At 34.1% G+C, this 45767-nt stretch carries 35 protein-coding genes; 20 read left to right on the forward strand and 15 right to left on the reverse strand.

Annotation, left to right across the window (positions count from 1 at the left end; all coding sequences use genetic code 11):
- From ACHZDT_RS19935 to ACHZDT_RS19945, 3 genes are all read right to left on the reverse strand, one after another.
- The gene (locus ACHZDT_RS19935; protein WP_394776453.1) at positions 1-591 is read right to left on the reverse strand and encodes a nucleosidase; all 591 of its coding nucleotides are present in this window, start codon (positions 589-591) and stop codon (positions 1-3) included.
- 202 nt (positions 592-793) lie between these two features.
- On the reverse strand, positions 794-1333 hold the full coding sequence (locus tag ACHZDT_RS19940; protein ID WP_394776454.1) for an MFS transporter: 540 nt from the start codon (positions 1331-1333) through the stop codon (positions 794-796).
- Positions 1330-2301, reverse strand: a complete 972-nt coding sequence (locus ACHZDT_RS19945) for an MFS transporter (RefSeq protein ID WP_394776455.1) — start codon at positions 2299-2301, stop codon at positions 1330-1332. Before ACHZDT_RS19945 ends, ACHZDT_RS19940 begins: the two co-directional genes overlap by 4 nt.
- 382 nt (positions 2302-2683) lie before the next feature.
- On the opposite strand from ACHZDT_RS19945, the gene ACHZDT_RS19950 reads away from it, so the two are divergent.
- The 7 genes from ACHZDT_RS19950 to ACHZDT_RS19980 all read left to right on the forward strand — a co-directional run bounded on the left by ACHZDT_RS19950 (position 2684) and on the right by ACHZDT_RS19980 (position 9451).
- Positions 2684-3187, forward strand: a complete 504-nt coding sequence (locus ACHZDT_RS19950; protein ID WP_394776456.1) for a (2Fe-2S)-binding protein — start codon at positions 2684-2686, stop codon at positions 3185-3187.
- The gene (locus ACHZDT_RS19955; RefSeq protein WP_394776457.1) at positions 3180-4199 is read left to right on the forward strand and encodes an FAD binding domain-containing protein; all 1020 of its coding nucleotides are present in this window, start codon (positions 3180-3182) and stop codon (positions 4197-4199) included. The genes ACHZDT_RS19950 and ACHZDT_RS19955 overlap by 8 nt, the downstream gene beginning before the upstream one ends.
- 25 nt (positions 4200-4224) lie before the next feature.
- Positions 4225-5352, forward strand: coding sequence for a xanthine dehydrogenase family protein molybdopterin-binding subunit (locus ACHZDT_RS19960; RefSeq protein WP_394776458.1), 1128 nt, complete (start codon positions 4225-4227; stop codon positions 5350-5352).
- 21 nt (positions 5353-5373) lie between these two features.
- Positions 5374-6465 (forward strand): xanthine dehydrogenase family protein molybdopterin-binding subunit, encoded by a 1092-nt coding sequence (locus ACHZDT_RS19965; protein ID WP_394776459.1) that lies wholly within the window; start codon positions 5374-5376, stop codon positions 6463-6465.
- Positions 6466-6502: 37 nt separating this feature from the next.
- A complete protein-coding gene (locus ACHZDT_RS19970; protein ID WP_394776460.1) occupies positions 6503-7024 on the forward strand; it encodes a PPC domain-containing DNA-binding protein in 522 nt (173 codons plus the stop codon).
- Between the two features lie 460 nt (positions 7025-7484).
- Positions 7485-8528: a pesticidal protein Cry7Aa gene (locus tag ACHZDT_RS19975; protein ID WP_394776461.1), complete on the forward strand. Its 1044-nt coding sequence runs from the start codon at positions 7485-7487 to the stop codon at positions 8526-8528.
- 20 nt (positions 8529-8548) lie between these two features.
- Complete coding sequence (locus tag ACHZDT_RS19980; protein ID WP_394776462.1) at positions 8549-9451, forward strand: CorA family divalent cation transporter; 903 nt, start codon at positions 8549-8551, stop codon at positions 9449-9451.
- A 348-nt stretch (positions 9452-9799) separates the two neighbouring features.
- Here ACHZDT_RS19980 and ACHZDT_RS19985 read toward each other — a convergent pair whose 3' ends face one another.
- From ACHZDT_RS19985 to ACHZDT_RS20000, 4 genes are all read right to left on the reverse strand, one after another.
- Positions 9800-9961, reverse strand: a complete 162-nt coding sequence (locus tag ACHZDT_RS19985; RefSeq protein WP_394776463.1) for a hypothetical protein — start codon at positions 9959-9961, stop codon at positions 9800-9802.
- Positions 9962-10062: 101 nt separating this feature from the next.
- A complete protein-coding gene (locus ACHZDT_RS19990; RefSeq protein ID WP_394776464.1) occupies positions 10063-10872 on the reverse strand; it encodes a mechanosensitive ion channel family protein in 810 nt (269 codons plus the stop codon).
- A gap of 64 nt (positions 10873-10936) precedes the next feature.
- Entirely contained in the window at positions 10937-11737 is an 801-nt protein-coding gene (locus ACHZDT_RS19995; RefSeq protein WP_394776465.1) for a DUF748 domain-containing protein, read from the reverse strand.
- 24 nt (positions 11738-11761) lie between these two features.
- Positions 11762-12028 carry a hypothetical protein gene (locus tag ACHZDT_RS20000; protein ID WP_394776466.1) on the reverse strand — a complete coding sequence of 89 codons (267 nt, stop codon included), beginning with the start codon at positions 12026-12028 and terminating at the stop codon, positions 11762-11764.
- A gap of 154 nt (positions 12029-12182) precedes the next feature.
- Between ACHZDT_RS20000 and ACHZDT_RS20005 the strand changes: the two genes are divergently transcribed.
- Both ACHZDT_RS20005 and ACHZDT_RS20010 read left to right on the forward strand, forming a co-directional pair.
- Entirely contained in the window at positions 12183-12563 is a 381-nt protein-coding gene (locus tag ACHZDT_RS20005) for a response regulator (RefSeq protein WP_394776467.1), read from the forward strand.
- A gap of 14 nt (positions 12564-12577) precedes the next feature.
- Positions 12578-16675 (forward strand): PAS domain-containing protein, encoded by a 4098-nt coding sequence (locus ACHZDT_RS20010; protein WP_394776468.1) that lies wholly within the window; start codon positions 12578-12580, stop codon positions 16673-16675.
- 45 nt (positions 16676-16720) lie between these two features.
- Here the strand turns inward: ACHZDT_RS20010 and ACHZDT_RS20015 are convergent, their stop codons facing one another.
- Both ACHZDT_RS20015 and ACHZDT_RS20020 read right to left on the reverse strand, forming a co-directional pair.
- Positions 16721-16870: a hypothetical protein gene (locus ACHZDT_RS20015; RefSeq protein WP_394776469.1), complete on the reverse strand. Its 150-nt coding sequence runs from the start codon at positions 16868-16870 to the stop codon at positions 16721-16723.
- A gap of 193 nt (positions 16871-17063) precedes the next feature.
- Positions 17064-17453 (reverse strand): YidH family protein, encoded by a 390-nt coding sequence (locus tag ACHZDT_RS20020; protein WP_394776470.1) that lies wholly within the window; start codon positions 17451-17453, stop codon positions 17064-17066.
- A 230-nt stretch (positions 17454-17683) separates the two neighbouring features.
- Between ACHZDT_RS20020 and ACHZDT_RS20025 the strand changes: the two genes are divergently transcribed.
- Both ACHZDT_RS20025 and ACHZDT_RS20030 read left to right on the forward strand, forming a co-directional pair.
- The gene (locus ACHZDT_RS20025) at positions 17684-18343 is read left to right on the forward strand and encodes a DUF892 family protein (protein ID WP_394776471.1); all 660 of its coding nucleotides are present in this window, start codon (positions 17684-17686) and stop codon (positions 18341-18343) included.
- 276 nt (positions 18344-18619) lie between these two features.
- Complete coding sequence (locus ACHZDT_RS20030; RefSeq protein ID WP_394776472.1) at positions 18620-19078, forward strand: response regulator; 459 nt, start codon at positions 18620-18622, stop codon at positions 19076-19078.
- Between the two features lie 77 nt (positions 19079-19155).
- Here the strand turns inward: ACHZDT_RS20030 and ACHZDT_RS20035 are convergent, their stop codons facing one another.
- Together ACHZDT_RS20035 and ACHZDT_RS20040 are read right to left on the reverse strand one after the other, a co-directional pair.
- A complete protein-coding gene (locus ACHZDT_RS20035; protein ID WP_394776473.1) occupies positions 19156-19524 on the reverse strand; it encodes an STAS/SEC14 domain-containing protein in 369 nt (122 codons plus the stop codon).
- Positions 19525-19751: 227 nt separating this feature from the next.
- The gene (locus ACHZDT_RS20040; protein ID WP_394776474.1) at positions 19752-21332 is read right to left on the reverse strand and encodes an FAD-dependent oxidoreductase; all 1581 of its coding nucleotides are present in this window, start codon (positions 21330-21332) and stop codon (positions 19752-19754) included.
- Between the two features lie 387 nt (positions 21333-21719).
- Between ACHZDT_RS20040 and ACHZDT_RS20045 the strand changes: the two genes are divergently transcribed.
- From ACHZDT_RS20045 to ACHZDT_RS20055, 3 genes are read left to right on the forward strand one after another with little or no spacing between them, the layout of a single operon-like run.
- The gene (locus tag ACHZDT_RS20045) at positions 21720-21905 is read left to right on the forward strand and encodes a hypothetical protein (protein ID WP_394776475.1); all 186 of its coding nucleotides are present in this window, start codon (positions 21720-21722) and stop codon (positions 21903-21905) included.
- An 11-nt stretch (positions 21906-21916) separates the two neighbouring features.
- Positions 21917-23425, forward strand: coding sequence for a DEAD/DEAH box helicase (locus tag ACHZDT_RS20050; RefSeq protein ID WP_394776476.1), 1509 nt, complete (start codon positions 21917-21919; stop codon positions 23423-23425).
- Positions 23426-23475: 50 nt separating this feature from the next.
- Entirely contained in the window at positions 23476-24054 is a 579-nt protein-coding gene (locus tag ACHZDT_RS20055) for a flavodoxin family protein (RefSeq protein WP_394776477.1), read from the forward strand.
- Between the two features lie 236 nt (positions 24055-24290).
- On the opposite strand, the gene ACHZDT_RS20060 is transcribed toward ACHZDT_RS20055, so the two are convergent.
- The 4 genes from ACHZDT_RS20060 to ACHZDT_RS20075 form a co-directional block, all read right to left on the reverse strand.
- Entirely contained in the window at positions 24291-24944 is a 654-nt protein-coding gene (locus ACHZDT_RS20060; protein ID WP_394776478.1) for an SRPBCC family protein, read from the reverse strand.
- Between the two features lie 54 nt (positions 24945-24998).
- Complete coding sequence (locus ACHZDT_RS20065) at positions 24999-25283, reverse strand: hypothetical protein (RefSeq protein WP_394776479.1); 285 nt, start codon at positions 25281-25283, stop codon at positions 24999-25001.
- Between the two features lie 514 nt (positions 25284-25797).
- Positions 25798-27240 carry an FAD-dependent oxidoreductase gene (locus ACHZDT_RS20070; RefSeq protein WP_394776480.1) on the reverse strand — a complete coding sequence of 481 codons (1443 nt, stop codon included), beginning with the start codon at positions 27238-27240 and terminating at the stop codon, positions 25798-25800.
- Positions 27241-27717: 477 nt separating this feature from the next.
- Positions 27718-28386 (reverse strand): response regulator, encoded by a 669-nt coding sequence (locus ACHZDT_RS20075; RefSeq protein WP_394776481.1) that lies wholly within the window; start codon positions 28384-28386, stop codon positions 27718-27720.
- A gap of 311 nt (positions 28387-28697) precedes the next feature.
- Between ACHZDT_RS20075 and ACHZDT_RS20080 the strand changes: the two genes are divergently transcribed.
- From ACHZDT_RS20080 to ACHZDT_RS20105, 6 genes are all read left to right on the forward strand, one after another.
- The gene (locus ACHZDT_RS20080; protein ID WP_394776482.1) at positions 28698-28931 is read left to right on the forward strand and encodes a hypothetical protein; all 234 of its coding nucleotides are present in this window, start codon (positions 28698-28700) and stop codon (positions 28929-28931) included.
- A 421-nt stretch (positions 28932-29352) separates the two neighbouring features.
- Positions 29353-31080 carry a sensor histidine kinase gene (locus ACHZDT_RS20085; protein WP_394776483.1) on the forward strand — a complete coding sequence of 576 codons (1728 nt, stop codon included), beginning with the start codon at positions 29353-29355 and terminating at the stop codon, positions 31078-31080.
- A gap of 549 nt (positions 31081-31629) precedes the next feature.
- Positions 31630-32214, forward strand: coding sequence for a 4'-phosphopantetheinyl transferase family protein (locus ACHZDT_RS20090; RefSeq protein ID WP_394776484.1), 585 nt, complete (start codon positions 31630-31632; stop codon positions 32212-32214).
- 80 nt (positions 32215-32294) lie between these two features.
- Entirely contained in the window at positions 32295-33263 is a 969-nt protein-coding gene (locus ACHZDT_RS20095) for an NAD-dependent epimerase/dehydratase family protein (protein ID WP_394776485.1), read from the forward strand.
- A gap of 455 nt (positions 33264-33718) precedes the next feature.
- Positions 33719-42409, forward strand: a complete 8691-nt coding sequence (locus tag ACHZDT_RS20100) for an amino acid adenylation domain-containing protein (protein ID WP_394776486.1) — start codon at positions 33719-33721, stop codon at positions 42407-42409.
- A gap of 82 nt (positions 42410-42491) precedes the next feature.
- A partial coding sequence (locus ACHZDT_RS20105; RefSeq protein WP_394776487.1) for an amino acid adenylation domain-containing protein occupies positions 42492-45767 on the forward strand: 3276 nt, incomplete at its 3' end.

Here is a 45767-nt window from a genome sequence, read left to right on the forward strand (position 1 = left end):
CTATATTGTATTCAAACCTAAAATAGTTCCATAAGCTACAGCGGCTTTATGAACCTGAATAATCCAGTCATCAGCGGCATTATCATCAGCACCGTCTGAAATATATTTTAAACACAAAAACGGAATATTCTCTTTCATAGCAATCATAGCAAGGGCATACGCTTCCATGTCAACAACATCATATATTTTTACATCGTGTCCCATTTCAAAACTATCGCCGGTTCCGCAAATTCCTGTTTTAAGATTATCCATTGTTAAACCATATTCCAGAATAACAGGTAAATCAGATAGGGGAGTTTCATATAATTCGAAACCCAAACCTCTGACATCCATATCTCTCTGAACGAATTTTGTACAGCAAATAACATCACCTTTCTCAAAATGACTGCTTCCTGCTGATCCCAGATTCACAATTAATGCCGGTCTTTTTTGCTGAATCGCCTTTGTTAATTCGTAAGCTGCATTTACTTTTCCTATTCCGGTAATCAGCGCATTATGTCCGTCAAAAACAGCCGCTGCTTCAGATTGCAGTGCAAAAGAGAATAATACATCAGTTAACGGAAAAGATAATTCGGGTGTAATTTTTATCATTAATACAATTATTTGTCAGGATGCAAAGATGCTCATTTAAAATAAATAAGATATATATTCAAAATACAAATCATAAAAAAAGCATCTAAAGTAAATTGATTTTGAAGACTAATTTCTAAATATTTGCAACGGTTTTACAAACAACTTTCGTAACCGTTTATAGCTTCATTTCAATTTAAATCACAAAAATAATTGTTATAAATTACTTGGCAGATTTTAAATTATCGCCATCTTTAAAATGCAATCGTCTGAAAACGAAACCGGATAAGATGGTCAGGAAACCTACGACCAAAAAGGTATATCGAAAAGCATTGTGAATCTCGTTATGAATCAGTTTTACATCGCCCTGAAAAATTTTAAGAACCAAAAGTCCAAAAGCAATCCCGAAACCTATTGCTAATTGTTGATTCACAGAAACTAAAGAGTTTCCGCTACTGGTGTGATAAACTCGTAAATCGGCAATTGAAATAGAATTCATAGACGTGAACTGAATCGAGTTAAAGAATCCCAAAACTGAAATAATTGGAATATACCAATAAATCGAAGTATGAATCGACGGAATCGCCAGCGCGCAAATCAACGCTCCAATAATAAAAGTATTAACCATTAAGGTTTTACGATAACCAAATTTATTTAAAATACCAATAACGGCAGATTTCCCAAACATTGCCGTTAATGCCATTGGCGCAACAATCCAGCCAGATGTAACTGCCGATTGTCCGTAAGCAATCTGGATCATCATGGGTAATAAAAGCGGAATGGAACTAAATCCCAACGTGTCGCTAAATTGCCTATTATCCCAACGCGAAACGTTCTGACCTTAAATAAATTCAAGGGAAAAATAGGATTATTGTCTATTATGGCGTGGCGATAATACCAATACAACATTAAAAATTCGCCCATTAAAATCAATAAAACGGGCGAAACACGTACGGTATTCCCGAATAATTCCAAAGAGATTGATAATAGGAGCGAAGCGGCGGCAAAAATCAAAAAGCCTTTTAAATCAAAATCGATAATGGGCGATTTATAATCCGGCATGTATTTTAAACTTAGGATAATTCCAATTAACCCAAACGGAATATTGATTAGAAATATCCAATGCCACGATAAATAATCAACCATATAACCACCAACTAATGGTCCTAAAACGGGACCAATCAATGCGGGAATTATGGCAAAGTTCATGGCTTTTAATAATTCATTTTTAGGAAATGTTCTAATAAGTGCCAGTTTTCCAACGGGCGTCATTAAACTTCCGCCAATTCCCTGAACGACACGCGCAATTACAAGATGCGTTAAATTCTGCGAAAGCGCACATAATAACGATCCAATACTGAATAAAAACAAAGCGAAAATAAAGATTCGTCTGGTTCCGAATTTATCAGATAAAAATCCGCTAACGGGCATAAATAATGCGAGCGTTAATACATAACTAATAATTGCGTTTTGCATTTCAAGCGGCGATTCATGCAAATCTCTGGCGATGGATGTGATCGAAGTATTTAGAATCGTGGAATCCAGCATCTGCATAAAAATAGAAGTTGCCAGAATTATCGGTAATACTTTTTTTGTGGTTTCTATGTTTTGTTCGGCGGGAATTGTAGTCATATTATTGGGCTTGAAGTTTTTATAAACTTTTCCGGAAGTAGAATTGATTTTCTCAAATTTAAGAAATCTATTTTTAAACTTGTTTCTACTTTTCCACATTTTTAATTAAAAAGAGCTGGTTTTCCTGAAAATGTTTCAGTTTTATAAACAAGTTTCTTTCATACAGTCCCAAAGCATCGGGATGAATTTAATGCACGTGAAACGCCTTTTTTTAGTTTACAATATCCTATGTCCTATGTCTTAGAAAAAAATATGCAGTTAAATTTTAAGACATAGAAACATAGAATTTCATGGTTTAAAAAAGATGTCTTAAATGTGTTTAGAAAAAATCTTAAACATCTCTATTATTGGATTCTTGTAATATTAATAATGAATAGTATAAAATTTTCGTACAGTTAAAAACTAATTTTAAGAAATTGAAAATGAGTGGAATGTCGCTCATTGTAAAGAAATAAATAATGCAAATTTTAAACTTTTAGTTATGGGCGATACAATTATTCAAAACAATGAAACTCATTCAATACTATTAAAAGTAAACGGACAAGATCATCACCTCAATCTTTTACCCTGGGTTTCGTTGCTTGACGCGCTTCGGGAAAAAATTGATCTTACCGGAACAAAAAAAGGCTGCGATCACGGACAATGCGGAGCCTGTACGGTTTTAGTTGACGGAAAACGAATTTTAAGTTGTCTGACCCTCGCGGTTATGAAAGACGGAGCTGAAATAACGACAATTGAAGGCGTTGCCGATGGGCAAAATCTGCATCCGGTACAACAAGCTTTTATTGAATGCGATGCGTTTCAATGTGGTTATTGTACGCCTGGACAAATTTGCAGCGCGATTGGAATGCTGAATGAAAATAAAGCAAAAAACAGAGAAGAGGTTCAGGAATTAATGAGCGGAAATCTTTGTAGATGTGGCGCCAGTAAAGGTATAATCGATGCAATTATGAAAGTGAAAAACCAGGAAAGTTACCATGAATAATTTCTCATATATAAAAACAAACGACATAGGTCAGGCAGTTTCTGAACTCAGCAATGATTCCGGAAATAAAATTGTTGCGGGAGGAACAAATATAAATGACCTTTTAAAATATTTTGTAACTACGGCAAAAAAGCTTGTAGATATAAATCCTGTTATCGATAATCATTCGGTTATTGAGCTTGATAATGGCGGAATCAGGATTGGAGCATTACTTACAAATGCCGAAACTGCTTATCATCCTATTATTGAAGAACGTTATCCTTTATTATCTAAAGCGATACTTGCAGGAGCATCGGCACAAATCAGGAATATGGCGACTAATGGCGGAAACCTTTTGCAACGCACGCGATGTTATTATTTTTATGACAGCAACACGCCTTGCAATAAGCGCGAACCCGGTTCAGGATGTTCTGCTATAAAAGGATACAATAGAATTCACGCCATTTTAGGGCAAAGTGATGATTGTATTGCAGTTTTTCCCTCAGATATGTGCGTGGCGCTTGCGGCTTTAGATGCCGTGGTGAATATTACAGGTCCTGAAGGTGACCGAACATTAGATTTTAAAACCTTTCACAGGCTTCCGGGAAATACGCCGGAGCTGGATAATAATTTAAAACAAGGCGAAATAATCACCGGAATTGATCTTCCTGAAATGGGTTTTTCAAACAATTATTCCTACTTAAAATTACGCGACAGAGCTTCGTATTCTTTTGCTCTGGTTTCTGTGGCAACAGGTTTAGATTTAGAAAACGGAATTATTAAAAATGCCAGAATTGCGCTTGGCGGTGTTGCGCATAAACCGTGGCGCATTATTGAAGCCGAATATTTCCTGAAAGATAAAGAACCTTTAAGAGAGAATTTTGCCGCTGCTGCGGATATTATTCTGGAAGGCGCAAAAGGGTATGAACATAACGATTTTAAAATTGATCTGGCAAAAAGAGCGATTATCCGTAATTGTTTGATGGCACTTGATCCAAAATCACAGCGTCCTGGCGCAAAACCTTCTTTATAATACATCGAAACCTAAAATTAAAGTTATGACAAAATTACCCTCAATAGGACAACCGATAAACCGTTTAGAAGGCGTTCAAAAAGTTACCGGAACTGCAAAATATTCAGGCGAATATAATGTTGACAATTTATTGTACGGATATGTTGTAAACAGCACGATTACAAAAGGAAAAATAAAGTCAATTGATACCGCTGAAGCTGAAAAACTGGACGGTGTTATTTCGATTTTGACGCATGAAAACCGACCTTCAACGGCTTGGTTTGATTTGCAATATGCAGATATGGATGCGCCGCCGGGAACAGTTTTCAAACCCTTAAAAGACAACGAAATTAAATATAACGGTCAGCCGATTGCTTTGGTCGTGGCCGAAACTTTTGAAATGGCGCGTTATGCAGCAGCTCTGATAAAAGTGGTTTACACCGAAGAAGAATTTTCAACGGATCTTTTTGCAAATAAAGGAAAAGCCAGAAAACCCAAAAAAGGATTGGCATCGATGTTAAAACCGCCTCCGCCAAAGCCAACAGGAGATTTTGGTAAAGTATTTCAGGCATCTTTCGCAAAAATAGAAAGCGAATTCAGGCATGGAACAGAACATCATAATCCGATGGAAATGTTTGCAACAACCGTTGTTTACGAAGGAAAAGACAAACTGAAAATATACGATAAAACACAGGGAACTATCAATTCTCAAATGTATGTGGCGAACGTTTTTGGTTTAAAAATGAAAGATGTTCAGGTTATCGCCCCATTTGTTGGCGGCGCTTTTGGCTCAGGGCTTCGTCCGCAATACCAGCTTTTTATGACGGTGATGGCTTCGCTTCAATTAAAACGAAATGTTCGCGTAACGCTTGACAGAGCTCAAATGTATACTTTCGGACATCGACCACCAACGCTTCAAACTACGAAATTTGGCGCTGATGAAAGCGGAAAACTAAATGCCGCGTATCACAAAGCAATTGGAGAAACTTCACAATTTGAAGATTATGTAGAAACCGTTGTGAACTGGACGCCAATGTTATATCCTGTCGAAAACACTTTGCTGGAACACGAGTTGGTTCCGTTAGATGTTTTTAGTCCGCTTGATATGCGCGCTCCCGGCGGAAGTACCGGAATGCATGCCATTGAAATTACAATGGATGAACTTGCCTATTAATTAAAAATTGATCCGCTTGAATTGCGCTTAATCAATTATTCAGACATTGATACAAGTTCAGGTAAGGAATATTCGAGCAAGGAATTACGAGAATGTTATTTGCAAGGCGCAGAAAGTTTTGGATGGAAAAACCGAAATCCGGAACCAAGAAGCATGAAACGCGGCAATAAACTTGTAGGTTACGGAATGGCAACGGGAATCTGGGAAGCAAACCGACTTTTAGCCAGAGCCGAAATCACGATGACAAAGGATTTAAAAGTAGAAATTAAAAATGCCGTAACCGATATAGGAACAGGAACTTTGACCGTAATGACGCAAATAGCAGCTGATGAATTAGGATTGCCTATTGAAGATATTGCGTTTTTATATGCCGATAGTAAAATGCCTTTTGCACCCATTCAAGGCGGATCTTTTACCGTTGCAACTGTTGGTCCCGCCGTTCAGGCAGCTTGTAAATCAATGAATAAAAGATTGTTTAATAAAGCAAAAGTATTGAAGAATTCTCCTTTGGCGAAAGCCAAATTTGACGATGTAATTTTTGATCAGGGTTTTATATTCCTGAAAACCGACTTAAATGTAAAAGTGAGTTTAAAGCAAATATTCGAAGAAAATAATCTAAAAGCAACACAAACAACCAGTACTTCAATGCCTAATCCTTTACGACACGGAAAAAAGGCGAGAGCCGTTCACAGCGCGGTTTTTGTAGAAGTTGAAGTTGATGAAGAATTAGGAATTATAGAAGTAAAAAGAGCCGTAACCGCCGTTGCAGCCGGAAAAATTATAAATCCTAAAACTGCCGAAAGTCAGATTTTAGGCGGAATGATCTGGGGAATCAGCAAAGCTTTGCACGAAGAAACCATTACAGACAATAGATTCGGGAAATATATGAACGCCAATCTGGCGGAATATCATATTCCGGTTCACGCAGATGTTCAGGATCTCAATGTGATTTTTGTAAAAGAAGAAGATAATTTTGTCAATGATCTTGGTGTAAAAGGAATTGGCGAAATAGGAATCGTGGGAATGCCTCCAGCAATTGCAAATGCCATTTATCACGCCACAGGGCGAAGAATCCACAATTTACCCATACACTTTGATCAATTGATCTCATAAAAAACATATTTAGAATATTTTCTATAAATTAGATAAGATGAAACTATTAAACACCAATATAATTTTGACCTTATTATTTACCGGCGCATCAAGTTTAATGCATGCACAGCAAAATGATGTTTCAAAATGCCGTTACGCTAAAACTTCAGCAGGATATTTGATGGTTTTGCGCGAAGGCGATGATGTACTTGCGTTAATTGAAAATCTCGCTCAGCAGGAAAAAGTTCCGTCAGCAACTTTTACCGGAATTGGTTTTGCGAGTGAAGTCACATTTGGTTTTTTTGATAATAAGGAAAAGAAATACAATCCGAAGAAATTCGAAAAAGTAGAAATGGGAAGCCTTACCGGATCTATTGCCTGGAGCGGAGAAAAACCGTCACTTCATATTCATGGTGTTGCCACGGATGATAAATTTAATGCTTACGGAGGTCATATTCTCGGCTTAAAAGTAGGAACAGGCTCAATGGAAATTTATATCACATTGAATCAGGAAAAACTGGAACGTAAAAAGGAACAACCGTTAGACGCGTATGTTTTGCAATTACCTTGTATAAAATAAACGTTTTTTGCCACAGATTAAAGGGATTAAAATGATTTTCCCCAATGTTAATTCATTTTTTTTTATAATCAGTGAGAATCATTCTAATCTGTGGCAAAAAGAAAATTATATCTGTGGCAAAAAAAATAATCTCGCTAAGGCGCTAAGGCGCAAAGTTAAACACAATATTGTCATTTCGACTGAAGGAGAAATCACACATGTAAATCGACAAAGATTGGCAAATTTTAGCGCGGAGTTTCTCGTGTGATTTCTCCTGTGTCGAAATGACAAACTGTTCGAAAATATTGTTATAAAATGAATTAAGAAAATCATTTTAATCATTGTAATCTGTGGCAAACTTAAAATCTAATGGCTAAAACATAAAATAATCTTGTAATTCTGAAAAATTTTCTTCTTTATGTGTAATAGCACGGAAACAAAACCACAGTATTTTTATATACAATCCTAATGAATTTTTAAAATGCTACAAAAACACGGTTTGGTTCTGACAAAAAGAGATTTGGATTTTGAACGCGATGGCGTCCTTAATCCTGCAGTTATTTATGACAACGGAAAAATTCATATGATTTACCGCGCTGTAGCAAAAGGCAATCATTCTACACTAGGATATTGCGTTTTCAAAGATCCCTTGACAATTGAAACGCAATTAGATATTCCGATTTTAACTCCATCATCGCCAAATGAAAAACACGGGATTGAAGATCCCAGAATCGTAAAAATCGATGACTTGTTTTATCTCTCGTATTGCGGTTATGACGGAGAAAACGCGTTTGGATGTGTTGCAACTTCAAAAGATTTGAAAAAATTCAATAAACACGGAATCGTTGTACCACAAATAAAAGGCTACGATTTAAATGGTTTATTAAAAGGACAACCCAAACTCAACAATAAATATTTCACGCCAAGCACAGGAAGCGAAGGTTATGTCTGGGATAAAAATGTAGTTTTTTTTCCGAGACGAATCGACAATAAATTATATTTCCTGCATCGGATTCATCCGGGAATTCAAATTGCGTGTGTTGATTCGCTGGATGATTTAACGCCTGAATTCTGGCGCGAATATATGCTCGATTTTCACAAACATATTGTACTTGATCCGGATCACGATCATGAATTTTCGTATTTAGGAAACGGCGCTCCGCCAATAGAAACTCCTGAAGGCTGGTTATTAATTTATCATGGCGTCCATGATTCTGAAATTGGTCATACGTATGTGGCGTGCGCGGCTTTACTGGATTTAGAAGATCCGTCAAAAGAAATCGCACGATTGCCTCAGCCGCTTTTTTCACCGGATCAGGAATTTGAATTAAACGGTTATGTCAATAATGTGTGTTTCCCAAGCGGAACTGCCGTTATCGATGACGAACTTTATATTTATTACGGTGCCGCAGATCAAAGTATTGCCTGCGCATCGATCCCAATGCAGGAGTTGCTGGATGAACTTCTTACTCATAAAGTTCAAATTCCCGAAGAATCTTCAGTTAAGGTTTCAACTACGACTTAATTCATTATAAAAACAATAAAATGCCTATAACTAATTGTACTTTAAACGATAACGAGATTACCTGGATTGATGTTGTTGACCCAACAAGCGAGGAACTTTCGGGTATTAGTGAAAAGTACAATCTTAATTCCTACGCGTTACTGGATTGCCTTGATCCGGATCATCTTCCTAAATTTGAGGACCATAATGATACGCATTTCATCATTATAAGAGTAGTTAATGAGAATAAGGAAAAACTGCAAACTGTTCAGAGTCTGAGTTGTAAAATTGCGATTTTTTATAACGATTCTTTTATCATCACATTACATCGTACCTCTCAGCCATTAATTTCTGCTGTAAAAGAAAATTTTGTTGATACCGGAAAAGTGAAAACAAGTACCGGAATCGCGATTCATATTGTGCGTGATGCTTTACATTCTTTCGAACTGCCCGCTATTAATTTATCCAATGAAATTGATGGTTATGAATCGAAGTTATTTCTGAAAAAAAATATCCCCACAGATATGATCGAGGCGATTTATTACCTGAAAAACAGGGCAGGACTCTATAAAAAGTTACTTCTTTTAAGTAATGAAGTTGTAAATTCAATTCGTGCCGAAGGAGAAGAAAGACCTGCACTTCGCGATGTTCATGATTTGCATACTAAACTTTTGATGCTCAACGATCAGGTTCAGGAAGATGCAAAAGAATTACTGAATATTTATCTTTCATTATCTGCCAGAAAAACAAATGATGTGATGAAAGTATTGACTGTATTTTCGGTTTTCTTTATGCCACTTACTTTTATTGCCGGAATCTACGGAATGAATTTCAAATTTATGCCGGAACTTAATTATTATTGGGGATATCCTATTACGATGATTGTGATGGTGGTGGTTTCTATTGTTATTTTTCTTTGGTTTAAAAGAAAAAAATGGCTTTAGAGTTAGTTTAACCGCAGAGTTCACAAAGGAGTTACGCAAAGTTTGTCATTCCGAGGAACGAGGAATCTCATCAAGAAACTCCGGTGCTATTATCGCCAATCTTTGTCGAATATTAGGATGTGATTTCTCCCTTTGGTCGAAATGACAAAAAAACGACCTCAACTTCCATACGGAATTACGCAAAGTTTGTCATTCCGAGGAACGAGGAATCTCATCAAGAAACTACGTTGTTAGTGTTGCCAATCTTTGTCGAATATCTAGGATGTGATTTCTCCCTTTGGTCGAAATGACAAAAAACAAAAAAGCCTGTTTTTGCAACAAGCTTTAGAAGAAATTGAAAAATGGTTTTTAATCTATTTTTTTCACTTCAAGTGAATCAGAATGCTTGATTACGGCTGCTTTTTTTTCATCTTGTCTGTAGTCTTCGTCGTCACAATGCGGAGCGCAATTAACGCTTAAAAGCGCCAATATAAATCCGATTAAGACAACTTTAAAGTTAAGAATTTTCATAGGTTTTAGTTTTTAACTATTTGATTATAAACGTAAATTTAAAATTCGAACCTATTTTGAATTTATATAATTTTCTAAAACCTTTATATAATTCCCATTTTCTATTTTAATACAATTCCATTTTGACTTAAAGCTTCGGCAACTTTAATTACAACTTCAGACCGGTGTTTTCCATCCGTCACAGTTCGGTCTGTTTTTACCCAATATCTTATAATTATCTGAACCGTACTTCCTGTAATTCCGGCAACTACAGCAGAGTTTGAATATCCTTTATCGACTATTGTGTCATCTGTTTTCATGACTTCGGTAATAATATCAATCGCTTTTCTATAATCAGATCCATATTCTAACCCTATCGTAAAATCCTGAAGTAAATAACCTCCGCTGTTGAAATTTATGAGCGTATTTTTAATCAAAAGTGCGTTAGGAATATAAATATTCTTGCTGTCACTTTTAACCTGCGTATCACGTAAATTAAGAGCCACAACTTTACCTTTTACACCATTACTTTCAATAATATCACCTACGGAAAATGGTCTTTTGAATGCCAGCAGAATTCCCGCCAGAAAATTTTCGCCAATATCCTTTAGCGCAAACCCAATCACAAAAGCAGAAATTCCGGCTCCGGCCAAAACACTTTGCGCAACTCCGGTTAAACCAATAACGCGAAACATAAATAAAAGACCTATTACAATTAAAACGGCTTTTATTAAATTAGCAATAAATGTTGCCAGCAAAGGATCGTGCATTCTGGTTTGCAATTTACGGTCAGCAAATACTTTGACGCGCGAGGCAATAAACCACGAGATTAAAACTACCAGTATCGCAAGTAAAATTTTAGGAGTTATGTCAACAAGACCATAATAATATCCTTCGACATGTTTGAAAATGTCACGAAAAAAATCTTCCATAATAATTGTATTTAATTAAAACGATGAACGTTTTTTTTAGTTTTGCAAACGAAATGTCCGCAATTTATTTTTTTTGGGTTGTACCGGATTTAGCATCGTTAAAGTCAATTGATCCTTCAACATCTTTATCAAATGCCTTGATGAATCCGTTTCTGAGCACATTTACAATAGCCGTCCATGTAAATTTTTCGGCGCCATTCACATCACCTTTTAGCGGAATTTTTGTGGCCAAACGATCTTTAGGCTGATTGGTTACAATTTCGGCGGCTGTACCTACAACAATTTCCCAAACACGTTTCAAAAACGGACGCTTTTTCTCCTTTGGCGTATCAGGCGTTAAATCGATAATCTTGATATTTTCTAAAACCGGTTTTACATAACCATTGTATTTTCCATCGGCCATAGCCATTTCGGTAGAAACATATAATTGTCCGCGTTTAAAAGTAAAATCGGCGTAAGCATCTGTAAAATCTTTTAGATAAGTCAAATCCATACGTTCCAGTTCCAGATTAAAATCAAAATCAGGAATATCTTTTAAAGCATTTAGTTTCGCGTTACTTTTAATTTTTCCGTTTCCGCTTGTATTTGCTGTAAGTACAATTGTCGAAGGAAGTTTGTTGTTTTTATCTTCAATATTTCTCAAATTTCGGGCAGTTGCGGTGACTTGTTTGGCGGCAATATCAAGATTTGGTTTTGATGTAAGATCAATATAATGTACCTGACCATTAATTATTTCGACATAATTAATATTTACGGGCGAAAGTTTTTTTACAGCTGTAATAAAATCATTATCACCTCCGGCTTCGACTTTTTTTCCTTTTTTAATGAAGTTTAAAACAGGATTTTCTACCGAAAATTCTCCCACAAAAGCACCTTTAAAAAGTGATTTTCATTCGATAGAAATATCAATTCCCGTAGCGAGGAAAAAAGGTCGGGATTTTCCGTTATCAATTTTGTCAATTACTAGAGTATCAATTCGGTAAGCGCCCCGATACAAATGAATATCTACATCTTTAATGCTTCCTTTATAACCTTTTAAATCTGCCAGGGCTTTATTTGCATAATGCAGCGCGACAGGCTCCAATGCAAAATTTATCGCAACTAATAATACCAGTATTCCAGTAATTATGATTCCTGTTTTTTTATATCGATTCATCTTTTTTTTCTTATAAAAATTCCATGTTATTGTAAATTTAGGAACCAAATTTGTTAAAACTTTACAAGATATTTTTAATTTTTTACATAATCATTATCAATTTTGTTTTGTGTTTTTGATTTGAAAAAAAAACTATTTTTATTATATTTGATATATGAAATTTACCAATATCCTGTTCATAGATGATGATGAGGAAGATCTACAGATTTTCCAGGCGGCGCTTGACCATATTTCCACGACCATAAAATACAATTACTTTACAGATGCCCGTAAAGCTCTGGAACAATTGCGATTGGGAACTGTAACTACACAGGCAATTTTTCTGGATTTGAATATGCCTTTAATGAACGGTCATGAATTTTTGGCGCAGTTAAAACAGGAGGAAAAACTCAAGGATATTCCTGTGATTATATTCACAACTTCATCAGACAATGCTATCAGGGAAATGACACTTTCTATGGGAGCGATAGATTTCCTGACAAAGCCCAATGATTTTAAAGATCTTATTGCTTTACTACAACCCTTTATATTTTAAAAAACCAGATGCCATTGACTGATTCAAATTTAAATTTCCTTCGTGGCGGAGGAGAAATGGGTGAATATACCAGAACTTATGATTGGTCTGCCACATCGATTGGTTCTCCCAATCAATGGCCGCAAAGCCTTCGTACTACGGTAAGTACAATATTGAATTCTAAATTTCCCATGTTTTTATGGTGGGGCGAAAATCTTATACAATTTTATAATGACGCCTACAGGCCAAGTATGGGTAATGACGGAAAACATCCCGGAGCATTAGGCGCAAACGGCGTTGATACGTGGCCTGAAATCTGGCCGGTAATTTATCCGCTTATCAAACAGGTTTTAGACGGTGGAGAATCTACCTGGATGGAAAACCAGCTGATCCCGATTTACAGAAACGGAAGTCTGGAAAATGTTTACTGGACTTTTAGTTACAGTCCGGTTTATGATGATTCAGGCGAAATTGGCGGCGTTCTCGTTACCTGTACAGAAACTACAGATGCCGTCGTGCGTTTGCAACAGCTTAATGAGGCTAATAAGGAATTGCAATTATCTCTGGATTATAATATTGCAATGCATAAGATCCAGATTGAAAAGGATTTGAAATTTAAAAATGTAACTAATATGTCTCCCGCGGGACTTTGGCTTGCTGATAAAGATGGTTTGATGACGTATGTCAATAAAACCTTGTCAGAGTGGACAGGATTGCATTACAAAGAAGTACTTGGAGATGCATGGCCCGCAGTAATTTTAGAGGAAGATCGTAATACCGTTATCGAAGCATTTGCTAAGGCTGTAGCCGAAAAATCACATTATGATATACAATTTCATTTAAAAAAATGGGATGGTTCTGTAATTAAATGTCATGCTGCCGGAGATCCGTTTTATATGTCAAATGGAGAATTGGGCGGTTATGCAGGTTATTGCATGGATATTCAGGCGCTTGTTGAAGGGCAACAGCAAATTGCCGAAAGCGAACAGCGATTTTTTAATTTAACGCGTCAGGCAACTGTTGGAATCGTGGTACTTACCGGAGACAATTTAAAAGTAAACATTGTCAATGATGCCTATGCAAGTTTAATAGGCCGCAGTGTTGAAGATTTATTAGATAAAAATTTATTTGAAGTTATACCGGAAGCCGAAAGTGTATTCAGACCTATAATTGAACAGGTTAAAGCAACAGCTGAACCTGTATATTTATACAGTACGTACTATTTTATAGAAATCAACAATACAAAAAAAGAAGGATATTTAAATGTAATTTACCAGCCTTACAGAGAAATTGATGGTAAAATAACCGGTGTTATCGCCATGTGCCAGGATGTAACGGCGCAAGTACAAGCACAAAAACAAATTGAAGAAAGTGAACGGTTACTAAGAACCGTAATTGAGAAAACGCCCGTTGCAACTGCGCTTTTTTTACGTGAAAACCTTGTTATTGCATTAGCAAATGATGTGATGTCAGGTTATTGGAAAAAAGGAAATGGCATTATAGGAAAACCGTACAGAGAAGCCGTTCCGGAACTTGAAAATCAGGGTTATTTTGAAATCCTGGAAAACGTATTTGAAACCGGAATTGAATATCATGCAACAGGATCACAAGCAGATATTGAAAAAGACGGAAAAATTAGCACACAATATTTTAATTATTCATACACACCGCTTTATAATGAAAGCGGCGAAATATATGCGGTCCTAAACATGGGTTATGATGTAACCGACAGCACAATCGCACAGCAATTAATGGAAGAAAGCAGACAAAAACTGCTTAATTCTTTCGAAAATTCTCCTGTGGGAATCGCCATTATCAAAGGTGAAGATCTTGTATTTGATCTGGCAAATACTTTTTACGGCAAACTTGCAGGACGAACGGTTGAAGAACTTACAGGCAAAGCATTACTGGAAATACTTCCTGAACTTAAAGGTCAGGGATTTGATAATCAACTTAAAAAAGTAATGGCAACCGGTGAAACTTTTAATGCCAAAGAAGCTCCTGTAACATTGATACGTGATGGTAAAACCGAAGTTATTTATATCGATCACAGTTATCAGGCACAAAAAGATCGTAACGGAGAAATAAATAGTGTATTAGTTGTAGTAATCGAAGTGACGGAGCAGGTTTTAGCCAGAAGGAGAATTGAAGACAGCGAAAAGCGTTTTCAGTCCTTAATTGAAGAAGCTCCGGTAGGAACTTGTTTATATGTTGGACCCAATATGCGAATTGAAATTGCGAATAAAATCATTATGAATTACTGGGGACGAGGACCTGAGGTAATTGGTAAAAACATGATTGATGTATTTCCCGAAATTGCCAATCAGCCGTTTCCGGAAATTCTTAAAAGAGTATATGAAACAGGAGAGATGTATGAGCAAAAAGGAGCAAAGGCTAATTTGATGAACAATGGCGTGCTCACCACTTTTTACTTTGATTTTACTTACAAGCCTTTATTTGATGCTGACGGAAAAGTCTACGCGATCCTGGATGTTGCAACAGATGTTACGGATCAGGTAAAAGTGAACCGACAACTGGAGAAAAATCAAGAATTTACACGCAAGATTTTTTATAATTCTCCCGTAGCTAAATTAGTATATGTTGGTAAAGGAATGATTGTGCGTGAAGCAAATGAAAAAATGCTTGAAATACTAGGGTGCGATGATGATTTTATATTAGGAAAACCTATTATGGAAACCATTCCCGAGCTTAAAAATACGCTGTTATTCGACAAATATTCACAAGCAATTACTACAGGAGAAACCTGTGATGAATCCGGAGAACGCATTGATCTTATAAAAAACGGTAAAGTTTATACAGGATATTATGATTATACCTTTAAACCCTTATTTGATGACCATAATATTCCGTACGGAGCCATTTGTATTGTAGTTGAAGTTACAGATAAAGTCTATGCAAGACATAAACAGGAACAGGCAGAAGCCAGTTTAAGAGACGCCATTGAACTCGCACAATTAGGAACCTGGAGTATTGATGTTGCCTCAAATGGGCTGACATATTCTGACCGATTAATTGAGTGGTTTGGCTATAATCCTGCCAATCATAATTATAATGAAGTTATTCCTATTCTGGCAGACGAAGACCGTCAGCGTGTTGCAGATGCCGTGACGTGGGCTTTGAACCCGGAATCTGGAGGGGTTTATGATGCAACATATACTGTAATTCATCCTAAAACAGGACAAAGAAGAATTCTTCATGCGCAGGGAAAAACGATTTTTGATCTTGCAGGAAATCCTATTCAAATGAATGGATCAGCTCAGGATGTTACTCTTCAATACGAAGTACAAATGGCGCTCGAACAACTGGTGCAAACCAGAACCGAAGAACTTGATGCCGTAGTTGAAGATTTGCAGCAATCGAATGTAAAACTTTTACATTCAAACGAAGAGCTGGCGCAGTTTGCTTATATTGCTTCACATGATTTGCAGGAACCTCTTAGAAAAATAAGTACTTTTTCGCAATTGCTTGAATCAAGTCTTGACGAAAATGCATCCATAAATTCTAAAAAATATATTGAGAAAATTATGCTTTCGGCGATCCGTATGAGAACTTTAATCAACGATGTACTTAATTATTCAAAGCTTGCCAAATCTGAAGAAGAGTTTGAAGTTGTGAATCTAAACGAAGTCATTGACAATTTAATATTAGATTATGATCTTTTAATGGAAGAAAAACAGGCAAAAATTCTCGTAGAGCCTTTGCCGGCTATAGAAGCGAATCCGTTACAAATGACCCAGCTTTTTAGAAACCTTATTAGTAATGCACTAAAATTTTCTAGGGAAGATACTAAACCATTAATTGCCATAAGCGTATTGCCGGTTCAGGATCAGGACATTAAAACACTTTCCTTAAGCCGTTCGCCACAGGAATATTGCAAAATACAGATTAAGGATAACGGAATTGGTTTTGAACCTGAATATTTTCTGCGCATTTTTAATATATTCCAAAGATTACATCCTAAAACTTCCTACGAAGGAACAGGAATTGGACTCGCAATGTGCAAAAAAATAGTTCAGAATCATGACGGAGATATTTATGCAGAAGCCGTTCCCGGCGAAGGCGCAATATTTTCGATTGTATTGCCGTTAACAGGTAAAATAAAAAACCATTAGTTTTCACTAATGGTTTACATAAAGTAAGATTATAAAATGTAATTTTTAATCTTCACCCCAGCATAAAAGTTGCTCTTTGGTTGATTTATACACCGGAATAATAGGTTCTCCCTGATATTGTTCTACATTGTTTTCAGTATTTTCTGTAGAGAAATTTTCGTTTTGATCGTAGTGAGTGTAGTTGTTAGTTTTCATGATCGTATATTTAAGTTTGTATGTAAGGTTCTATATATTATTAATATTCAGATTGTTAGTTTTTTAAAGTACTCCAAAATTAAAAATGGAATGACGCACGGATTTATATAATTTCCCGCAAAAGTTACATAATTATCACTTTATTAGTCATTTACGCGAGATTTATGTTAAATTTTCGATGTAATAATTACACTTATTGTAACGGATAAGCCGCTAAAATTAAATACGCAATAATCAAAATACTCATTGCAATAATTACTACAGTCAAAAAAGTCAACAATACAGTTGAATGCAAATATTTACCTTCAAGTAAAAGTTTATACGTTCGCTTATAGCGGAAATATGAAAGCAAAATAGTTATCGCGCCCGTTAAAACAAGTCCAATTCCTAAAAAGACAGTCGATCCGTTTTTAGGCAAATCCGGTTCCTGAAAAAGTCTCGACGGCAATTGGTTGACAAACAAAGAAAACTTCACAATTACAAATCCAAAAACCATAATACCAATTCCGGTTCTAATCCATGCCAGAAAAGTTCGTTCATTAGACATTTGGTCATTTGCCAGATTTTGATCCGTTTTATTCATATAATTTTCTTGATATTTTGTTTTTACTTTAGTTAGAAATAATATTCAAAATTACTTCTTCATCAGGGTAAGAAATTTATATAATTTCGGTCGTAAGTTATAAAATTACATATCGTTTTACTATCTGATAATTAAATGTTTAAATGATATAAAATTACGGCTGAATAATATAAGAATGTAAGAAAGGTGTAGTAGTACATTTGATAAACTAATAATTAAAAAACTATATCATGAAAGATTCAAATACTACAACGGCAAGTAAAAAGACTGCTGCAACAGCAACTAAATCAAAAACTACAGCTGCTTCAAAATCAAAAACTCCCGCTGCATCAAAAAGTACAGCATCAAAAACAACAACACCTAAAGGAACAGTAAAACCGAAAGCATCTGCTGCCGAAGGCTTAAGAGAATTATTTGTAGATTCATTAAAAGATATCTATTGGGCAGAAAAAGCTCTTGTAAAAGCGCTTCCTAAAATGGCAAAAAATGCAACATCACAAAACCTTATTGATGCCATTAATCAACATTTGACTGTTACGCAAGGACAAGTAACAAGACTGGAACAAGTTTTTGCATCTGTAGGAGAAAAAGCTGCCGCAAAAAAATGTGACGCAATGGAAGGTCTTATTAAAGAAGGCGAAGGAATTATGGAAGAAACAGAATTGGGCGCTGTTAGAGATGCAGGAATTATTGCAGCATCTCAAAAAATTGAGCACTACGAAATTGCTACTTACGGAACTCTTGCCGCTTTTGCCAAAACACTTGGTGAAGATGAAGCTGTTTCACTTTTAACAGAAACTTTAAACGAAGAAAAAGAAGCAGATATCACATTAACTGAAGCTGCTTACAATACTATTAATTTTGACGCTACAGAAGGCGAAGAAAAATAATAGAAAAGTTCTTTAAAACATACAAAACCTGCGACATTAAAATCGCAGGTTTTTTTTTGGAGAGAATTAAAAAGTTATGAGTTGTGAGTTATGAGTTTTGAGTTATGAGTTATGAGTTAGTTGTTATAGTAAATGCAAAATGCTATTAAGGGCAATAGATTATAAAATCTGGCATTTAGTAAAATGTTAAAATTCGTACAAAAAGTATTTGTTTTTTGCAAAAAAGGAGATTGTTTGTTAAATTTGTTCATCTATTAATCGCAAAAAAGATACTATATGAGTGACTTCACCTTATTTTATACAGATGATGATTATGATGATTTGAGCATGTTTGCTGATGCACTTGAATGTGTGAGCAAAAAAGTAGCACTTCAAACTTTTGATTCGGCAGATAAATTGCTGAAAGCACTTCAAAACCAGCCTGTAATTCCTAATATTCTTTTTTTAGATTTGAATATGCCCGGAAAAAACGGCTTTGATGTTTTAGAAGAATTGCGGTCAAACAAAAATCAGGCTTCGATTCCCGTTATTGTATATTCAACGGCTATGGATAATGCGGTTATTAAACAATGCCTTGAGGCTGGAGCCAATTATTTTATGACAAAACCCATTTTAATGCAGGATCTTGTTGAATGTATAGAACACGCATTATCTATTGACTGGAAAAATTTTAAAGCAAACCTTAATAATTTTGTTTATAAAAGGCATAAGCATAATATTTCAAAACATAATTAAAGCAAAGTAACCTGTTGACTATAATTATTTCTAATATATTAAAAATTATTACCCAACAGGTTAAAAATAATATGGTGTTATTGATTATTGCCCTGAACCCAAAGCAGAGCTTCATCAAAAGATTCTTTTTTGTAACCTCTAAATTCGCCAGGAACTACATAACTAAAAGCGTTTGTGAAGGAAATAGCATTTTCAGAATCCGTTACAATGGCGGCCCGATTCCATTTTCCAAAATGTTTTAAACCTATAAAAGCATCTTCAAGCCAGGCTGTTGCCGAAAAATTTTCAAGGTCAGTATCAATTAAAAACAGAAAATTGATTTCGTTAATTTGTTCCACGAGTTGTTTTACCGCCGGAGCAATTATAGTTTTGTAATCGTGTGCCGTTACGTCGCCAAGAGCCCTAAAAGCTACTACGTTTTGCGGTGCGTCAATTTTTTGTATCATATTTTGTGATGTATAAAGTATTAGTTATCAGTTTAGTAATTGTTTTAATACATAAAAACAATAGATTTTTTCGCTAAAAAAGGCTTTTCATTTATTTAAAATTTAAAGAAATGTATTTGCGTTTTTTTTCATTTAAATCTATGTCCCGATAACTATCGGGACTATTTGTTTAATTCAACTTTTATTAATTACAACCAACGGTTTAATGAATAATAATTACTAAATTTTTATTTGATATGAATTTGGCTGAGGTCAGTTTGGGCAGGACCATTTGTAACCGTTCCGTCACATGAAAAACGTGAACCGTGACACGGACAATCAAACGATTTTTCGTCATTGTTCCATTGTACAATACATCCTAAATGCGGACAAACGGCAGAAAATGCGCGAAGACTATTATCATAATCGCGATAAACGGCAATTTTTTTCAATCCTGATGATAAAATTCCGCCATCGCCAGGTTCTAAATCGGCTGTGTTTTTTAAATCAGATGCCGCGATCCAATCCAGATATTGCGACGCCATATTTCCTGCTTCTTTGGCAAAATCAACAGCGGTTTTCAAAGTAATTCTTGACGGACTGTACAAATCTTCCCATTTATTTTTAATTCCTAAAATAGTATCGCTAATAATCATTGCGCCAATTGTGGCATGCGTCATTCCGTTTCCTGAATCTCCCGTAATGATATAAATAGTTTCGTCGCCGGGATTTTTTCCCATAAATCCCAATGAATCTACGGGTTCCATAACCTGACCGGACCATTTATAAGTGATTTCTTCAAGCATTGGGAAATAGTTTCTTGTCCAGGATTCCAGTCGGTCATAACGTTCAGTTTCTGCAATTCCTTCCTCATCTGCCTGACCTGTTTTATGATCTTCTCCACCGGAAATTAATAAATCATATTCATCATCAAAGTTCTCAAGTCTCACATAATGATACGGTTGCGAAACCCATTTTGAATCGGCATCGCCCGTATCCCACCAAAGCGAATACGGTAATTTTCCTTTGGCAATTTTACCTGCAATTACATATGTTCTGTACGCGGCTTGTTTGGTATGCATTGTTAAAGTATCATTTATAGGCGTGTTTGTAGCGACTACAATATGGTTTGCCGTGAATGTAAAACCGTTGACTATTGCACCATCTTTAGTGATATTTTCTGCTCTGGCTTCGGTGAAAATTGTACCTCCAAGATTGATAATTTCTTCGGCTAAAGCCTTTAAATAATGTAGAATATGAAATTGCGCCTGATTATAAAAAGCAAGAGAATTCATGTTTTCTCCACCTGAAATTGCAGGCGTATGATCTAAAATTCCCGTGTTAAGTCCGGCATTTTGTGTGGCTTCAAATTCCTTTTGTAAATTTTTTTCCTTGTCACTTGGGTGAAGAAATAAATAGCCATTTACTCTTTTAAACGAACAATCGATTTTAAGATCTGTTACATTTTTTTCGATTTCATTAACTGCTGCGGTGTGACTTTCTGCGGCTAATTTGGCGGCCTCTTTCCCAAAGGTTTCTTCCAGAAAATAATAACGATCGTCGAGCGCGGCGGTCAAATGCGCCGTTGTTCGTCCGGTTTCGCCGCTGCCAATAAAACCATCTTCAACAAGAACTACTTTTTTTCCGGCTTTTACTAAATTATAAGCTGTTGTAAGTCCTGCAATTCCGCCACCAATAATTAATACATCGGTTTGAATATCTGTTTCGGGCTTGTCAAAAGCGATCATAGAAGTTGAGTCAATCCAGAACGATACATTTTCGCCTGATGTAATATTGCTGCTGTTGAATTTATCGTGTAATGGTGCCATCTTTTTTATTTTTTAAATTGAGTTTGTCCTAAGATTTTCTGGACAGAATTAACTCAAAATTAGAAAATCATATTACCAAAATATTACAAGATATCTTACAGGTTTTATATCATTTCTAGTTTTGGCTCTAAAAAATATCAGATATAAACATCTTATTATGAGTTGTTTGTTGATGTTTCATAAACATAATTTGGGATGATTATAATTGATATAATATAAAAAAAGCAATTGAATGTTATAAAACTGAATGATTGATGATGTTTTAATTTAGTGTTATTCAAACAACTTTAAAGAGTGCTGACAATTGAAAAATTTATTTTCAGGAATTTGTGTGGCATTTCTGCGAAAGCAAAATAAGGCAGTAAAAATTTATAAAAATAAGAAACGATGTTTAAGAAAGGACAAAATGTACAGCAGGAATTTGGTAACCAAATAATGAAAGTAGTGGGATTTGAGCCGGAATTAATTGAAAATGTGGTTACGGAATGGGAAGATATTGAGGGAACAATTGTAACCGGAAAATTCATGGAATCGCAGCTTGTTCCGGCTGAAAATAATACTGGAAATAATTAATAATCAAGACAATGAAAACGAATATACAACCAACGCCTTCTTTTTACGCGTATCAGGAAAAAGATATCGACACGATTTTTGACAAAATTGACGGTGACGCTAAAAGTAAGCTTTTGTATCAATTGCCTACGGGAGGAGGGAAAACTGTTGTGTTTTCAGAAATCGCCAGAAGATTTATTAAACAACACGGAAAAACTGTTGTAATCCTGACGCATCGAAAAGAGCTGTGCAAACAAACTTCGAGTGTTTTAAGGAGAATTGGGGTTCAAAATTGTATGATTACCAGCAAAACTGGCAATTTTAAACCTGGTTGTGATTGTTATGTTGCGATGGTGGAAACGCTCAGAAACCGAATAAAATCAAAAAAAATAAAACCTCATGATGTTGGTCTTGTTATTATTGACGAGGCGCATCATAATTCGTTTAGAAAACTTTTGGGCAGTTTTAAAAAAGCAATCGTGATAGGAGTAACGGCAACGCCATTTAGTGCTGATATTGCGAAACCAATGAAAAATCATTATAATACGCTGATTACGGGCGAAAGTATTGCAACGCTTATTAGCGAAGGTTTTTTGGCTAAGCCAAAATCGTATGTTTATGAAGTTGAACTTAATACGCTCAAAACCGGAATTCACGGTGATTATACGGTGAGTTCTTCAAATGAATTGTACGGCACTGTGGCGATGCAGGAATTATTACTAAAAGCATATCAGGAAAATGCATTGGGCAAAAAGACGTTGATTTTTAATAATGGTATTGCGACTTCGCAAAAAGTATTGGAAACATTTCAGGAAGCCGGAATTAATATCAAACATCTGGACAATAAAACGCCGGATGAGGAACGAAAAGAAATCCTGAAATGGTTTAAGAAAACAAAAGGAGCGGTTTTAACGTCGGTTTCTATTTTAACTACAGGATTTGATGAACCTACCGTTCAGCATGTTATCTTGAACAGAGCGACAACATCAATTACTTTATATCACCAAATGATTGGCCGCGGAGCGAGAAAACTTCCGTCAAAAAAGACTTTTGGAATCACGGATCTTGGAAATAATATTCAGCGTTTTGGAGCTTGGGAAGCGCCGCTTGACTGGAAAAATATTTTTGAAAACCCGGAATCTTTCGCCAAGGAACTTCATTATAATGCTACCGGAAATTCGGCAGTACAATCACACGGAATGTCGGCAGAATTACGAGCGCAATTTCCAAATACACTTGAAATGACTTTTGATATCGAAGGCGGATATCAGGAAGCGGTTGAAACCGATAAAAAACCAAAAACGGTTATTCAGCAATCGATCCGGCAACAGGCAAAAATGTGTCTGGAAAATGGCGAAACGCTTTCTGACGCGATTACTCTTGCCGAAGCTTTACAGCCGGAAATTGACTGGCGGGTAAAACAATATGTGAAATGCCTGGATAATGCGAGTAAAAATTATAAGGATTGGCTGATTGAAGATTATCAAAACCGATTGAAAGGTCTTATCATAAAATTATATCCAAGACTACATTCAGCATAATGTTGTTTTACAGCTGAAGAAATAAAAAGATACATACTAAAATTTATTATATGAAAGCGATTATACTTTTGGCCACTCTTAAAAATAAAGGAAGGTCTAATACTGAAACACTTGTAGAATTTTTGGGCGGTTATCTTACCAAACAAAAAATTGATTTTGAAGTTGTAAAATTAGCGAATCACAATATTGTTCCCGGAACTTATACGCATATGGATGTTGAAGATGACTGGCCTGCGATTTACCAAAAAATCCTTGATGCCGAAATCCTGCTGTTTGCAACGCCAATTTGGTGGAACAGCCATTCATCTGAACTTCAACGATGTATTGAACGACTGGACGAAGTTTATGATGTTATTCAGGCGGGTGAAGATTCTCCACTTGATGGTAAAATAGGCGCCGCCATTATAACGGGGGATTCTGATGGAGCTGAACATGTTACGGGTAATATCGCTAATTTTTTATGCAGTTTAGGGGTGACTTTTGCTCCTTATGGCTCACTTGGGGTTATATGGGAAGGTCACGGAAAAAATGTTGAGAAAACAAAAGAAGAATGTTTGCAATATTATACCGAAAATTACGAACAGGACGCTCAGGCATTAGCAGAATCTTTGTTTAAACTGGCAAAGTAAAACTGATATAACTATTCTATTAACCCGTTGGGTGCAATTAATTTAAAAATACAAACTGTATAAATTAGAACGAGGATAAAACAGATTTGCTTTGCAAAAACGCAGATTTTTATATAGAATTTCGAAATATATGTTTTTTTTAATTACACCCAACGGGTTACTATTATTAAAGACAAAATAAAAGGCTTTTAGATTATAATCTAAAAGCCTTTTATATTTTGATAAAATGTGGAGTATTAATGTACAGATTCAAGATAAAGCTGTAAATTTTTAATGTCGTCATTTACTACTTTTTCAAAAAATGGATTAAGCAATTTAGCTGCTCCTTCGCCCGCTAATCCTAGTGGTGCGCGGTATGAAATCGTTACTTCAATTTCGGTTTTGTTACCATTTGCTTTAAAAAGTACTTTTCCAAAGTTTCTAACGGTCGCATCCGGAAGTGATTGCCAGCTTAAAAGTTTCTCTTTTTGATCTTTTATAATTTCGGCGTTCCAGGTTATTGTTCCAATTCCTGCGGGACCTTTTGCTGTCCATTCTGATTTAGTTTCGCTAATTGTTTTAACGGATTCTAAGTGGTTCATGAATTTTGGAAGATTTTCAAGATTGCGCCAGAACGCATAAACTTCGCTGATAGGTTTATTGATTACAGCACTTGTTCTAATATTTACATTTGATGCTTTGTCATTTTTTAAATGGTCAACAGCGCTGTAAACCGGACAATAACCGCTAATTCCTCTTGCAAGCATTGCCCCGCCGGAGCCTATTTTTGCAAAACTTTTATTTTCTTGTGAAAGTCCTTTGTATAAAAGATATGATCCGCTGGTGATCATTAATATTCGTTCCAGTGTTGAAACGTTCCCCATGCTTTTTGATGCTGATTTAGTTCCCATGTTTTTAAATTTTAATTATTGTTTTTTGTAAAAGCAAACTTTATTTACTGTTTATTAGTCTACCGCAAAATTTTCAGATTCGCTGTAATCCTCGTCAAATTTTTCTTCAGGAGTTTCAGTTTGACTGGATTGATTGTTTCTTTCAGTTTCTGAATTTTGATTTTGATTTTGATTTTGATTTGAATCAGAATCAGAATCTTCATTTGGATTTAAGTATTGATTTTCCTGCTGATTTTCGTCACCAAAGCTTTCGTATTGAGATTGTTGCTCTTCAATTCTGCTTTCTTCTGTAAAATTACTTTCATGCAGATCGTAATTTTTGTAATTATCTGTTATCATATCAGTTGTATTTAAGGTTATTATTTGATCACCAATTATCTTTTATTTTTTGGTTACATTCAAAATTAAGAACTGTTGGGTAATTTAATTTTATAGAATTTTAATTAAGAGTTCTTTAATTATCAGTGTTTTAAAGAATTTCCATAAAAACTCAATTATATTAAGATTTACAAAAAAGGAGGGAAGAGATTTTAAAATACAGAAGTATTTATATAGAATTGGCTAAATAATATCAAATACGATTTTAGTTAACCCGTTGGGTGTAATTAAAAAAAAAACATATATTTCGACGCGGATTTGACGGATTCGTTATCACGAAGACACGGATTTAAACGGATCTTTTTTAAATTCCATATAAAATCTGCGAAAATCTGCGTTTTTGCAAAGCAAATCTGTTTTATCCGCGTTCTAATTTATACCGTTTGTATTTTTAAATTAATTGCACTCACGGCCTATACTTTAATTATAAAAGTATGAGTTACTTTTTGCAATAATTAAAGTGTTGAATGCTATTTTATTCGTCTTTTTTCTTTAAAATTCGACCTCTTGGTTCGTCGCCTTCATAAAGTACAATGTCTGAATGCAGGAATTGTGCGGCATCTGCGGAATCTTTTACTTTTACAGCACTTCGTTTTAACATTTGGGCTTCGAATTCAGTTAAAACGCTTTGTCTTATTCCGGCTTTTCTCCATTGCGATAAAGGCCTGCATTCTTTTACAATTTCTCTTGCAAGTGCAAGCGCATCAAGCAAAGCCTGATTTGCGCCTTGTCCTTTAAACGGACTCATTGGGTGCGCGGCATCGCCTATAAGTGTGATTTGTTTTCCTTTATCCAATAAATCTGAACTTAGTAATTCCCGATCATAAACAGGATATCCGGAAATTTTATTTTCCTGAGTTGCCGCTAAAATTTGAGGAATAGGATCGTGCCATTGCGTTCGTCGGCAAGCTTCATCTTTAAGTGCTTTTGGTCCAAGAGCGCTTAATGTTTTTGCCTCATTTTCTGGCATTGGAAAACTAAGTTGCCACATTACAGAATTTGCTGTGTAAGGCATTATGTAGATTCGTTCGTTGCCATTCGCAGTTTGAAACACGGTTGCAGAATCCAGTAATGAACTATCAATATCCTGAAGGTCCTTTAACGGACAAATGCCTAATATCACGATACAATCCAGATAACGTAAAGGCGTAACTTCGTCACCAATAAGCAGTTTCCTGACAGAACTGCGAATTCCATCGGCTCCAACTACAAGATCTGCTTTAGTATTTATGATTTTTCCATCTACCTGAAAACTCAGATTTACATTATCTTCAGATTGTGCAAAATCGGTTAACTGATGTCCCCATTTTATTTTATTTTCTCCGCCAAGTTGCTCTAATAATGCTAAACGCAAAGCTTGCCTTGAAATATGAACATTTGTACGTTTTGGAGCTGTTTTTTCATTAGATGGAATCCATTTTCTAATTCCCCATTCGCCAATTACTTTTCCATCTGTAGTGTGAACTAAATGTCTGGTTGAAACTACGCCTTCTTTCAAATCGAAAATTCCCAAACCTTCAATGGCTTTGCTCGCTTGCTGCAAAGTAAGTCCGTAGCCTTGAGATCTGGCATCAAAGTTAGTGTCACGTTCATAAATGGTAAAAGGGATTCCGCGATGTAAACACGCCACAGCTAAAGCAACGCCACCTATTCCGCCGCCAATAATAGCAACGTGTGGGAAATTTTCTGTATCCGGTTTTGGGAAATTTTCTGATGGAATTAATCCTGATCCGGAACATTTCAGGCATAGATTTAAATGTGCTTTCGGACGAATTGGCGCTTTTCCTTCGCCGGTTTTTTCAAATTGATCGAGTGCTAATTGGTATTGAAGCCGCACTTTTTTGCTGAGTCTTTGACTTTTTTTGCCGCGTCCCTGACATTCCGTACAAATAGTCCAGCATGCTTTTTCATTTTCCACTTTTATCACTTTTTCTTTAATTAAGAAGTGCAAATTTAAGACAAAAGATCCAAAAATATGAATATATGTTATTTCTCACGGATTTAAAGACGGAGCTTTTTGACAATAACAATTTAATATTATCTAAAAATCAAAATAAGAATTTTAGAATAAAATCTAAATGCATAATTATCTAAATGTATAATCATTTTATAGTATTTACTTTCTTGTCTGCCTTATTATATTCGTAAAGATTAAAAAAGCAAGAAGTAAAGTTGTTCCTGCAACAAAAAAGCGGATGAGTTGATCCATTTAAAGAACAAAATTTTAATACTATATTTTAATTTATTTTGAAGATGATAAATTACTGAATATATAGGTGATAAAATTAGTTATGAATTATGATTGTAAATAGTTGAGCTTAATTAGGTAAGCATCGATTTGGGGCAATGATGCTTTTTAATGTTCAACTATAAGAATGATTCTAAAAGTAAAGTTTTATAAAAGACCTAATTTTTTTGCTTTTTCAATTAAATCCTTATCACTTCCTTTTTCTTTTAAAAGCTGATCCTTTATACTTGCCTTTCTTTTTTCTATTGCACTCATAGAAAGAGGTATATAGTTAGGTAGATTTACCGTTTTAACACCCTGGGAAATTAAAATCAGGATTTGATTATCATGATTATCCCAGTTTATATTTTTTTTGAATAAATCCCGCTGCGATTCTACAATAGTTTCGCTTAATACTGTTTCTCCTTCCATAATTTTTTTGCAAATCACAGGAAATAATTCAAAATTGATATCACTTTTAGAGATGAAACCTTCTGGTTTGACGCTCTTAATGATTTTGTCTACAGTTAATGGCTCACTATGCATTGTGAGAAGAACTATTTTACAATTTTTAAATTTTTCTCTGACCAGAAGTGCTAAATCAATACCATTACTGATATTTAATTTTTTGAAGGGAGGAAGATTAATATCTAACAGCGCAAAATCAAGATTGTTATTCTGATTTTGTTGAAAAATGATTTTATTGTAGGCATCTTCACAGTTATGACTCTTTATAAAGACTGGGAGGTCTTTTTGAAACTCACTATCAGATAGAAGATTAACATAACTATCCACAGTCATCGGGTGGTCGTCGACGATCAAAATATTAATACTCATAATTTGTTTAATTCTATTTAAAACAAATCTAATAAATATTACGGACTTTCCGTACAATTTTAAAATTTGTGGTTTTTTTTTCTTTAAATGGAAATCAACCGGTTTAATTCCTGAAAAAAAAATCGAAATATTACGGAGTTTCCGTAACCTGGTTTTTTAAGTTTTACAAGAGGGCTTAAGTGTTCATTAATAATTAGTTAAAGTGTATTTTTTCTTTGAAATAAGTGAAATGTTACGGATTTACCGTACATTTTAATTTGGATATAGCTGTTTTTTTGCTGTAATAATAATCAACTAAAAATTTACACATTATGAAAAACAAATTCCTTATTCCAGTATTATTAGTTTCTGTTTCTTTATTAACTTTTTCATGTACAACTGACGATTATGAAATGCCGGAAACCACAAACAATCAATTAAAAGTTGTACCAACTAATGAATTGAAAACTTTGAAAGAAATAAATGCACAAGTAAAAGACTCGGTTATAGTTTCGCCTGAAGATGACGGTGATCCAATTATTGTAATTCCACCAAGAAAGATCTAATTATCTTTTCTTATTTATTCTAAAAAAGAGATTATTTCATTTATTTTTAAATTTTACATTCTTTTTATTTCAAAATGTTATATTTGATTTGTAAAATAATACTTAAACTTTGAGAACTCTTTTTAAAATTATTTCTTTATTCCTGGTCCTGGTAATTTTTTCATGCAAAAAAGCTGAATTGTCCAGCGCTGAAATTAAAACAACTTTATCTTTTGGTAATAAGCAACTGGGAGGGAAGAAAAAAGAAAAGCACTTAGATTCTATATTTAATGTGCTAAATGTTAAAAAAAATGATTCGGTCATTAGAAATCTGTATTTTAAGTTATCTACAGAATATTATTATAATAAGAACCTGAAAAAATCTTTATCGGCTAGTTTGAGGGCGCTTAAATTATCAAAGGAGGTAAATGACAGGGAGGGAATGGCCAGAGCACTTTATTATATAGGTGATAGTTATGGAAATGTAAAAAAGGACAGTGCCTATTTTTATTATTTGCAGGCCGAAAAGTTATATTATAAATTATCTGATCATAATAATACCGCAAGAATGTTATTTAGTAAAGCCTGTGTTTTATTTTATGACGCAAATTATATAGAATGCGAAGTTGAAATTTCTAAAGCTTTACAGCATTTAAAAGAATCTAAAGATCAGCGGTTAATTTATTCCTGTAATGCATTAATGGGTAATTGCCTGGAGAAACTGACTAATTATGATAAGGCATTATGGTACCACCAGATGGCTTTGAATAGTTTAGAAAAAATGAAGCTTACTAATAATGACAAAGAGGAGCTGAATAATTATTTTGTTGCTTCGACTATCAATATTTGTAATATTTATGATTTAAAAGGTGAATACTCAAAATCTATACAAAAGCTGCAAGGTTTGCTTTCAAAAGATTTAGAAAAAAACTGGCCCAGATTATATGCAAATGTTCTAAGTAATCTGGCGTATTCAAAAATGAAAAACGGACAATATAAAAATGTCTATTTAATGTTTTCAAGATCGTTAAAGATTTTGGAAAAAAATGGAGACGAATCCGATATTCTGTATAAAAAAATTCATATAGGTGAATATTTTTTAACGCAAAAAGATACTCTTAAAGCAATTCAAATACTTAAAGAAGCGAATCAATTAGCCATTCGAATCAAGAATAGTAATGAAATTTTAACAACATTAAAACTTCTTTCCAGTTCTGATAAAAAGAATAGTATTCATTACGCAAATCAGTATATTAATTTGAGTGACAGTATTAACATTTTGCAAAAAAACGCACATGATAAATATGCCAGAATTGAGTACGAAACTTCGAGAATTGAAGATGAAAATAAAGTTTTGACAAAAAAAAATCTATACATGTTAATAATTTCATTTGTAATAATCCTTTTGTTTGTAATTATTCTTGTTTTAAGATATTCTAAATATAAAAACAAAGAATTACAGTTTTTAATTAAACAGAAAAAAGCGAATGAAGAGATTTATCTTTTGCTAATTGAGCAAAACGAAAAAATAAATATTGCGAGGGAAAACGAGAAAACTAAAATCGCAAGAGAATTGCATGATGGAGTAATGAATAAAATTTACGGTATTAGAATGAATTTAGGCTTTTTCAACGCAAAAATTGAAAAGGAAATCATTGAAAAACGTAAAAGTTATATTGCAGAATTGCAAAATGTAGAAAACGAAATTAGAATGATATCTCATGAATTAAATCAAAATTCTTTTTTTGAAGGAAGTGATTATAATACATTATTAACAAGTTTGGTTGATAATCAAAGGGATATTAGTACAACAAAGTTTGAATACATAATTGATGATTCTATAGATTGGACTATGGTTCAAAATGTCTACAAAATAAATATATACCGCATTATTCAGGAGTCGATTTTAAATGTCAATAAATATGCAAACGCAAATAATTGTAAAATTAAAATTAGAAAATTTGAAACTAACTTTTTGAAATTAACTATTGTGGATGATGGAGAAGGCTTTTTAGTTAAAACATCAAAAAATGGTATTGGTTTAAGTAATATGAAGGAAAGAATTACTTCATTAAAAGGCAAATTCAAAATCAAGTCAAAAATTAATAAAGGCACAAAAATAGAAGCCATTTTTGATCTTGATGCGATTTTAATAGATGCATTAGAATAATGTTTTAAGCGTTGTTATCACAGAAAAACAACTCTCATACTTTTTGCTGATTTTGGATAAAAATAAAAAATCACAACTTTATAATTTAGGAATATCAAATCTTTTGGTATTCCTTTTTTTTTGTCTTAAAAGCAATTATCAGGCAATTGTTTAAAGCTTCAGGGTTTGTCTTTATTTTAACTTTAAATGCTTTATAAACAAGATTATCCATCTTTAAATACCTTCATTACCGCTCTGCCAGCCAGATATTTATCTAAATAATGGAAGTCCGTAAATAATAGCGCAAAAGTCCGTAATATCTATCAGCAAAGCATTGCTATTTTCGTATAAGAATCTATTGAACTAATCTCGTAAAGAAGTAGGATTGATGATCTGACAATTTTAGGATATATCTTTAATTTAAAACTTTACTGATGCCCTGAAAATTGCGCGATCTCAGATTTTAGTTTATCAAAATAGATCTTTTAAAACTGATTTTAATTTTTGTAATACCTTATCGTTTTGATTTATATCTATTATTCTTATATCTCTGCAGACAATTTTGAGAATTTGCTGAAAAACGAACTACCCAAGTTTTCAGCAGATTATCAGGATAAAATAAATAGCTACATAAGGTGGCAAGATGCTCAATTATCACTTTTAGGGAGGGTAATATTGTTTAAGGCGGTTGAACAAATTTACAATTGCGAACCTCACAGCAAAGAGATAATGCTTACAAAGTATAATAAGCCTTATTTTAAGGACGATCCTGTTCAGTTTAATATTTCACATTCTGGTGAAATTGTAATTTGTGCTTTATGTGAAGGATCACAAGTAGGAATTGATATTGAAATGATATCAGATATTCAAATAGATGATTTTAGGTGGCAGATGACAGAAAATGAATGGTCTAAAATTATTTCGTCAAGTAAAAGGATGGAATCATTTTTTGATTACTGGACGCAAAAAGAAGCTGTTATTAAAACACATGGTCATGGTTTATCAATATCGCTAAAAACATTTGAAATCCTGGATGATACAGCGGTTCTTAATAAACAAAATTTTTTCCTGAAGGAAATAAAAATTGATGAAAAATATAAATGTTATATCGCTTTAGATGTGGATATTGGTCCGCTTTCGATAAGGAAAATATAAGTACTGTATTAAAAATCAAGTTTATATAACACGATAAGTGTATTAAATCATCCCATATTAATCATTTAAAAAAAACAAGTATGAGTAAGAAAATTTTAGTTATTGGAGCCTGTGGACAAATAGGTACTGAACTTACCTTGAGATTAAGACAAATTTACGGAGTTGAAAATGTAGTCGCTTCTGATATTGTAAAGCCTGATAATGATATTGTTAATCAGGGATATTTTGAAATTATTGATGCGCTCAATTTTGACCAGATTGAATATTTTGTAGAAAAATATGCTATTGACGAAGTATATTTATTATCTGCTTTATTATCTGCATCAGCAGAAAAGGCTCATGCATATGCCTGGGATTTAAATATGAATTCGCTTTTTCATGTATTGAATCTTGCAAAAGCAAAAAAAATAAAAAAGATATTCTGGCCTTCAAGTATCGCGGTGTTTGGAAATAATACACCTCGCGAAAAAACGGCTCAATACACGATTATGGAACCTTCAACAGTTTACGGGATAAGTAAACAAACGGGTGAAAGATGGTGCGAGTATTATCATAAAACATTTGGCGTAGACGTTCGCAGTGTGCGATATCCGGGAATAATTAGCTGGTCAGCGCCACCGGGTGGAGGAACTACTGATTATGCTGTAGATATTTTTCACTCGGCAATCAGAGAGCAAAAATATGAGTGTTTTTTATCTCCCCAGACTAAACTGCCAATGATGTATATTGATGATGCTATAGATGCGGCAATAAATATTATGCAGGCACCAGGTAATCTGGTAAAAATCAGATCTTCTTATAATTTATCAGCGATGAGTTTTAATCCTAAAGAAATAGCTGCCGAAATTCAAAAGCATATTCCTGATTTTGTGATTACTTATAAGGATAATGATTTTCGTCAATTAATTGCAGATAGCTGGCCTAACAGTATAGATGATAGCTCTGCAAGGTTAGACTGGAACTGGAAGAATAAATTTGATTTATCGAGCATGACTTTAGAAATGCTGGAGAAATTAGAAGCTACTATTCAAAACCAGGTATTTTCATAAAAAAGGCTTATAAGCAGTTTAATTTAAAATGTTGTTTAATAAAGTTGGTTTAAAACAACATATAGATTAACACAAAAAAGCCGGATAAAATTAAAACTTAATCCTATTACATTCTGGGTTTTCAAAACTCCGTCGGGTTGGCGGGGGTACTATTGTTGTGGGTAAAATTATGTAAACTTTTGTGTTTTTCAGTAGTTTCCGGTTGTTCCCGTTTTTGCTAAAAGGTTTGTTTCCAGAATAGATAAGTCCGTAATTTTTATCTCAAAAATCCGTAATTTATAAATAAATGTTACTACTATTTTAGCATAAAATATATTGTGCTTTGATATTGAAAATTAAATAGTTAGGTAAAAGTTCTCTCGCTATAGAAAGTAAGGTATACTTACAAATAAATATTTTATTATTTACAAAGCAGCTCACAAAATAATATTAATCGTAAAAAGAATTACAATAACATGGATCACATTAACGACAAAATAGCTAAGGATTATTGGCATAAAAAAAATAGTAGAATTGTTTATTCTAAAGAAGGTTTTTCAGGAAACTCCTTAATTGATTTTATTATAATTGACGCAAGTAAACTTTCTTATTTCTATAAAGTAACAACTGAAAATAGAGATGCTGAGTTTACCGTGTTAATTGCACTTTATAACATGATACTTCAGCGCTATTTTGCGACAGATAATGTGTTGTTGTTAAAATCATTTTTGTCTACTCAAAATGAATCGTTATGTTATGCATTTCAGTCTGTTGCCCAAAAAACAATACGCGAATTTATACAGGTAACTAAAGAGGAAGTTCAGGATATCTATAAATATGCGCCTTATTATGATGATGCTTTCAAAGAGCAGATATCGTATGTCAATAATATTCCTCTTGCGTTTAATTATGGTTTGGATGGCGAACGTAATCAGTTGAATAATGAATTGTCATTTCACATTGAAAAACTTGCCAATAAAGATCTAAAGATTTCATTAACGTATGTGGAGAAATATGCAGAGAATGATATCGCGTTACATTTTTTAAAGAATTTTGAAAGATGGCTTGAAAATTTAGAAGAAAATATTAATACTTCGATATCTGAGATTTCGTTAATTTCTAAAGAAGAAGAAAAATTTCTGCTGGAAACTCTGAACCCTTCAAAAGTCGATTATGACTATACTATAACTCTTGCGGGAATTGTAGAAAAACAAGCGAATAAAACGCCACAAAATATAGCCGTTGTATGCAAGGATATTGTCCTTACTTATCAATCACTAAATGAACATGCAAATCAACTTTCCAGACATCTTTTAAACCAGGGCATTACAGAAGGAGACTTTGTAGGAGTGAAAATGGAAAGAAGCGAAAAACTGGTAATCGCAATCCTGGCTGTTTTAAAAGCGGGCGCTACATATGTACCAATAGATGTTAATTATCCGGATGAAAGAATCGATTATATAGAAATAGATAGTAATTGTAAACTGGTTATTGATGTTGCCGTATACAATGACTTTCAGGAAAATCAGGTTAATTACTCCGTAGAAAACCCAATATCTAACCGAAAATCAAATGATGTAGCTTATATTATTTACACTTCAGGAACTACAGGAAATCCTAAAGGAGTAATGATTACACATCAAAATGCTGTAGCCTTAATAAATTGGTCACAAGAGGAATTTAATCCGGACAGTTTTGATATTGCTTATGCTGCGACTTCGCATTGTTTTGATCTTTCTGTTTATGAAATGTTTTATCCGCTTTCTATAGGAAAAAAAATAAAAATATTAAATAATGCTTTAGAAATTGGTTCAGAATTATCAAAAGATAAAAAAATCTTATTGAATACAGTTCCGTCAAGTATCCGAAATATTTTAGGAGAAGGATATTCGTTTGAAAACGTAAGCGTAATTAATCTTGCAGGAGAACCATTTGCGGTAGATATCGCTAAAAAGTTGTTGCAGACAAATGCAGAAATTAGAAATTTATACGGTCCGTCAGAAGATACAACGTATAGTACTTACTACAAATTATCACCAGATAAAACATATCAAACCATTCCTATTGGTAAACCTATTACAAATACACAAGCTTATATTTTAGATGAAAATTTACAATTAGTTCCAGTAGGTATTATGGGTAAATTATACCTTTCCGGAGACGGGATTGCAAATGGATATCTTAATAAACCGGAATTAACATCTGCAAAATTTATAGACAATCCTTTTGAACAGGGAAAAAAGATGTACGATACCGGTGATTTAGTAAAATGGATGCCGGATGGAAATCTTGCCTATTTGGGACGAAAAGATCATCAGATAAAATTAAGAGGTTATCGTATTGAACTTGAAGAAATAGAAAACGCAATAGTTTCATTTTCTGAAGATATAATGCAAGCCGTTGTTGCCGTTAGAAAAAGTAATGGCGCAGATGTTTTAGTTGGCTATTATACAGAGGATGAAGTTATAGATATTACAGCTTTAAGAGCCAGTTTAGAAAAACAGCTTCCGGCGTATATGGTTCCGTCGTTTTTTATAAAAGTAGAAACAATTCCGCTAACGCCAAACGGAAAAATAGATAAAAATGCCCTTGCCGAAGTGTCTGATATTGCTATCGTTAAAACAGAATATGTAGCGCCGGCTGATGCCGTTGAAAAAGCTTTGGTTGAAATCTGGGAGCAAACTTTAGGAATTTCGCCTATTGGAATGAACGATCAATTCTTTGAATTAGGAGGTCATAGTCTTATGATTTCGCAAATTATTAATTCTATTTACAAAAATCTTAATAAAAGTGTTCCATATAAAGTTTTTTATACCAATCCTACCATCAATGAACTAAGAAAAGTATTGAAAAATCAGGAATATTTGCCAATTCCTTTAGTTTCTTATTCTGAATCTTATCCCTTAACACATTCTCAAAACCGCTTATGGCTTCTAAGTCAGTTAGAAGGTGGCAATGAAGCCTATCAAATTTCAGGAGCAGTAACCTTAAAAGGAAATATTGATGCTGATAATTTTACCAAAGCTTTTATCGAAGTAGTGGCGCATCACGAAATTTTGAGAACCTCGTTTAAAAAGGATCAGGATGGTGAAATAAAACAATATATAGTTCCCAATAACGAATTTCACTTTACGGTAGAAAACAAGGATTTTTCAAATTATGAATTACCATATCAGCATGTAGAAAATTATATAAAAGAAAAAGAAAAGCAAAGTTATAACCTTGCATTAGCGCCTTTATTCAGAGCTTCATTAATAAAAACCGGTTCTAATGAGTACTTATTTTATTTATCAATTCACCATCTTATAAGTGACGGCTGGTCGTTGAATGTGTTAACAGCACAAGTTTTAGAAAATTACGAGATCTTAAAAACCGGAGATACTATTATAATGCCGGAGCAATCTGTTCAGTTTAAAGATTATACTTTATGGCTGCACGATCAGCAGAAAAAAGATAATTATCTGACAGCAGAAAAATATTGGTTAAAACAATATGAAGAAACTCCGCCGGTGCTTCAATTGCCGGGATATACTAATCGTCCTGTTATAAAAACATATACCGGAAGTCAGTTTCGTTGTAATTTTTCAACAGAATTGCTTACCGAATTAAAAAGCCTATCTAAGAATTCGCAGGTAACACTATTTACAGTGTTGATGTCAGGAGTAAAAACATTATTATCAAGATACACCAATCAAAACGATATTGTTATTGGTACGCCAATAGCAGGACGTGAACATCCGGATTTAGAACAGCAGATAGGTTTATATATCAATACGCTTGCAATACGAACACTAATAAACCAAAAAGAAGGATTTTCAAGATTGCTTCAAAAAGAAGGCAAACAACTTTTAGAAGCTTATGAACATCAAAGTTTTCCGTTTGATGCTTTAGTAGAACAATTAAAAATTTCAAGAGATACCTCAAGATCTCCTTTGTTTGATATTATGGTTGTTTTGCAAAACCAGCATCAGGTATCTAATTTTGCAAATAAAAATTCTTCGGATATTGTTCTTGAGGAATATGAACTTAGCAGTAGTATTTCTCCGTTTGATATTGTCTTTACTTTTACAGAAAAAGAATCACTTCACTTAGAAATTCTTTATAACACCGCCATTTATACGCCTGAGTTTATTGAGGGAATATCATGGCATCTGGAAAGTTTATTTCAGCAGGTAGTAAAAGAACCTGAAATGCTTTTAGAAGAAATTGAACTAGTATCTGAAAGTGAAAAAGAAACTTTACTTCATACATTCAATAATACAGATGTTGCTTTTGATACAGAGAAAACCGTTATAGATCACTTTTTATCCCAGGTAGAAAAAACACCTCAAAAATTGGCTGTCATTGAAGCGGATAAGACTTTAAGTTATCGTGAATTAGATGAATTATCTAACAGAATGGCTAATTATCTTATTGAAAATCATAAAGTAGCGCCGCAAAATTTAATTGCCGTTAAGCTCGAAAGAGGAGAACGCCTGCTGATATCATTATTAGGAATTTTAAAAACCGGTGCGGCTTATGTACCTGTTGATACGAATTATCCGGAGACCAGAATCAATGATATTCTTGAAGATGTTGCTGCAAAAGTCGTAATAGACGATGCATTTTTAGATGAGTTTTATTGTAGCAAAACATCGGCTTTAAAGCCCGAAATAAAAACCGTAAGTACAGATCTTGCTTATGTAATCTATACTTCCGGTTCTACAGGAAAACCAAAAGGCGTGATGATTACGCATCAAAGTTTGGTCAACTTATGTCATTGGCATATAGAAACTTATAATGTTGACGAAACCAGTAACGGAACTTTATTTTCCGGAGTTGGATTTGATGCTTCGGTTTGGGAAATCTATCCATATTTGATATCTGGTGCGTCACTTTATCCCATTCAAAAAGAAGAAATACGTCTGAATATAAAAGTATTAGCGTCGTTTTTACAAGATAATGTAATTACACATGCCTATTTGCCTTCAAAAATCTGTGAGGATCTTATGGCAGATGATAGTGTACAATTATCTACAACGATACTTACCGGCGGAGAACGTTTAAATTATGCCGTAAATACATCTCTACAGATATATAATAATTATGGACCAACAGAAAACACGGTTGTAACAACTTTTTATGATTGTAAACAAGCCTTAAAAGAAAAGGTATCTATAGGAAAACCAGTATCGAATACAAAAATTTACATTTTATCCGAAAATTTAAAATTACAACCCATTGGAGTTGCGGGAGAATTGTGTGTGTCCGGAATTGGACTTTCAAAAGGGTATTTGCATCAACCGCAACTTACGGAAGAAAAATTTATTCAGAACCCTTTTAAAACAAATGAAAAACTCTATAAAACAGGAGATTTAGCACGATGGCTGCCTGACGGTAATCTTGAATTTATAGGCAGAAAAGACAATCAGGTAAAAATAAGAGGAAACCGGGTTGAACTAGGTGAAATAGAACATGTTATTAGAGAATATGAGCCTGCAATTACCAATGCGATTGTATTGGTGAAAGAAATAAACAAAGAACCTTCGATAATTGCTTATTACACGGCAACGGCGATTATAGACAGAAAATTGCTTAGAAATTACTTAAAAGAAAAACTGGCTGATTATATGGTTCCAAGCTATTACATAGTGCTGGAAACATTACAATTGAACGCAAACGGGAAGGTAGATAATACAAAACTGCCAATTATTACCGAAGCAGATATCCTTAAAAAAGAATATGCTGCACCAACTAATGAAACCGAAACAAAGATTGCTATAATCTGGCAGGAACTTTTAGGACATCAAAAAATAGGTGTTACAGATGATTTCTTTGAGCTTGGCGGACACAGCTTATTATTAACCAAATTATTAACGGAATATCAGAAAATATTTAAAATAACAATTGATCTAAAAGACCTCTATACAAATACGAGCCTGAAAAGTCATGCATTTCTTTTAAATGATTCGACCGAAGAAGTGAACGAAATTGAAAAATTAGCCAATCAGGAATTCTATGATTTGTCACCGTCACAAATTAGATATTGGCTGCTTTATAAAATAAACGGAAAATCAAGAGAATTTAATATTTACAGCACATTTGATTTGCCAAATAATTTAAATGTAACAGCTTTTGAATCAGCATTTAATATCCTTTTAGAGCGTCATGAAATTTTAAGAAGCGTATTTGTTGAAAATGCCGGGATTCCGCAGCAAAAAATTATTTCACATTTGCCCGTTTCCATTCCGTTTTTTGAATCAGATAAAGAGATTAAAAGCAACGTATTTGAACATGAGTTTGATCTTGAAACCTATCCGTTGTTTAAAATCGCAATTTTAGAGCAAAATGCCACTCATCAATTGTATTTTAATATGCACCATAGTATTGGTGATGGTTGGTCTATGGGGATTATATCCAGGGATTTAATAGCAATTTATACCGCTATTATAACTGGTAAAACCGCTGAACTTCCTGAGTTATCAATACAATATAAAGATTATGCACAATGGCAGAATAAAGAGCTTCGATCGTCTGAAATTTCTGTTCATGAAAATTATTGGCAACAACAATTTGCCGGACCATTAGGCTATCTTCAATTGCCATCAGATTATAGTTCAAAACTAAAAAAGGCAAACGATTCTTCGTCTTATACAGTATATATTACAGAAGATAAGAAGAAAAAAATGGAAGAATTGTCAAGAAAAAGCGGCAGCAGCGTATTTGCAATATTTGTTGCAACTCTTAAAATTTTATTGTTCAGGCTTACATCTCAAGAAGATATTATTGTAGGGATTCCGGTAGCAAACAGAAATCATTATCAGCTAAAAGATCTTGTAGGCTGTTTTATAAATACGCTCATGCTTCGTGATAAAATAGACGAAAATGCCTCTTTTGAAACCTGGCTGCAAACCGTTAATGAAACATTGATAAATGCATTGGCACATCAAAATTATCCTTTTGAGCAATTGCTGGAACTTATCGATGCTCCTCAAAACGACAATAGTTTTCCTTTAAGTCCGGTTTTTCTAAATATGGTTGATTTTGAAGCAAAAGCACAGGAAATAATAGCTGAATTTACTTCAAATCATGAAATAGTTGAAGCAACACCAAAATTTGATTTGGAATGTTACATAAAAAGTTTCGCAAACGGATATAGTATTAACTGTGTTTATGATCATGAATTATTTAAAAAAGAAACAATTGAATATTGGATCACGGCTTACTTATCAATTATCGATCAGGTAATAGTTAATGAAGAAAAACAATTGCAGGAAATAAAAATATTTGAAGAATTTATTTATCAGGAAGAAGATTTAAAACCTATAAATGATTTCAGATTTTTTGAACCTACAGAAACGCAACAAACTATAACACAAAGATTTGAAAAACAGGTTGAACAATATCCGGATAATATCGCGGTCGCTTCAAAACAAATTGAACTTACATATAAAGCGCTAAATAATTGTGTAAATCATTTAGCAGCACAAATCAATGAAAAAGCAAATCCCGAAACAAAACGAATAGCATTGCTTTTAAATCACGATGAAACTTGTGTAATAGGAATGCTGGGAGTACTTAAAGCAGGATACGGTTACGTGCCTATAGATCCAAATACTCCATTGAGCAGGATTCAGTTTATTATTGAAGATTCAGGATGTAACCAGTTGATATGTAATGCTAATACAATCGAAACAGCGCAGCAATTGCAGCAAATAGTTCCGGAATTATTACTTACAAAGCTATCTCAAAATTACGTTCTTCCTCAAATTTCAAATCCTGATAAAAGTTTAAATCCGTTAGCAGATGCTTATGTTTTGTACACTTCAGGATCTACGGGAATGCCAAAAGGGGTTTTGCAAAATCAAAAAAACGTACTTCATTTTATTCGGGTATATACTAATAATGTTCAAATTGGAGAAAATGATAATTTAAGTGTTTTCTCAACCTACACATTTGATGCTTCTGTAAAAGATATTTATGGCGCAATTTTGAACGGAGCCAAAGTTAGTTTCTACGATATAGTTGAAAAAGGACTTGATCCACTTTCAGAATGGATGCTTGCTGAAAACATTACCATTATTCATATGGTGCCAACCATTTACAGAAATTTTTTGAAAGGACTGGATGACGGTGTGGTTTTACCAACAGTACGATTAATTGATCTGGGAGGAGAATCATGCCACAAGTCAGATTTGGATTTATTTAAAAAATATTTCCTTGAAGGAGCATTTTTAGTCAACGACTACGGACCAACAGAATCTACCATTGTAAGCCAGAAATTTTTAACGCACAGTTCTCAATTAACAAGGAACAATATACCTCTGGGTCAGGCAGTAAAGGAAACAGGAGTCTTTTTATTAGATGAAAAGAACCTGCCAAAAGGAGTTTATCAGTCAGGAGAAATTGTTTTTAAAAGCGACTATCTCTCATTAGGATATTTAAACAGACAGGAATTAACAGATAATGTCTTTATAACAGATCCGATAACAGGAAACGGAAGAGTTTATAAATCCGGTGATATTGGAAAAATGCTTCCTACCGGCGAAATTGAATTCCTGCAAAGAAAAGATTCTCAGGTAAAAATCAACGGATTACGAATAGAATTATCTGAAATAGAATATCAGCTTGAACAAATTGAGTTTATAAATGAGGCAGTGGTTTTGCTTAAGGAATTACAAGGAAACAACTATATAACGGCATATATAAGGTTATCTGAAGTTTTAGATGCAGCTAAAGTCAAAACACTTTTAGGACAAATATTGCCTAAATATATGATTCCGAATATTTACATAGCCATGGAAGAATTTCCGTTAACGAGAACCGGAAAAATAGAAAGAAAAGCATTGCCGAATCCTACTATTTCCGATTTAAAAACGGTGCCTTATGTAGCTCCTAAAAATGATATAGAAAGTGAATTGGTAAATATTTGGGCCGAAGTTCTCAAACTCGATCCTGAAATAGTAGGTACCGAAGATAATTTCTTTGAATTGGGTGGAAATAGTTTACAGGCAGTTGTATTGATTAATAAAATAAACAAAATATACAACACCATGTTTTCGATAACAAACCTTTACGAAACCTTAAATATAGCAGGATTATCCATCTTACTGAACTTTTATATCATTCAAAAAAACGAATTTGATATGGTACTTCAGGAAGAAGATCAAGATGAAATTGTTCTTTAAAGATTTTCAAAAAAGAAAAATTCAATCATTAAAAAGAAAAAAAGAAATATAAATCCGGGAATACCAGGTTAAACAATTTTTTATGAAAAATGACATTCTACACAAACTTCTTTCATTAGGAGTTCAGCTAAAAATAAATGATGGTAATCTAAAAGTCAATGCTCCTAAAGGTATATTGACAACAGAATTATTAGAGGAAATTAAAGAAAATAAAGCGTATTTGATGAGCCTGATAGCAGTCAGCACATCCATTCCTAAAGCTGAGGTAAAGGAAAACTACGCCTTAACGCCAACACAATATTTTATGTGGTTTACGCATGAATATCTTGGAGGAAGCAGAGCCTATAATATTACTTCGACGTTGAAATTGCAGGGGAAAATCAATGAAACGCTGCTTGAAACAGCATTTCAGCAGGTTATAGCACGTCACGAATCACTAAGAACTGTTTTTAGAAAAAATCAGCAGGAAGAAATACAACAGTTCATCCTGACAAAAAATGAAGCTAAGTTTGAACTTCAAACTGTAGCATTACAGGATTACTCTGTGGCGCAGCTTCACAATCAGATTAATGAGGAATATCAAAAAGTTTTTGATTTAGAAAAAGACCTTTTGTTAAACGCAACCTTAATAAAAAGCAGCGACGAAGAACATATTTTAGTATTTGTTCTGCATCATATCATAGGTGATGGCTGGTCGTTGCAATTGCTTACACGAGAAGTTATGTTTGTATATAACAATCTTGCGAGCGCAAAAGCAACCGAATTACCTGAACTTAATATTCAATACAAAGATTACAGCGAATGGCTTAATGAAAAGCTTGTAAGTCCGGAATATAATGCAAAATTAGAATACTGGAAACAGCAATTTCAAACAAAATCTCCTGTTCTTGATTTGATTCAGCAAAAACGTCCGGCTGTAAAAACCTATAATGGGCAAATACACAGCCATGAATTTTCTAAACAGTTTTTAGGAGAATTAAATACTTTCGCCAAAGAGCAGCAAATGACGCTGTTCATGATACTTATGGGCGGATTAAACGGGTTATTTTCTAAATATACAGGTCAAAGCGATATCACACTTGGAACTACTGTTGCAGGAAGAGAACACGCAGATCTGGAGCACCAGATAGGATTATATTCTAATGCTTTGCCAATACGCACGCAATTTGAAAAACAAGACAGTTTCCTGGAATTGATGCAAAAACAAAAGCAGACACTTATAAAAGCATATGAAAATAAAGAATATCCTTTTACGGCGCTTGTCAATCATTTAACACTTCCTAAGGATCAAAGCAGATCTGCTTTGTTTGATATTATGGTTTTATTGCAAAATCATCAAGGACTGGAAATCAACGATCAAAAAGGAATTAATGGAGTAATAGCTTCTGAATATAGTGAAATCGAAAGAGGAGTTAGTCAGCTTGATATTAGTTTTGTCTTTATAGAGAAAGAAGAAATCCTGACTTTAAGCGTTGAATACAACACAGACATTTATAACGAAAGTTTTATAGTAAATCTTCTCAATCATTTTGAAGGATTTGTAAAATCAGGAATCCAAAAACCGGATCAATCTATCCATACTATCGGGATTTTGACTTTGGAAGAAAAAAATCAGATACTTACAGAATTTAATCATGAATCTGTTTCTTCTGAAAATTCTTTGACTATTGTTGATCTTATAAAAACAACCGCTGCCGAAAACCCAAACCAGAAAGCACTAGTTTATCAGGAAGAAGCAATAAGTTATGCACTTTTAGAAAAATACAGTAACAAACTGGCAAATTATATTGAACAGCATCTTCATGTCGAAAAAGGGGATTTTGTGGGAATAGAACTAGAAAGAAACGCCTGGACAATTGTTACAATTCTGGCTGTATTAAAAGCCGGAGCCGTATATATACCTATCGATCCTGCTTATCCTGAAGAAAGAAAAGCCTACATAAAACAAGACAGCAACTGCAAGTTTACGATTACCAATACTACATTAGAAGAATTTAAAAACGCCTCGGATAATTATACCGAAGAATATAAATCGGACATAAATCCAACAGATTTAGCATATGTAATATATACTTCAGGATCTACAGGAAATCCAAAAGGAGTTCAAATAAATCATGCTTCCTTAATTGATTATGCAGTTACATTTAAGGATTACTTTCAATTGTCATCACAAGACAGCATCGTACAACAGGCAAGTATTTCTTTTGATACTTCGATAGAAGAAATATTCCCAATCCTGATAAGCGGAGGAACTTTGGTAGTGTATGAATCAAAAGGCGATTTCGAAACATTATTCCGCCTTTGCGAAAATTCGAACATAACAGTTTTAAGTACAAATCCGTATGCATTGCAATATTTAAATGCATCACATAAACAATATAATCTTAAAATAAGAACCCTGATTAGTGGTGGAGACGTTTTACAGCCGGATTACATCAATAATTTATGGGATAATATCGCAATATATAATACGTACGGACCAACAGAAAGTACGGTTTGTGCGACTTATTATCCAATTACACAAAAACAAACCGCCATTTCAATAGGAAAACCTATCGCTAACAGACAAGTATATATTGTAGCGCCGGAAAGTACACAATTATCTCCCGTAGGAGTTATAGGAGAACTTTGTATTTCAGGTACAGGATTGTCAGCAGGATATTTGAATCAGCCAGAACTAACAGCAGAAAAATTTGTTGCAAACCCTTTTGTCGAACGCGAAAAAATGTACCGAACAGGCGATTTAGCGTATTGGCATCCAGACGGAAACATCGAATACATGGGTAGAATTGATCATCAGGTTAAGATTCGCGGTTTCAGGATAGAATTGGGCGAGATAGAAACCGCCGTGCTTCAATATTCCGCCGATTTAAAACAAACAGTTGTTGCAGTAAAAGAAAGCAATGGCGAGAAAGTATTGGTTGCTTATTATGTTAGTTCTGAGGAACTTGATAAATCGGCTATCAGAACCTATCTTCAGGGAAAATTACCGGAATATATGGTTCCGGGATTCTATGTTGCTTTAGAAAATCTTCCTTTAACTCCTAACGGAAAAACGGATCGTAAAGCGCTTCCGGGAATAAGCGGAGAAGACCTTATCAGAAAAGAATATACAGCGCCAAGAAATAAAATAGAAAAAGATCTTGTTACTATCTGGCAGGAAGTTTTAAAAGTGGACAAGATTGGAATCACGGATAATTTCTTTGAACTTGGCGGACACAGTCTTGTTGCAGCTCAGGTTATTAACCGAATCCAAAAGCAATTAAACAAGAAAGTATCCTTTAAGGATTTCTTTTCAAATCCTACGATCGAAGGCTTGTCGAAGCAATTAACGCAATCCGGTTATCTTTCGATTCCA

Source organism: Flavobacterium sp., from assembly GCF_043722275.1.
Lineage (GTDB): Bacteria > Bacteroidota > Bacteroidia > Flavobacteriales > Flavobacteriaceae > Flavobacterium.

What these genes read in the sequence shown, in the direction of transcription:
- ACHZDT_RS19935 (WP_394776453.1), bottom strand. Translation starts at nt 591, where the DNA reads ATGATAAAAATTACACCCGAATTATCTTTTCCGTTAACTGATGTATTA.
- ACHZDT_RS19940 (WP_394776454.1), bottom strand. Translation starts at nt 1,333, where the DNA reads ATGATGATCCAGATTGCTTACGGACAATCGGCAGTTACATCTGGCTGG.
- ACHZDT_RS19945 (WP_394776455.1), bottom strand. Translation starts at nt 2,301, where the DNA reads ATGTGGAAAAGTAGAAACAAGTTTAAAAATAGATTTCTTAAATTTGAG.
- ACHZDT_RS19950 (WP_394776456.1), top strand. Translation starts at nt 2,684, where the DNA reads ATGGGCGATACAATTATTCAAAACAATGAAACTCATTCAATACTATTA.
- ACHZDT_RS19955 (WP_394776457.1), top strand. Translation starts at nt 3,180, where the DNA reads ATGAATAATTTCTCATATATAAAAACAAACGACATAGGTCAGGCAGTT.
- ACHZDT_RS19960 (WP_394776458.1), top strand. Translation starts at nt 4,225, where the DNA reads ATGACAAAATTACCCTCAATAGGACAACCGATAAACCGTTTAGAAGGC.
- ACHZDT_RS19970 (WP_394776460.1), top strand. Translation starts at nt 6,503, where the DNA reads ATGAAACTATTAAACACCAATATAATTTTGACCTTATTATTTACCGGC.
- ACHZDT_RS19975 (WP_394776461.1), top strand. Translation starts at nt 7,485, where the DNA reads ATGCTACAAAAACACGGTTTGGTTCTGACAAAAAGAGATTTGGATTTT.
- ACHZDT_RS19980 (WP_394776462.1), top strand. Translation starts at nt 8,549, where the DNA reads ATGCCTATAACTAATTGTACTTTAAACGATAACGAGATTACCTGGATT.
- ACHZDT_RS19985 (WP_394776463.1), bottom strand. Translation starts at nt 9,961, where the DNA reads ATGAAAATTCTTAACTTTAAAGTTGTCTTAATCGGATTTATATTGGCG.
- ACHZDT_RS19990 (WP_394776464.1), bottom strand. Translation starts at nt 10,872, where the DNA reads ATGGAAGATTTTTTTCGTGACATTTTCAAACATGTCGAAGGATATTAT.
- ACHZDT_RS20000 (WP_394776466.1), bottom strand. Translation starts at nt 12,028, where the DNA reads ATGAATCGATATAAAAAAACAGGAATCATAATTACTGGAATACTGGTA.
- ACHZDT_RS20005 (WP_394776467.1), top strand. Translation starts at nt 12,183, where the DNA reads ATGAAATTTACCAATATCCTGTTCATAGATGATGATGAGGAAGATCTA.
- ACHZDT_RS20015 (WP_394776469.1), bottom strand. Translation starts at nt 16,870, where the DNA reads ATGAAAACTAACAACTACACTCACTACGATCAAAACGAAAATTTCTCT.
- ACHZDT_RS20020 (WP_394776470.1), bottom strand. Translation starts at nt 17,453, where the DNA reads ATGAATAAAACGGATCAAAATCTGGCAAATGACCAAATGTCTAATGAA.
- ACHZDT_RS20025 (WP_394776471.1), top strand. Translation starts at nt 17,684, where the DNA reads ATGAAAGATTCAAATACTACAACGGCAAGTAAAAAGACTGCTGCAACA.
- ACHZDT_RS20030 (WP_394776472.1), top strand. Translation starts at nt 18,620, where the DNA reads ATGAGTGACTTCACCTTATTTTATACAGATGATGATTATGATGATTTG.
- ACHZDT_RS20035 (WP_394776473.1), bottom strand. Translation starts at nt 19,524, where the DNA reads ATGATACAAAAAATTGACGCACCGCAAAACGTAGTAGCTTTTAGGGCT.
- ACHZDT_RS20040 (WP_394776474.1), bottom strand. Translation starts at nt 21,332, where the DNA reads ATGGCACCATTACACGATAAATTCAACAGCAGCAATATTACATCAGGC.
- ACHZDT_RS20045 (WP_394776475.1), top strand. Translation starts at nt 21,720, where the DNA reads ATGTTTAAGAAAGGACAAAATGTACAGCAGGAATTTGGTAACCAAATA.
- ACHZDT_RS20050 (WP_394776476.1), top strand. Translation starts at nt 21,917, where the DNA reads ATGAAAACGAATATACAACCAACGCCTTCTTTTTACGCGTATCAGGAA.
- ACHZDT_RS20055 (WP_394776477.1), top strand. Translation starts at nt 23,476, where the DNA reads ATGAAAGCGATTATACTTTTGGCCACTCTTAAAAATAAAGGAAGGTCT.
- ACHZDT_RS20060 (WP_394776478.1), bottom strand. Translation starts at nt 24,944, where the DNA reads ATGGGAACTAAATCAGCATCAAAAAGCATGGGGAACGTTTCAACACTG.
- ACHZDT_RS20065 (WP_394776479.1), bottom strand. Translation starts at nt 25,283, where the DNA reads ATGATAACAGATAATTACAAAAATTACGATCTGCATGAAAGTAATTTT.
- ACHZDT_RS20075 (WP_394776481.1), bottom strand. Translation starts at nt 28,386, where the DNA reads ATGAGTATTAATATTTTGATCGTCGACGACCACCCGATGACTGTGGAT.
- ACHZDT_RS20080 (WP_394776482.1), top strand. Translation starts at nt 28,698, where the DNA reads ATGAAAAACAAATTCCTTATTCCAGTATTATTAGTTTCTGTTTCTTTA.
- ACHZDT_RS20085 (WP_394776483.1), top strand. Translation starts at nt 29,353, where the DNA reads ATGGCCAGAGCACTTTATTATATAGGTGATAGTTATGGAAATGTAAAA.
- ACHZDT_RS20095 (WP_394776485.1), top strand. Translation starts at nt 32,295, where the DNA reads ATGAGTAAGAAAATTTTAGTTATTGGAGCCTGTGGACAAATAGGTACT.
- ACHZDT_RS20100 (WP_394776486.1), top strand. Translation starts at nt 33,719, where the DNA reads ATGGATCACATTAACGACAAAATAGCTAAGGATTATTGGCATAAAAAA.